Raw genomic sequence first — 56861 nt, 5'->3', positions numbered from 1 at the left:
CGTTGCAGGAAGAGTCGTCCTTGCACTGGGCCTCGGCGCACTTGCCGGCCTCGCAGATGCGGCCGGAGCCACAGGCCGCGTCCGTGGTGCACTCAGGGGGCTTGGGGGCGCACTTGTTGGCCTGGCAGGTGAAACCCTCACGGCAGTTGGCGTCCGTGGCGCACTCCTGGCACTGGCCCTGGACGCAGACTTCGCCCTTCTCCTTGCAGTTATCGTCGTTGTTGCACTTGGGGTAGGTGGGCGGGCACCCGGTCATCACGGCCACGGCGAGGGCCAACCCGGCCCAAAGCGAAATCCGACGCATCATTCCTCCGACAGCAACCACGGGAAAAAGGGGACCCACGCGCGCGCGGGCCAAGGCTGTCGCGTGTAGTCGGACCCGCCGGGGAGAGTCAAAAGATTTGTCTTTTCCCTGCCCTTGGGGATGGCACGAGACCCTTGATGCCCCGATTATTTCCGTGAGAGTGTGAGCGGTTTGCCCATGCCCGCCGCCGTCCTCATCGTCGATGACGAAAAGAACATCCTCCTGACCCTCAGCCAGTCGTTGCAGCTGGCGGGCTACCGCACGGAGCTGGCCAGCAGCGGCCAGGTGGCCCTGGACGTGGTGAGCGCACGCCCGGTGGATGCGGTCTTGATGGACGTGAAGATGCCGGACATGGACGGACTGACGGTGCTGGCCCGGCTCACGGAGCTCAAGCCGGACCTGCCGGTCATCATGATGTCGGGCCACGGCACCATCGACACGGCGGTGAAGGCGACGCAGCTGGGCGCGCGCGACTTCCTGGAGAAGCCCCTGGCGCGCGACCGGCTGCTGGTGGCGCTGCGCAACGCGCTCAAGCACCAGGCGGCGATGGAGGAGTTGCAGGAGTTGCGCGCGCAGCTGGGCCGCTTCGACATGGTGGGCGGAGGGCCCGCCATGCAGCGCATCTTCTCCCTCATCCAGCGCGCGGCGCCCAGCGAGGGCCGCGTGCTCATCACCGGGGAGAACGGCACCGGCAAGGAGCTCATCGCCCGCGCGCTGCACCAGCACTCCCGGCGCAAGGGCGGGCCGTTCGTGAAGCTCAACTGCGCCGCGGTGCCGCACGACCTCATCGAGAGCGAGCTGTTCGGCCATGAGAAGGGCGCGTTCACCGGCGCGGTGAGCGTGCGGCGCGGCAAGTTCGAGCTGGCGCACGAGGGCACGCTCTTCCTGGATGAGATCGGCGACATGCCGGCCGCGATGCAGTCGAAGCTCCTGCGCGTGCTCCAGGAGGGAGAGCTGGAGCGCGTGGGCGGCGCGGAGACGCTCAAGGTGGACGTGCGCGTCATCGCGGCGACGAACAAGAACCTGGAGAAGGAGATCGCCGCCGGGCGCTTCCGCGAGGACCTCTACTACCGCATCAACGTGGTGCAGATTCACTCCCCGCCGCTGCGCGAGCGCCGGGAGGACCTGCCGGACCTCATCGACACGTTCCTGCGCGAGGCGTGCGCGAAGAACGGGCGGCGGCCGCTGGCGCTGTCCCCGGACGCGCTCGCGGTGATGAGCGCGTATGACTACCCGGGCAACGTGCGCGAGCTGCGCAACCTGGTGGAGCGGCTGGCCATCCTCTGCGAAGGCCCGGTCGTGTCGCGCACGGACGCGCTGGAGCTGCTGCCCAGGGGCCGGCCGCTGCCCCCCATGCCCGAGCCCACCGTCGGCGGGGACGCGGCGTCGCTCCAAGCGCCGGCGGCGGCCCTGCCCGCGGCGTCCGAGCCCGCCGCCCCATCAGGCCCGGGCGGCTGGCGGCCCCGCGTGGACCAGACCTTCCGCGAGCAGGTGGAGGACGCGGAGCGGGAGATCATCCAGCGGGTGCTCGCCCACACGCATGACAACGTGACGGAGGCGGCGCGGATCCTCGATCTGGAGCGGGGGCACTTCTACAAGAAGATGAAGGCCCTGGGCCTGCGCCGGGGACAATCCGAGGCGTGAGGCGCCCGCCCGGCCGCGTGCTTCCAGGCGCGTTGACGGCCCCGGAAGGGGTCTGGTCTATTGCCGCCACGGGTGCCGAGGGGCGCCCGCCACCCGGAAAGACGACGTCACCCTCGCTTCACCCGCTGTCGACAGACTCCCGATGAAGTCCTTCCACGGTCCCCCAACGGGTGAGGGCCAGCACCGGAGGATTCGTCATGGGAACCGGCAGCACCCGCCCCACCTCGCTGCATGATTACAAGGTCCGAGCGTCGCTCCTGCTCAAGGACCTGGGCTCGCCCGAAACCGCCCGCGCCACGCGCGCCGCGGAGCGGATGCGCGCCCTGCCCTTCTTCGCCAGCCTGTCCCTGGGCGAGGTGCTCGCGCGCCGGGACACCGTGAAGCACAAGCATGGGCTCACCGTCATCGCCCGGGAGGCGGGCCACCCCACCTGGACGGAGCTGAAACACGCGCTGGAGGACAGCGACGCACCCCTGCCCGGCCTGGACACCCGCGCCTTCTTCCAGCAGAGCCGGGGCGTCTTCCTCAACCGGTGGTTCTCCACCTACGCGGAGGCCGCGCTGTCCTTGAAGACGCAAGGGGGCTTCCTCTTCCCCTTCCGCCACCAGTGCTTCATCTGCGAGGCCGACTTCCTCCAGGCGCTGGGCATCGACGCGCAGGACGCGGACTGGGACCGGCTGGGGCGCGACTGGGTGCGCCCCCTCGACCGCGCCGCGAAGGAGCGGCTGGAGGCGAAGCTCGTCTCGCTCGGCTACGGAGGCGCCCATGTCCAGCGGTGACGACTCGCGGGCGTCTCGCGCCGAACGCAAGCGCGCCTACAAGGAGGCGGAGGTGCCCATGGGCATCTACGCCATCCGCAACCGCGCCAACGGCAAGGTGTTCGTGGGACACAGCCTCAACCTGCCCGCTGTGTTCAACCGCGCTCGCTTCGAGTTCGCCCAGCGCATGCACCGCATCCCGGAACTCCAGGCGGACTGGGAGCACTTCGGCGAGGCGGCCTTCTCCTTCGAGGTGCTGGACACGCTCCCGCCCCGCGAGGAGTCCGGGGGGCCCCCACCCCTGGAGGAGCTGAAGGTGCTGGAGGAGATGTGGCTGGAGCGCCTGAAGCCCTACGGTGACGCCGGCTACAACCCACCTCCCAGGTCGTGAGCCCCAGGCCCGTGACGGGAGGACTCCCGTCACACCGCCGGGCCGGGTGCCCTGACTCGCCGGGACGTGCGAGGATGGGCGCCTCTCATGAGCACGAGCGCGGCCCCCATCCTCGGCATCGACTTCGGGACCACCAACACCGCGGCGGCGTACTTCGACAAGGCGGGCAAGCTGCGCGTGGTGCCCATCGCGGAGAAGAGCCTCACCCTGCCCTCCATCGCGTGGTTCCACGCGGGGGACAAGGCCATCGTCGGCCCCGCGGCGCGGCGGCAGATCATCGACGACCCGCGACACACCGTCTTCGGCGCCAAGCGCTTCCTGGGCCGCCGCTTCCAGTCCGAGTACGTGGCCCGCCACCGGGGCCGCTTCGCCTTCGAGCTGGTGGAGGGCCCGGACGGCTACACCGCCGTGGAGGTGTACGGCAAGGTGACGCCGCTCATCGACGTGGCCCACTTCATCCTCAAGCACCTGAACACGCTGGCCACGCACGCGGCGGGGATGAAGTTCGAGGAGTGCGTCCTCACCGTGCCCGCGCACGCCAACATCCGCCAGCGCGAGGCCATCCGCCGCGCGGCGGAGAAGGCCGGCCTGCGCGTGCGCGCCATCGTCAACGAGCCCACCGCCGCGGCGCTCTACTACGCCAACCTGCGCAACCCCGAGCAGACGGTGATGGTGTTCGACCTGGGCGGCGGCACCTTCGACGTCACCCTCATGTCGGTGCGCAACCGCGTGGTGAAGGTGCTGGCCACCGGCGGCGACGCGTTCCTCGGCGGCGCGAACTTCGACGAGGCCATCGTCGAAGCGCTGGTGGACGACTTCCAGAAGCAACACGGCGTCGACCTGCGGGACAACAAGGTCGTGATGCAGCGGCTCGTCTTCGCCGCCGAGTCCGCGAAGATGGCGCTGAGCAGCCACCCGTCCGTCCCCCTGCGCATCCCGTGCATCACGCAGAAGAACGGCGCCTTCGTGGACTTCAACGTCACGCTCACCCGCGAGCGGATGGAGGCCATGGTGTTCCAGCTCATCGAGCGCACCGCCGCCGCGTGCGACGACGTGCTGGAGAAGGCGGGCCTGAAGCCGGACGCCATCGACGAGCTGGTGCTGGTGGGCGGCCAGACGCGCATGCCCGCCATCCGCAAGCGCCTGTCCCACTTCAAGAAGCTGTCGTCCGACAAGGAGGTGCACCCGGAGCTGGGCGTGGCCGTGGGCGCGGCCATCCTGGGGCGCAACCTGGCGCGCGGCATCAGCGGCCTGTCGGACGTGGTGCCCATGCCCATTGGCGCCATGGTGCCCGGCGGAGGCCAGCACGAGGTGCTCCCCGCCAATACCCCCGTGCCCGGGGTGCGCAGCGTGGACCTGGAGCTGCCGCCCTGGCCCGGCCCCGTGCCCATCGCCCTCTTCGAGGCCCTGGACCGCACCACCGTGGAGCGCGAGCTGCTGGGCACGGTGCGCATCGAGCCGGACTGGCGCGTGGCCCACCCGGGCCCCACCACGCTGGAGCTGCGCATGGGGCCGGACTTCGCCCTCACCGCCAGCCTCGTCGCCCCGGGCGGACAGCGCCAGCCCCTCACCATCAGCGACCCGAACGCGCCCCAACCCGCCTGAGGCCTCAGCCCCGAGCGTGGGCCGTCACGGTGCCCTTCAGCTCCTCCAGCAGCCGCCGGCTCTCCTCCAGCGCCTGCTGGCAGTGGGCGACCAGCGGCTCCAGCCCTTCCAACACCCGGGCATCCGCGCGCTGCTCGATGTCCCAGCAGAGCGACTCCAGGGTGGCCGCCCCGAAGTAGGCCGCGTTGGACTTGAGGGTGTGGGCCGCGCGGGCCAGGTTCTCCAGCTCCCCGCGCGCGAGCGCCCCCCGCGCGTCGTCCATCAGCCGGGGCATGCTGTCCAGCGCGGTGTCGATGAGCTCCGGGAGCATCCGCTCCACCTGCCCGTCCAGCGACTGCCACAGCCGCTCCAGCGCGCCGGAGTCCAGCCCCCGGATGCGCGGGGCGCCCACGCGGGGAGCCTCCAGGGCGCGTGCGACGGGGGCGGCACCGGGCTCGCGCGGCAGACGCTCCCAGGCGCGGCGCAACGCGGAGATGAGCTCCTCCACGCGGATGGGCTTGCTGAGGAAGTCGTCCATGCCCGCGTCCAGGCACTCGCGCCGGTCCGCCGTCATCGCGTTGGCCGTCATCGCGATGACCCACGGCTGCTCGCGGACGGGCACGTCCTTGCGCAGCTGGCGCGTCGTCTCCAGGCCGTCCATCTCCGGCATCTGGACGTCCATCAGCACGACGTCGTAGCGCGTGCGCGCCATGAGGTGCAGGCCCTCGCGGCCGTTGCTCGCGGTCTCCGCCGGGTAGCCCAGCCGGTCCAGCACCAGCAGCGCCAGCTTCTGGTTGGTGGGGTTGTCCTCCACCAGCAGGATGCGCAGCGGCATCTGTTCGCCGGGGCGCGAGTTGAACACGGAGCGCTCGCGCGTGGCGGGCGCGGGCACCGTTGGCAGGGGCCGGGCGGAGATGAGGTCCTGCGCCAGGCACGTCATCAACGCGTCGTGGAGCTGCGACGCCTTCACCGGCCGAGGCAGCACCGACGTGAACAGGCCGGGCGGCTGCGCGTCGCGCTGATCATACGAAGTGAGCAGCAAGAGGGGCAGCTCGCGCGCGTCGCGCTGCTGACGGATGTGCGCCGCCAGCGACGGGCCGTCCATCAGCGGCATGCGGTGGTCCAGGATGGCCAGGTCGAACCGGGCCCCCGACTCCAGGCGGGACAGCGCCTCCGCGCCGGACCCCACCTCCACGATGGCCATGCCCCACGCGGCCAGCTGCCGGCCCAGCAGCTTGCGGTTGATGGCGTTGTCGTCCACCACCAGCACGCGCCGGCCCTGGAGCTTCAGCGCGTCCGGGCGGAGGGCGTCCGCGCTGCGCGGGGCCTCGCGCGCCTGGAAGGTGAAGTGGAACGTGGCGCCCCGGCCCGGCACGCCCTCGCTCTCCATCCACAACCGCCCGCCCATCGCCTCCACCAGCCGCTTGCTGATGGCGAGCCCCAGGCCGGTGCCCCCGTAGCGGCGCGACACGGACTCATCCAACTGGTTGAAGGGCTGGAACAGGCCGCCGCGCGCGGCCTCGGTGATGCCCAGGCCGGTGTCCTGGACCGCGAAGTGCAGCTCGAACAAGCCGCCCGGCGCGAGCGGCTGACGGGGCGTGTCCACGGAGATGGACACCCCGCCGCGCTCCGTGAACTTCACCGCGTTGCCCACCAGGTTGAGCAGCACCTGCCGCAGGCGCGCGCCGTCGCCCACCACGCTGACGGGCGTCTCGTCGGTGACGTGGTAGCCCAGGTCCAGGGACTTCTCGCTCGCGCGCATCGCGAGCAGGTCCAACACGGACTCCACGCACTGGCGCAGGTTGAAGGGCTGCTGCTCCAGCTCGACCCGGCCGGCTTCGATCTTGGAGAAGTCCAGCATGTCGTTGAGCAGCCCCAGCAGCGCGTCCCCGCTCTGGCGGATGGTGGACGCGAAGTCGCGCTGCTCGGGCGTCAGCGCCGTGTCCATCAACAGCCCCGCCATGCCGATGATGGCGTTCATCGGCGTGCGGATCTCATGGCTCACGGTGGCCAGGAACAGGCTCTTGGCCTGGTTGGCGTCCTCGGCGGACTGGCGCGCGCGCTGGAGGTCGGTGACGTCGTGGTAGATGGCGATGAAGCCCAGCGACTGGCCCGCCACCGTCACCGGCAGGGCGCGCAGCTCCACGTCCACCACCGTGCCGTCCTTGCGCACGCGCTTGGTGACGACGTGCACGCGGTCCTTGCGCAGCACCTCGCGCGACGTCTCCTCGGCCTCTGGACGGATGTCGTCCACGTTGGCCACCAGCTTGAGGATGTTCTTCCCCAGGGACTCCTGCGGCGTGTAGCCGAAGAGCCGCTCCGCCGCGGGATTCCAGGTGAGGACCTCGAAGTCGCGGCTGATGGTGACGATGGCCACCGGGCTGTGGCGCACCACCGCCTCGAAGAACTCCTTCTGCTGCCGGAGGCTGGACTCGGCCTCCAGCGCGGCGTCCAGGCCCCGGAGCAGCAACATCCAGCCGCCGTCCTGCGGCAGCGCCAGCACCCGCACCGGGTACCCCAGGCCGGCGCGCCACTCCGTCTCCGGCGGAGCGCCTCCCTCGGAGGAGACCTGGGGGGGCGTCCAGCCTGGCAGCACACCCGCCGCGGACTGCCCGACCAGCGCGTCACGGGGACCCAGCAGCGCCTCCGCGGCGCGGTTCACGGCCACGACCCGCAGGGTCGCGTCGAGCACGAGCACACCGTCTCGCGTGTGCTCGAACAAGGCCGGATACGCGCTGGGTGGCAGTTCGGGCAACCTTCCCCCTCCGTTCAAGAACTGTAGGTCAGTCGAGGCGCCAGTTCCATGTCATCCATGGAAAACCATGGAGGTGGGTAGGCGCCAGTCCCTTCCCGTCCTTCCAGTGGCCCGCGGGAGTCTAGGGCGCTTCCGAAGACGCTCCCAGGAAGTGTTTGGGGGCGCCAGTCGCAGTTTCGTGGCGGGCGTCCGGGAGGGCCGCTCCAGACCCGGCCGGCGCCAGTGCCGCCGAGCGGGCCCCCTGCGCCCTCCGCGTGACGCGGTGGGGCTCCTCGGGAGCCCCCTGCTGGAGGCTGTAGCACCGTATTTCAAGTCTTCAGATGAAAACAAGGACTCGCCTCGGAGCTGACTTGGAGGGGTGCCGGGCATGTTTCATGGCCCGGGAGGAGGATGAAACACCGGAGGCCCCTGGTGCGATGGGGCAGGGATTGGCGGAACACGCATCCCGCGACGGTGAATCCACCGTGTCCGGGCCCCGCGTGATGTTTCAGCGCGACCAGGACGGCGGCGCGCCGCTCCCGAGCCCCCCACCCCGTCGGCCGAGCGACACGGCGGGCCGCGGGTGTCCCGTTCCACGCGGGCGCGCCATGACAGGATGCGCCGCGACGCGGGTCTTCACGAAGGACATGGATCATGGCGGAACGAAGCGCGGTGGGCTGGACGCTGGTGCGGGTGGTCTTCGGGATGACGCTGGCCCTGGGCCATGGCCTGGGCAAGGTGACGGGAGACCTGTCCGGCTTCGCGGAAGGCGTGGCGAAGCTGGGCTTTCCCGCGCCCCTCTTCTTCGCGTGGTGCGCGGCGCTCGCGGAGTTCCTGGGCGGGCTGCTGGTGGCGCTGGGCCTCTTCACCCGCCCCGCGGCGATGTTCGCCGGGTTCACCATGCTGGTGGCGCTCTTCCGCCACCGCGTGGATCCGTTCGCCAAGGCGGAGATGGCCCTGCTCTACCTGACGGTGATGATCGCGGCGCTCATCATCGGCGGGGGCCCCTTCAGCCTGGACGCGCGCCTGTTCCGCAAGAAGGCCTGAGTCAGGCCGCCACGCGGGCCACGCACTCGGGCCCGTCGTTGGCGGGCGAGTTCACGACGCGCGCGACCTCATAGGCCTCCAACGGAGCCTCCGGCGCGGGGACGAGCAGCGGCAGGAGCACGGAGGCCTCCTGCGGCTCCGGGCGCAGCCACACGGCCTGGGCTTCCGGCGACAGGATGACGGGCATCCGGTCGTGGATGGGCGCCATCAACGCGTTCGGCCCGGTGGTGATGAGGGTGCAGGTGCGCAGCACCTCGCCGGTGTCCGGCGCCGTCCACTCCTCCCAGAGGCCCGCCAGCGCCAGCGGCTTCCCGTCGCGGCGGTGGAAGAGGTACGGCGTCTTGGGCTTCGTGGACTGCTTCCATTCATACCAGCCGTCCACCACCACCAGGCACCGCCTGCGCTTCAGCGCCGAGCGGAAGCTGGGCTTCTCCGCCACCGTCTCCGCGCGCGCGTTGATCAGCTTGTTGCCAATGGACGCGTCCTTCGCCCACGAGGGGATGAGCCCCCAGCGGAACACGTCCAGCAGTCGCGCGCCGTCGTTGGGCACCACGGGCAGCAGCTGCGTGGGACAGAGGTTGAAGCGCTCGCGCTCCAGCGTCGCGCGCGCGCCCGCGAGCTCCAGCTCGGCGACGAGCTGCGCGGGGGAGGTCCGGACGGTGACTCGGCCACACATGGGAAGGGAGCGTAGCGCCCGGCGCCCGGTCTCGCACGCGCCCCGTGCTCGTCCGGTGGGGAACCGGACGACGCGTTACGTGGGCAGCTGGATGCCCGACAGGCGCTGGAACAGCTCCACCGCGCGGCTGTCGGACAGCCCGGAGATGTAGTCCGTCACGCACAGGAGGCGTTGATAGGGCGTGAGCCGGAGGATGGCCTCGTCCCGCCGAGGGGGCTTGCGCGCCGCCGCGTCCGCCGCCGCGAACTCCGGACGCTGGAAACACTCCAGGGGCAGCAGCTGCCGCAGCTTCTTCTCCTCGCGGTTGGGCGCCTCCGCCACGACCGCGAAGGCGAACATGTCCAGCAGGCCCCCCAGCGTCTTGAAGCCCGCGCTCTCAATCTGGAGCACGCGCTCGCTCTCGTAGCCGTGCTCGCGGGTGAAGTCGGTGATCTCCTCCAAGGGCGTGCGCACGTCGGCCCGCAGGGCGGTGAGCGGCGTCTCCGTCCGCCCCGCCTCCAGGTCGCGCGCGTGCTCCAGGAAGGCCTCCACGCACTTCGGGATGAGCTTCCCGATGGCCCGCGCCCGCGCCTGCGCCATGCGCGTCTCCAGGTGCCGGGGCGGCGCACGGCCTCCGGACTCCGGCAGCACGGACTCCAGCAGCTCACAGGCCCGCGCCATGGGCACGAGCCCCAGCTTCGCGGAGTCCTCCAGGTCGATGACCGCGTAGCAGATGTCATCCGCCGCCTCGACGAGGAAGGCCAGCGGGTGGCGGCTGAACACCCCGGGCTCGCGCTCCCGCAGGCCCGTGGCGCGGTAGGCCTCCAGCGCCAGGTCCAGGTCGTCCTGGAAGTAACCGAACTTCTTCTCCGACACGACGCCCTTCGCCTTCGGGCGCGAGCCGGGGAGCACCGACGGGCGCGGGTACTTGCTCATCGCGCCCAGCGTCGCGGCGGTGTAGCGCAGGCCGCCCCGGCGCTCGCGCGACTGGAGGCGGTTCAGGATGCGGAAGCCCTGCGCGTTGCCCTCGAAGTCGCGCAGGTCGCACCACTCGGCCTCCGTCGCGAAGGGGCTCTTGCGCCCCTCCCCCGGCGGCGACAGCCGCTGCGCCACCCAGTGCTGGATGGCCGCCTCCCCCGAGTGACCGAAGGGCGGATTGCCGATGTCGTGCGCCAGGCACGCCGCCGCCACGACGGTCCCCAGGTCCGCGGGGTCCAGCGCCACGCCCTGCGCCTTCAAGCCCAGGCCGGCCTGATGTCCCAGGGAGCGGCCCACGCAGGACGCCTCGATGCTGTGCGTGAGCCGTGTGCGCGTGTAGTCGCTCGTCGACAGCGGAAACACCTGCGTCTTGTCGTGCAGGCAGCGGAACTCGCTGGAGAAGACGATGCGATCATAGTCCCGGTAGTAGTCGCTGCGCTCATCCAGCTGCCGGTGCGCGGCCTCCTGCTCCTCGTGCGGCGCGGCGCGCGGCTCGGAGCCGATGCGGGCGTCCGACAGGAGCCGACGCCAGCGGTCCGTCCGTTCCAGGCTTTCACTGCGGCTCACGCGGGGGACCTCACGGTGCGAGGGGAGCCCCGGCATCGTGCCCCCCCGCACCGCCTGCGCAAGTTCCCTCGCCATCCGGAACCCGACGCGCTCCAGCCCCCCGGTCCGTTCAGGGTTGGCGGGGCCCGGGGCGCTTCCCAACATCCCCCCTCAAGCCACGGTGCCGTCCGCAGGAGCTCACGGGCACGGCCCACACGAAGGGGACAGCGACATGGGGTGGAGGGGACGGATGGGGCTGGGGGGACTGGTCGCGCTGATGGCGGCAATCTCCCCCCAGGTGGCGAACGCGGACTCGGACTCGGACGCGCAGGTGGATCCGGAGGAGCGGCCCGGAGTCCATCTGCTCGACAGCTCCCAGGGCCGGCACCACGGCCGCCATCACGCGGAGGCGGGCACGGGCGGCTCCGGCGCGGAGGAAGCCTGGCCCAAGCTGGGCGGCCACTGGGGAATCGTGGTGCCCATCGTGAGCTTCACCGACGAGGACACCACGGTCATCTTCGCGGACTTCATCCAGGTGGGCATCGCGCCCGGCGTGACGGTGAAGCTCAACAAGAAGTGGTCCATCGACTTCGAGTTCATCGGGTTCACGCGCTGGCGGTTCTCGGATGACGGGACGCCCGCGAGCGCCAGCACCAGCATCGTGGTGGATCCGGGCGTCGTGTATGACTTTGGCGAGTTCTCCGGCGGCCTGCGCACCGCCGTGCAGGTGGGCTCCGGCGTGCCGTTCAACCTGGGCCTGGTGCCCATCATCAACAAGGGCTTCCCCATCCAGGACGGCCTGAAGTGGTTCGTGGAGTTGGACCTGCCCTTCTTCATCACCGGCAGGCCGGGCCACGGCGGCGTCAGCTTCTCGCCGCAGGTGCAGACGGGCATCGCGTTCTGACGCGGCGGCGCCGGGGACCGGGACCACGCCCCCGGCCCCCGCCAGAAGCCCTACTGGAACATCCGCCAGCCCGTCTCCTTCACGATGCCCGTCGGCACCACGACGGGCGAGTCCCACGAGATGAGGTATTCGGTGTCCAGCAGGCCGAGCTTCCGGCCGTGGACCGTCGGGTTGCGCGCGCCCACCATCGTGAGCACCTCGCGCAGCACGCCTTCATGGTAGGGCGCCGGCATGAAGTCGCGCCGCATGACGAACAGCGCGTCCACCTCCCCCTTCCACTCCACGGACCGGTCCCCGTAGCTCACCGCCATCTGGTAGCCGGACGGCAGGTTGGTCACGAGCTTGCGCGGGTCGCCCGCCGCCAGCAGCAGGAAGGTGCGCCCCACCGCGGACTCCAGGAAGCTGCGCGTGGCCTGCATCCCCATCTGCCGCAGCGCTTCGTCGTCTCCCCCCCACCGTGGCGCGAGCACGCGCGACGCCGCCTGGGCCAGCTTGAGGAAGCTGGCCACCGGGTAGTTGAAGAAGCCCACGAAGCGGCGCTCCTCCGTGGCGGCGCGGCACGCCGCCACCGCGTCCTCGCCCACCCCGGTGCGCACCGACTCCAGCACCCCGAGGAAGAACATGCCTCGGGCGGTGTCCAGCTCCGTCGCAGCCATGCGCCGCACCGCCCAGTCCGCTTCCACCGAGCCCGCCTCCTTCGACGGCTTCCCCTGTGCCTGCATGCCTACCTCCGTGACCGCACGGGCCCACACGCCCGGTTTGCATGAAGCCAACCCACCGCGACCTCTTCAGGGATGCACCGGCACCGCCCCCGCTGGCCCGCGCACGTCGGGGAAGAGGACGGTGAAGCGCGAGCCATGGCCGAAGTCGCTCTCCGCCTGGATGCGGGCACCATGCCCCTGCACCAGGCGCTTCACGATGGCGAGCCCCAGGCCGGTCCCGCGCAGCTTGGTGGTGAACATGGGCTCGAAGATGCGCTCCAGCAGCGGCGCGGGGATGCCCGGCCCGTCGTCCGTCACCCGCAGGCTCCAGCCGCCGTCCCGCCCGGCGTCCGCGTGCACGCGGACCTCGCCGGTGCGCTCCGGGGGAATGGCCTCCACCGCGTTCTGGATGAGGTTGACGAGCACCTGCCGGAACTGTTCGCGATCCAGGTGCGGCACCGGCAACCCCTCCGGCACCTCGATGCTCACGTGCACCCCCTCGCGCACGGGCACCACGCTGAGGGCCTCCTCCACCAGCGGCTTGAGCGGACACGGCATGCGGCGCGGCGGCCGGCCCTTCGCGTAGTCCAGCAGGTCGGAGATGATGACCGAGCACGCCTGCAGCTCCCGGTCGATGATGTCCAGGAAGCGAGGGATGCGCGGGTCGGTAGAGGCATCCTGGAGCTTGCGCATGCGGCGCAGGACGAACGCGTGCGCGGTGCGCGCGGCCGCCAGCGGGTTGCGCAGCTCGTGGCTCACGCTGGCCGTCAGCTGCCCCAGCGACGCCAGGCGCTCCAGCCGCTCCACGTGGTCGCGGAAGGCGTGCACCTCGCGCACGGCGGCGTCCAGCTGCCCCGCCCGCAGCGCCAGCTCCTGTTCGCTCGCCTCCTCCGCCAGGGCCTGCCGGCAGGCCCGCTCCCCCACCTCGCGCAGCGCGTCCCGGCACGCGACCAGGAGCACCGCGTCGATGACCGCCACCCAGAAGGCGTGCTCCAGGAAGCGCCACCACTCCGGGTGGAGCTGGCCGTAGATGGACTCCGGCCACAGCGCGCCCCGCAGGCAGTGGTCCACGACGATGGCCAGCGTCGCGGTGAGCAGCACCTTCGGGTCCCGGTAGAACGACAGCACCGCCAGCGAACCGAAGATGTGGAAGTGCGTCTCGATGCGCCCCCCCGTCAGGTGGATGAGCAGCGCGGACCAGAGCATCTGACTCACCGCCACCACGTGGCGCGTGCTCTCCTCCCCGGGGCGCATGCGAGTGAGCATCACCGGGAACACGCTCAGCGCCGCCCCCAGCAACACCGCGCTCTGCACGTGCAGGTGCAGCGCGCGCACCTTGCCCTCCCACCCATAGGGAGAGATGAACACCGCCACCAGCACCGCGGCCCCCCACTGCCCCAACATCAGCCAGGTGAACAGCGCGTCCACGCGCCGGCGGGAGTCTCGCATCTGCAATGACAGCAACGCCGCGGCCCGCCCCTCCAGACGCTGACAGACACTCACCGGAGCACGAATGGAAAAGGCTGACATGGACGAAGCCATCTCTTCACCCGACCGGAAAGGTGGCGGAAGCGATTAACCCTGTAAATTAAGAACTACATTGAATTCACGGAGCCAACCATGCTGCCTGGGGGCACGGGGAGTGCCTGAGCATGAACACTGCCGGCCCCCACCCCGCCGGCGGTGTGAGACCGATCCGACACGGACCGGGCCCTTTCATTCATAGCCAACATTGACATCCTCGCCATCCCCGCGTCCATGCGACAAGCCGCATCCGGGACCGGAGTACGAGGCCGTCGATCACGGCTGGCCACTGAGGCTCGTCCCAGGGTCGCAAGGGGGCACAAGCGAGGGCGGCGCACACGCCCCGTGGGGCAAGTGCGTGCGCGGGGGCGGCCCCACTCAGGAGGCGGCGGCGTGGGACGGGGACGCGAGGGAATCGAGCGCGGCGTCGGTGTCGCCGCGGGGCCGTTCGCGGGCGGCCGGGATGAACGTCATCGCGCGCTCGGCGAGGGCGGTGATGGTGAGCGAGGGATTGACGCCCGGGTTGGCGGAGATGGCCGCGCCATCCACCACGTACAGCCCTTCATAGCCATACAAGCGATGGCGGGCATCGATGGCGCCGGTCCTGGGGGAGTCCCCCATGCACGCGCCGCCCAGGATGTGCGCGGTGGTGGGGATGCCCATGAGCGTCTCGCTGACCATGGTCATGGGGTAGCCGTCCAGCTTGCCGGCCACGCGCTCCGCCAGGTCGAAGGCCTCCGGCATGTTGGCGGTGGGCGCGGGGCCCTCCTGCAGGCCGGTGGTGAGGCCCGAGCGGAAGCCCGTGGTGAGCGCGCGGCCCCGGCGCATGCGCAGGTGGCCCTCCATGGTGCGCATGTAGAGGAGGATCATCGTGCGGCGCGCGAAGTCCGGGACGAACCACGCCTGGAGGAAGCGCAGGGGGCGCCGGGCGAGCAGGCCCACCAGCCGGGCCACGCGCGTCCACGCGGTGGCGCCGGGGACGTGGGGGGCCATCAGCAGGCGGAAGAAGCCGGAGCCCGCCGGGTAGCGCACCGGCTCCAGGTGCGAGTGCGAGTCGGTGTGGAGGATGGACCCGATGGCGATGCCCCGGGACAGGTCCCGGTCCTTCTGCTGCTTGCCGCTGACGATGCCGATCAGGGCCTCGGAGTTGGTGCGCACGCCGTCGCCCACGCGCTCGGAGAGGTTCGGCAGGCCGTCCGGCGCGTCCTTGAGCTTGAGCAGGAGGTCCATCGTGCCCAGCACGCCGCCCGCGAAGATGACGTGCTTCGCGGTGAAGCGGCGCGTCCTCTTGAAGAAGCCCGTGCCCTCCTTCGCGGTGACTTCGTAGCCGTCGCCACCGGGCAGGGGGCGCACCCACGTCACCTCCGTGTCCGCGTGGAGGGTGAGGCCGCGCTTCTCCGCGAAGTGGAGGTAGTTCTTGTCGAGCGTGTTCTTGGCGTTGTTGCGGCAGCCCAGCATGCAGCCGCCGCACGCGATGCAGCCGGTGCGGTCCGGGCCCTCGCCGTTGAAGTAGGGGTCCTTCACCGTGACGCCGGGCTCGCCGAAGTAGACGGCCACCGTGGCGGGCTGGAAGTCGGGGCGGCCCAGCTCCTGGCCCACCTCCTGGAGCACCTGATCCGGGAAGGTCTGGAGCGGATTGACGGTGGCGCCCAGCATGTGTCGCGCCGTCGCGTAGTGCGGCGCGAGCTCCTCCTTCCACGCGGCCAGGTGGCCCCACGAGGCCGCGTCGAAGAAGTCGTCCTTCGGGATGGGCAGCGTGTTGGCGTAGACGAGCGAGCCGCCCCCCACGCCCACGCCGGACAGCACGGTGACGTGGCGGAAGAAGGTCATCTTGAACAGGCCGCGCCACCCGAGCTGGGGCATCCACAGCCAGCGCTTCAGGTTCCAGTTCGTCTTGGGAAAGTCCTTCCCCTGGAGGCGCCGGCCCTTCTCCAGCATCACCACGCGATAGCCCTTCTCGACGAGCCGCAACGCGCTGACGCTGCCGCCAAACCCCGAGCCGATGATGAGCCAGTCGCAATCCATGACGTCCTCCCATCCAGGGCGCGCGCCACCCAGGAGGCCCGCACTGTATGCCACCCGCGCGGGCCGTCCCGGGTGGCGTGACACCGGTGCGTGGAGGGCAACACGGGCCGGCGCCTCGGGGCCCGCTTCCTCGCCCGCCGCGCGGCGACGGCGCCACCCCTGCTTCAGGCAAGGATAGGGATGCCCCGAGCGGGATGGGCCAGGGCCCGGGCTTCCGCCGTGCCGTCCGCCGCCCGGGCGGCGCTCAGGTCGCTTCGGTGCCGGGGGGCTGGGGACGGAAGAGCGAGCACGCGCGCACCGGCTGGGGCGCGTACTTCTGGGGCAGGAGCGGACAGAGGATGAACGTGGAGGTCCGCGACTGGACGTAGCGAGGAGGCGCGGCGCAGCGGTGGCAGAGGCTGTCCGGAAACGGCAGTGGGTCGGGGGGCGGCGTCATGGCAGTGGCCAGCATCGCACGGAGGGGCGGGGAAGGACGGGTGCGGGCGCGGTGTGACTCCTGGGCTGCACGGAATGCACGCCACGGACGGCCTCGTCGAACCCTCGCGGCTGCGGCTGGAGCGGAACGAGACGGGGACGCTCACACGGGCCCGACGACAGGGACTTCCTTGAACACAACGCCTTCCAACCCAAGGCGAGCAACAGCATCCACGAACCGTTCGGATGCGATGATGACGGTCGTGTAGTCCCGCAGCCGGAACAGGTCCGAGTCGGTCGTCAGGGTGCGCCCATCCAGCATGGGCGCATCCGGGAGGCGGCCTCCCTGGCGGCCACACCGTTCACAGGGCGGCTCGCGCCCACCTGGGAAGCAGCTGTCGTGCAGGCGCCCCTGGCAGTGGAGCTCGAGCTCCAGCAAGTCCACCTCCTCCCGGCCCAGGAAGCGCAGGTCTATGTTGCTCGCATGGAGCGAAATGCCCTGGTCATCACGCATCCGCTTCAGGGCATCACGTCGCATCACCAGCATCCATGGGTCTGGCAGATGGAGGTCCCCCCATTTGCCGGAAGCCTTTCCGCTCAGAGTCCCGAACTCAGCTCCGGGGAGCAACGGCGCTTCGAACGGCACCTGGGACCGAAGCAGGTCACGCAACCGCTCGTATTCTTCAAGCGGCACCTGCCTTGCCTCGGCGAGTTCCTGCCGGTGAGCCCACCCCGACAAGTCCACGGAAGGATATGCCTCCCCCAGGCCACCAGGGCTTGCATGACAAACCGGGCAGAGGCCTCCCGGCAGCCCCCACTTGTGCACCCCGTTGATGTAGCCAGTGAAACGAGGGCCGTCCGCGGGATGCAGCTCAAAGAACTTCACGAATCCTCCCGGGCCTAGCGCAGGTGGTAGTAGGGGACGATGGGGCCCATGATGTCGAATTGAACAATCATCCGGGCCAACTCATCTTGGATTTCCTTCGGAGTCGCACTCGGGTGGTTGCGAGCGAAGTCGCGCCACGCCTGATTCCAAGGACCGCCCCTTCCGCCCGCGCCATGCAGCCTCACATGTTCAGCGCGAGGGATGACCATCGTGAAATCATGCACGTTGATATTCCCCTGCCGCAGAAAGAACTTCGCGAGGTTTGGATCCTGTGGATAGAGATGGTGACGAACCCAGCCGGAACCTGAAGGCTTCCGACCATCCGTCGGCGTGGGGGCCGGGTGGTCGTACCAACGGATGACGAAGATGGCTTCCCGATCTCCAGGGAGAGGCTGAGCGCTGCCCCAGTTGCGCCGAGGCCCCGAGCCGGGCGCGGCCGCCGATACGGGGGGCCGGATACCTCCCCGTGCCAGCAGCGCGCCGGTGTCCTCGCAAAAGTAGAGCCCGCACAGGTCGTCGGCGCAAACGAGCGCCACACACCTATCGGCGCCTTCGCAGGAGGCCCCGTCCTCATGCTCCGCACGACTCCAGTCCTCGATGGCGGGCACCGGCGCCACCGCGCACCCCGCGATGGCTCCGGCCAACAGCACCGTGAAGGCCGCCCTCACCACAGCGGCGCCATGTTCTCCACGTACTTGAAGCCCGTGCCCGTGTTGAACACGACCACGGTCTCCTCGGGCGTCACGTCCCCGGCGGCGTGCAGCTTCTTGAGCGCCGCCACGCACGCGCCGCCCTCGGGCGCCACGAACAGCCCCTCCGCGGCGGCGATGTCCTTCGTGCCCTGGACGATCTCCTCCTCCGTCACCGACACCGCCGTGCCGTGGCTGTCCTTCACCGCGCGCAGGATGAGGAAGTCCCCCAACGCCCTGGGCACCCGCAGGCCATGCGCGTGCGTCGTCGCGCCCTGCCACATCGGCGCGTCCGGCTTGCCTTCCGCGTGTGCCTTCACGATGGGCGCGCAGCCCTCCGCCTGCACCGCCACCATCCGCGGCCGCTTCGCGCCGATGAGCCCCATCGCCTCCAGCTCCTCGAAGGCCTTCCACATCCCGATGAGCCCCGTGCCGCCGCCCGTCGGGTACAGGATGACGTCCGGCACCGTCCACCCGAGCTGCTCCGCCAGCTCGTAGCCCATCGTCTTCTTGCCCTCCACGCGGTAGGGCTCCTTCAGCGTCGCGCACTCGTACCAGCCGTGCTCCTTCGCGAGCCCCGCGCACACACGCCCCGCGTCGGAGATCAACCCCTCCACCGTCTCCACGTGCGCGCCGTACGCCCGCGTCTCCATCAGGAACAAGGACGCGATGTCCTTCGGCACGAAGACGTGCGCCTCCAACCCGCCCCGCGCCGCGTACGCCGCCAACGCGCTGCCCGCGTTGCCCGCCGACGGCAGGCACACCGCCTTCGCGCCCAGCGCCTTCGCCATGGAGACCGCCGCGGAGAGGCCTCGGGCCTTGAACGAGCCCGTCGGGTTGCCGCTCTCATCCTTCACGAGCACCCGCTTCAATCCCAGCCAGTCCCCCAGCCGGGGCGCGGGGAGCAGCGGCGTGAAGCCCTCGCCCAGCGACAGCCGGTGCGCCGGGTCGTCCACCGGCAGCACCTCGTGGTAGCGCCACATCGAACGCTCGCGCCCGGGCAGCGCTTCCTTGCGCAGGGTGCGCGCCGCGCGCTCCAGGTCGTAGCGCACGAAGAGCGGCGCCTGACAGGCCGTGCACAGGTTCCACACCGCGCCCGGCGCGTACGTCCGGTCGCACTTCGTGCATTCGAGTCGGAGGACGGGCATGCCTCCGACTCTACTCAGTCCTTCAACTCCAGCCACACCGGGGCATGGTCCGACGGCTGCTGGCCCTTGCGCTCCTCGCGGTCCACGTCACACGCCGTCAGCCTGGGCACCAGCGGCGCCGTGAGGAACAGGTGGTCGATGCGCACCCCCTTGTTCTTCGGAAACATCAGCATCCGGTAGTCCCACCAGGAGAACTTCTGCACGTCCGGGTGCAGCTTCCGGAACGCATCCGTCAGCCCGAAGGTGCACACCTGCTGGAGCACGTCCCGCTCGCGCGGCGTGAACAGCGTCTGGCCCTCCCACTGCGCCGGGTCGTACACGTCGATGGGCTCCGGCGCGATGTTCCAGTCTCCGCCCATCACCACCAGGTCGTCCGGCTTGTGCCGCGCGTCCAGGTAGCGACGCAGGCGCCGGAACCACTCCAGCTTGTAGACATACGCGGGCGAGTCCACCTGCTGCCCGTTGGGCGCGTAGGCACTCACCACACGGATGCCGTTCACCGTCGCGGAGATGAAGCGCGCGTGCGTGTCATCCACGCCGTCCGACAGGCCCCGCACCACCTCCAGCGGCTCCGTCTTCGCCAGGATGGCCACGCCGTTGTACGTCTTCTGCCCGTGCACCGCGGCGAAGTAGCCCGCCTCCTTCACCGCCTCGAAGGGGAAGTCCGCATCGGTGCACTTGAGTTCCTGCAGGCACAGCACGTCTGGCTGGGCGCTCTTCAGCCAGTTGACCAACCGCTGCTGCCGGGCCCTCACCGAGTTCACGTTCCAGGTCGCGATTCGCATGCGCCGCCGACCGTCGCACGCGGCCCACGCCCCTGCCATGCTTTTCCCCCTGCGTGTGGCCCCAGGGACACACCCCGTCCCCCATCCCCGGGGGGAGGCCGGTTGGCACACCGGTCGCATTAGGAGGGCCTGGGCCGCCACCACCGCGGCCCCGGGACGCCACTCCAGGCGACCCGACGCGACAGCACGAGCAGCCCCGAGGGGATTGCCATGAACCCGAAGACGCGCACCCGGTCCCGCCACCCCGCCTCCTCCCGGCGCTTCACCGTGCCGCCCGCGCTTCGCAAGGCCCTCGTCCCCGCCGCGCTCGCCGCCCTGGGCCTCGCCGCCTGGGAGGACGTCCCCCTGCCCCGCCTGCTCAAGCCCTGGCTCGCCCACGCCGTCGAAGCCCGCTCGGCCCCCGCCGCCGCCCCCCTCCCGCGGGACCTCCCCGCCGGGGAGCCGTCGCTGATGGCCGCGCCGCGCCTCCTGGACGAGGCCGCCCCGGTGGAGGCCCCGGCCCCGGGCGACGCCCTGGCGCTGCCGCATGTGCACGCCCGCCGCGTGGACCACGTGGCCCGCGCGCAGGGGCTGCGCGACCTGGGCGACCTGTCCGGCGCGGTGACCGAGCTGCGCCGCGCGCTCCACGACGCCCCGGGCGACACGGACACCCTGGCCCAGCTGGCGCGCACCGCGCGGCTCGCCGGAGACACGGCGCTCGCCCTCGACGCGTACGCCCGGCTGGGGCAGGCGGAGCCCACCGAAACGGGGGCGCTCGTGCAGCAGGCGCGGCTCCTGGTGTCGCAGGGCCGCCATGCGGAGGCCATCCGCGTGGGCGAGGAGGCGCTCCTGCGCGACCCGGAGGACGCGGAGGTGTACCAGGTGCTCGGCCGCGCGCACCTGGGCGCCAACGAGCTGGGCTCCGCCATCCTGCGCTTCCAGCAGGCCGTGCACCTGGCGCCCGAGCACGGCCACGCGCTCAACAACCTGGGGTTCGCCTACCTGCGCGCCAATGACAATGCCCGCGCCGTGGAGGTCCTCACCCAGGCCGCCGCCCTGCTTCCCCACGTGGCCTACGTGCAGAACAACCTGGGCGTCGCCAACGAGCGCCTGGGGCGGCTGGAGGAGGCCCGCGCCGCGTACGCCGCCGCCACCCGGCTGTCGCCCCGCTACGTGCAGGCCCGCGTCAACGCGGAGCGGGTGGGCCGCGTGGCCCGCGCCGACCCGACCTCCCAGGGCGCCCCGTCCGAGCCGTCCGAGCCCGTCGTGCCGTAGGGCGGGCGACCAGGAGATACCTCGCCAGACCGGGGGGAGGTCCCACGCGGGTTCACCCCGCCCCTCCCCCGGTCTAACCTTGCAGCCTTCTTCTGCCTTCAAGAGCCTCATGACTCCGGCCCGACCGATGCCCCTCTCTCCCGAGCCCCTTCCCCCGGCCCCGACCGGGGCCCCGCCGCCATCCCGGAAGGGCGGCTTCGGCGCCGCGCTCTGGCGCTGGACGAAGCGGCTCATGGTGCTGGGCGTCGTCGGGCTCGGGCTCGTCATCGCCGTGTGCGTGGGCGCCTACGCCTACTTCAGCCGCGACCTGCCGTCCGTGGAGTCGCTGCGCAACTACCGGCCGCCGCAGGTGACGAAGGTGACGTGCGCGGACGGCACGCTCTGCGCCGAGTTCGCGCTGGAGCGCCGCACGCTCATCCGCATCGAGGACCTGCCACCTCACGTGCGCAACGCGTTCCTCGCCGCCGAGGACGCGGACTTCTACAAGCACGAAGGCCTGGACCCCTTCGGCATCCTGCGCGCGGGCGTGAAGAACCTCATCCCGGGCAGCCGCAAGTCCGGCGCGTCCACGCTCACGCAGCAGGTGGTGAAGAACATGCTGCTCACGCCGGAGCGCAGCCTGGGCCGGAAGATCCGCGAGTGGATCCTCACCCCTCGGCTGGAGCAGGCCCTCACGAAGGATCAGATCCTCAGCCTCTACATCAACGGCGTGTACTTCGGGCAGCGCCGCTACGGGCTGGAGGAGGCGGCGCTCTTCTACTTCGGCAAGCACGCGAAGGACCTGTCCGTGGGCGAGGCCGCCGTGCTCGCGGGCACCGTGCAGCAGCCCCATCGCATCAACCCGGTGACGAACATCACCCGCGCCAAGTCGCGCCAGCGCTACGTGCTGGAGCAGATGGCCAAGCAGGGCTTCGTGCCGCGCGCGGTGGTGGACGTGGAGAAGGAGAAGCCCATCGTGCTCGCGCCGCGCAAGGCGGTGAGCGCGGGCGCCTACTACGCGGAGGAGATCCGCCGCGCGCTCATCGAACGCTACGGTGAGAAGATGGTCATGGAGGGCGGCCTGCGCGTGGACATCGCGCTGCTGCCCAAGCTCCAGGCCACCGCCGAGCAGGCCGTGCGCGACGGCCTGGAGGCGCTGGACCGGCGGCAGGGCTACCGGGGCGCGCTGGGCAAGCTGGACGAGTCCCAGTGGAAGCGCTACCGCGCGCTCATCGTCCAGCGCATCGAGGAGGCGGGCCGCCGGCAGAAGGACCAGGGCTATGTCGCGGACCTGGCGCCGCTCGCACTGGCCCCCGCGCCCGCCGCCCCGTCCAAGGCGCTCGCGCCGGAGACGGAGGGCGCCGAGGAGCAGCGCCCCGCGGCCCTGGCGGCCGACGAGGAAGAGGAGGAGGCCCCCCAGTCTCCGGAGCGCGAGCGCGCGGGGCAGGTCATCCTCCGTCCGATGGAGGAGGGCCTGCGCCTCGCCGGCTACGTCACGGAGGTGGACGTGAAGCGCGACGTGGCCCGCGTGGACCTGGTGGGCCGCACCGCGGAGGTGCCCTTCGCGTCCGTCAACTGGGCGCGGCAGAAGGGCAAGAAGGCACCGAAGGACATCTCGGAGGTGTTCACGCCCGGGGAGCTGGTGTTCGTGCGCGTGCTCAAGGCCCCTCCGGCGCCGGCCTTCGTGGAGGCCACGTTGGATCAGGTGCCCGTGGTGCAGGGCGGCCTCGTCGTCATCAACCCGGCCAACCGCAACGTGGTGGCGATGGTGGGCGGCTACGACGCGGAGCGCTCGTCGTTCAACCGCGCCACGCAGGCCAAGCGCCAGCCGGGCTCGTCCTTCAAGCCCTTCATCTACGCGGCGGCGCTGGCCAGCGGCCGCTTCACGCCCCTGTCCATGGTGAACGACGCGCCGGAGTCCATCCGCGACCCGTACACGGGCAAGATGTGGAAGCCGAAGAACTTCGACGCCCGGTTCGAGGGCCCCATGACGCTGCGCACGGCGCTCAGCAAGTCGAAGAACACGGTGTCCGTGCGGCTCATCGAGGCCATCACCCCGGCGACCGCCATCGACTTCGCGCGCCGGGCGGGCATCCGCTCCGCGATGCCGGAGAACCTCACGCTGGCGCTGGGCACCGGCGAGGTGACGATGCTGGAGGCCGTCAACGCGTACGCCACGCTCCAGTCCAACGGCCGCTACGCGGAGCCCCTGACGCTGCTGCGCGTGACCGACGCGAAGGGCACCGTGCTGGAGGAGCACCAGCCCGCCTTCGAGGAGACGCTGCCCCCGGCGGTGGCGTACCTGGCGACCTCGCTGATGCGCAGCGTGGTGGAGGACGGCTCGGCGCGCGCGGTGCGGGAGCTGAACCGCCCCGCCGCGGGCAAGACGGGCACCACCAACGAGTCCAAGGACACGTGGTTCACGGGCTACACAATGGACTGGGTGGCCAGCGCCTGGGTGGGCTTCGACGACAACTCGCCCCTGGGCAGCAGCGAGACGGGGGGCCGGGCCGCGCTGCCCATCTGGCTCAACTTCATGCGCGTGGCGGAGGACGGCCTGCCCGCGCGCGACTTCGAGGTGCCCCCGGGCATCACGCAGGTGCGAATCGACCCGGCGACCGGGCTGCTGGCGGGCAACGCCGTCCCGGGCCGCCTGGAGCCCTTCCTCGAAGGAACGCAGCCCACCGCCGAGGCGCCTCCCCCCGGACAGGTGACGCCGGACAACTACTTCCTCGAGGAAGGTGGCAAAAGGGGGCTGTGAGTCGCTCGCTCCTTTCGCTGCTCCTGGCGCTTGCCTTCGCCGTGCCCGCCCGGGCGGACATGGACGAAGCCGCGCCGCCTGCCTCCGCCCGGCTGGCCCTGGCCGTGGCGGACGCCATTCGCAACGCGCCCGCGGAGGCGCCCGTGGCCCTCTGCCTGACGGGAAGCTCCGCCGAGCTGCGCCAGGCGTTCGGGACGCTGCTGGCCGCGCGGCTGTCCGCCCTGCAACTGGGGCCGGTGGTGCTGGAGGTCCCGCCCGAGCGCGCCGAGGCCGCCGCCCGTGAACAGGGGGCCCGCTCGCTGGCACGGCTCCGGCTGGACGTGGAGGGCGGTGAGCTGGTGGCGCGCGGCGACGTGCTGGGCACGTGGGTCAACTTCTGGTCCGGCCGTACGCCCACGCGCCCGCCGAAGCCCGCGGCGGCCGTGGCCGAGGGCGTGGAGGCGGACGCCGCGGTGCTGGCGCTGGCCTCGGTGGCTCCGCAGGGCACGGGCGTGACGGGGACGGGACCGCAGCCTCGGCGGCCGGTGCGCCTGTTGGGCGCGGTGTTCGCGAGGCTGGAGGCGCCGCTCGGCGCGCTGGCCTCGGGGGACCTGGATGGGGACGGCCGCGACGAGGTGGCCGTGCTCACCGAGCACGAGGTGGTGGTGTTCGCGGCGGATGGACGGGTGCTCGCGCGCCGGGAGCTGGAGGGGGCGCCTTCGGCGGCGGTGACGCGCGAGCCCTTCGGGGCGCTGGCGGTGCTCGCGGGGCCTCCGAGGCTGGCGGCCTGGAGCACGCGACTGGCCCGGGGCGAGGTGCTCGTGCTGGACAGGGCGAAGGGCGTGCTGAGGCCGTCGGGGACGCTGGACGCCGCGCCGCTGGGGTCGGCGGAGCGTGGGGCGTTCGTGCCGGGTCAGACGGTGTTCGCCCCGGAGCTCCGGCTGGCGGATGGACGGGGGCTCACCGTGCCCGCGCCCTTCGGCACGGCGAGCTTCGCGCCGCCGCGCATGCTGTTCGTCCATGCGGATGGCACGGCGGCCCTCTATGCGCGTCCCACGTCCGCGCCGGCGAGGCTGTCCGGGTTGGGGGCGGGCAGCGCGCTGGCGGACCTGGATGGGGACGGCGTGCCGGAGCTGCTCACGACGTCGCCGCAGCTCCAGCCGGCCCCGGACACGCTGCGGGTGCTGTCGCTGACGCCCGACGCGCCGATGGCGCATGAGCCCCTGTGGCAGGGCGCGCTTCCTTCGGGCCGCGCGCTGTTCGTGGTGACGGCGGACCTGGATGGCGACAAGCGCAGGGAAGTCATCGTCGGTTCGTGGAAGCCGGATGGCACGAGCGAGCTGTTCCTCCTGCGCCAGGGTGCACCGTGATGATCCGCTCCGCCCTCGTGGGCCTCGTCCTCGTCGCTTCCTCGCCAGCGCTGGCGGCCAGCCGTCCCCGCTACGGCGGCGAGCTGCGCGCGGCCCACGCCGGCCCGCCCGAGATTGGGGAGCCCGCGCTCGCCGACACCCCGATGGAGGCCGCGCTGTTGGGGCTGTTGACGCGGCCCGTGTGTCGCCTGGACGCCGACGGCCGGCTGCACCCGACGCTCGCGCGTGAGCTGGCGCGGCCGGTGCCCCAGGCCCTGCGCGTGACGCTGGCCTCCGCCGCCAGCGCCACCGCCCTGGCGCGGGCGTTGACGCGGCTGTCCTCCCCGGAGGCGCAGTCGCCGTACCGCGCCTTGCTGTATCCGTTGCGAGGCGAAGGCAGGCAGGTGACGTCCACGGGCGCCACGCTGGAGCTGCCCCTGGCGTTCCCGTGGCCCGACCTGGAGCGCTCGCTCTGTCACCCGGCGCTCGCGACGCCGCCGGCGCCAGGCTCCGGGCCCTTCAAGGCCGCGGGGCGGGGTGTGCTGGAGGCACAGACGGCGTGGCCCGAAGGGCGGCCGTACCTGGACCGCCTGGCGCTCACGGCCACGGATGAACGAGGCCTCACGCGGCTGTGGACCGCGAGGCAGGTGCAGGTGGAGTTGGGCACGCCCCCGGACACGGACACGCTCACGGGGGCGGCGCTCTACGCGACCTATCTGGCGTATTCGCCACGGAAGGTGCCCACGGACTTCCGGCAGGCCGTCGAGAGCGCCATCGACCGCGAGGACCTGACGCGGCTGTTCGTGAAGGGGCCCGCCGTGCCCATGGCGAACCTGTTGCCGCCCGCGCTGATGCCGCCAGGGGCAAGGCCCCGGCCCGGAGCCCCACCGGTGGGGGCGGCGCGCAAGGTGACGCTCGTCTACGACGGTGCGCTGGCGGATCAACGCGCGGTGGCGGAGCGCATCCAGGTGAAGCTGCACGACCAGGGCTACACGGTCGCGCTGGAGCCGCAGTCGCGTGCCGCCCTGCGAAGCCGTCAGGCGAAAGGCGACTTCGAGCTGATGCTGAGCGCCGTGCTGCTGCCGCCTGTTCCCGGGCCGGCGCTGGCGGTGGTGTTGGAGGCAGGAGGGCGGCGCGACCTGCTGGGCGTGGAGCTGCCGCCCATCGGGGCGCTGACGGACGCCGGAGCCCGGGATGCGCGCAGCCGCGAGCGGGCCCTGGCGCTCGCCCCCTCCGTGCCCCTCATCCCGCTGTACGCCCAAGGGCTGGGCCTGCGTGCGGCGCCGGAGGTGACGGACCTGGAGCTGGATGCCCAGGGCCTGCCCGTGCTGGAGGGCGCGTGGCTCGCCCCCGCCGAAGCCTCGGGTGGTGGAGGCCGGCCATGAATCAAGCCGACGTGGAGCCCCACACAGGAGCGGCAAGCGACGGCCCACAAGCGATGGAGCCCAGTGAACTCCGAGCCGCCACGTCCAGATGTAGCGTGGCGACAATTGACGGCGGACGAGCGCTGGAGCTGTACGAGCCCCGCGCCGAGTTCAATCGCCGCAAGACAGCTGCACACGACATGGGCCGAGTGTCGGAGCTTCACGAGCGCCGCGCCGGCAGCAGCCTCCGCACGACGGCGGCACACGGTATTGGCCGAGCGCCGGAGCGGCATGAGCGCCGAGCCGAGTTCAACCGCCACACGACGGCGGCACCCGGTAATCGCCGAGCGCCGGAGCGGCATGAGCGCCGAGCCGAGTTCAACCGCCACACGACGGCAGCACCCGGTAATCGCCGAGCGCCGGAGCGGCATGAGCGCCGAGCCGAGTTCAACCGCCACACGACGGCGGCACCCGGTAATCGCCGAGCGCTGGAACGACACGAGCACCGTGCTTACGTCAACCGCCGCACGACGGCTGCACACGGTAATCGCCAGGCGCCGGACCGACACAATCACCGTGCCGGCATCAACCGCCGCACGGCGGCGGCACGCGACAGCGGACACGCGCCAACGCGACCCGTGCGCCCTGCCATCCTGAAGGAACACCCCGCATGCGCCTGAGAACCCGGCTCGCGCTCGCCTTCGCCCTGCTCGCGCTGGTGCCGCTGGCGGTCGTCGTCCCGCTCACCGTGACGCGCCTGCGCGACACGCTGTCGCGCGAACTGGACGCGCGCATGACGGCCGCCACCGCCTCCGCGCAGGAGTCCCTGGAACGCTCCGCCGCCACCGCTCGCCGCGCCGTGGAAGAGCTGGTGGAGAGCCCCGCCATGGAGGACCTCGTGCGCGAGGCGCGCACCGCCCCCTTGCGCGTCATCCAGGCCAACACCGCCGAAGGCCTGATGAAGAGCCGGGGCCTCACCGTCCTCACGATCTTCGACCGCAACGGCACCGTGCTCTCCTCTGGCCACCTGCCCGCCCGCCGCGGAGACCCCGACCCCGTGCTCTTCGCCGTGACGAAGGAGCCGTCTCCCAAACCCGTCCCCGTGCGAGTGGACGTCCGGGGCGACGCGGGCCTCCGTCAGGTCCCCGCGCTCGTCACCGCGCGGCCCGTCGACTACGGAGACGTGCGCCTGTGGGCCGTGGGCGGCGTGGTGCTGGATGACGGCCTCGCCCAACACCTGGCCCGCCTCACCCAGTCGGACGTGACGCTCCTGTCCGGCGATACCCAGGTCGCGCACGCGGGCAGCGCGGCCCCGCCCACCGTCGCGCGCGTGCTGCCCCTGGGCGACGTGGCCTCCGTGCGCCTCACCTTCAGCCGCGCCGCCGCGCGCGAAGCGGAAGAAGGCGTCATGCGCGCGTTCCTCCTCCTCGCCGGCCTGGGCCTGGGCTTCGCCGCGCTCCTGGGCCTGCTGGTGTCGCGGTGGATGACGCGGCCGGTGGAGGCCCTCACCTCCGGCGCGCGCCGCGTGGCGGAAGGCGCGCTGGACGTGCAGGTGACGTCGAGGGCCTCCGGCGAAGTGGGCGAGCTGGTCCGGACGTTCAACCACATGACGTCCGAACTGAAGAACACCACCGAACGGCTGATGGCCACCGAGCGCATCGCCGCGTGGCAGGAGGTCGCCCGGCGGCTGGCGCACGAAATCAAGAACCCCCTCACCCCCATCCGCATGTCGCTGGAGACGCTGATGGCCGCGCACGAGGCGCGCCACCCCAGCTTCCCCGTCCTCTTCAAGGAGAGCGCGCGCGTGGTGCTGGAGGAGGTGGAGCGGCTGCGGCGCATCGTGGACGAGTTCAGCCGGTTCGCCCGCCTGCCCAAGCCCCAGCTCACCCCCGTGGACCTGGGGGAGCTGGCCCAGGGCGTCCTCTCGCTGTACGCCGCGCCCCCCGAGGGCATCCAGTTGGTGCCCGCGCTCCAGACCGGCGTGGTGGCCCAGGCGGACCGCGACCAGCTCACCCAGGTGCTCGTCAACCTGGTGAAGAACGCCGAGGAGGCGATGACGGGCAGGGGCGGCGCGCTCCGCGTGCGAGTGAAGGGCACCGACGCGGACGCCATCGTCGAGGTGGAGGACGACGGGCCCGGCATCCCTCCAGAGAACCGCGCCCGCATCTTCGAGCCCTACTTCACCACCAAGGACGGCGGCACCGGCCTGGGGCTCGCCATCGCCTCGCGCATCCTCCAGGAGCACGGCGGCCGGCTGGAGGTCGGCGGAGAACCGGGCCAGGGCGCCCGCTTCAGCGTCGTGCTCCCCCGCGCGAGCTGAACACCGCCCACGCCCCATGAACAGGAAGGCCCGGCACCTCGCGAGGAGGTCCCGGGCCTTCGGGCACGACGCGGCGGAGGAACCCGCCGGACCTCAGTCCTTGACGGGCGTCGCCTTGAGAGCGGCCTTGCCTTCCTTCACGTAGACCTGGAAGCGCACCGTCTTGCACGCGTACTTCGTGACGAGCTGCTCCTTGTTCTTGCGCAGCTTCTGCACGAACTTGTCGTACGTCAGGCCGTCCGCCAGCTCGCCGCAGCGCTCGCGCGTGGTGACGAACTCGCGGAAGACGTCCTGGAAGTGCTGCTCCTCCGACAGCGCCACCGCCGCCGCGCTGTTCGCGCCGGGCAGCGGCACCGCCTGGCCGCCGCTGGAGCGCGGAGGCGGCATCGGGATGGCCTCCGACGTGGGCCGGGTGCTCGCCTGGAGCAGCTCCCGGGGAATCGCCGCCACGCGCGTCGTCTCCGGCGAGTCCGGATCCGACGCCTGCGCCGCCGCCAGCGCGAACGGGTTGGCCGCCTGCTGGAGCGAGTACGCCGCCGTGGGCTGATCCTCGAAGGCGAACGCGCCATGGCGCGGCGCGGCCGGGGCGAGGGGCTCACTCATCGGGGGCGAGTGGTCGAAGGGCATCGCCCCGCCCTGCCCGTACGCGGGGGGCGGCGCGAACGGCTCCGCCGCGGGAGGCGGGTAGGATGCGGGCGGTGACGGGAACGGGAACGACTCCACGCCCGCGAACGGATCCGCCATCGGCGCGGCCACCGGAGGCGGCCCCCCGAACGGCATCGGCGCGGCGGCGGACGGAGCCGGCATCGCGAACGGATCCGCCAGCGGCGCACCCGCCTGGGGAGCCGGCATCGCGAACGGATCCGCCGCCGGGCTGCCCGGGAACGGGAACGCATCCGCGCCCGCGAACGGATCCACCGCTGGGTTGACGGGCGGCGGCGCGACCGCGGCGAACGGGTTGGACACCGGCTCCGAGGAAACGCTCGACGCGAACGGGTTGGAGGCAGGCTCCGAGGGGAGGCTCGACGCGAACGGATCCGCCAGCGGCGCGGCCACGGCGGCAGGCGCCACGGCGGCCGGAGCCGGCGGCGAGGAGGCCACGGGCTGCGCGGCGGGAGGAGTGGACTGCGCGGCGAGCGCCGCCGACCACCCCAGCGTGTCCGAGTTGCCCGACGCCGTCTCCTCGCCAGAGGACTTCTGGCCACCGCCCATCAGCGCCGTCCAGACGAGGCTCAGCACGAACAGGCCCGCGAGCCCCAGGAGCGCGGTGTGCTGGTACGCGGCCAGCGGAGCCAGCGTCGCCGCTGTGCCGGCGAGGACCACGACCTCGTAGGGCGTGCCCTCCAGCGCCCGGCGCGCGCCGATGAACAGCGGGGCCTGGCCCCCCATCGCGTCGCCGTTGGTGAACGCGGGCAACTGCACGGGGCCCAGCGCTTCGAGCGAACCCGACTCCAGCACCGTGTCCTTCGCGCCCACGCTCAGCCGGGGCAGCGCGCCATCCAGCCGCGCCTTCTCCGGACCGACGCCTCCCACCACCTTGTCGCCCTGCACCAGCCCGACCGCGGCCGCGGCCGACAGGTCCAGCGCGCCCTGCAGCGCGGTGTCCGCGCCCAGCGGCGCCCCCACCACCAGCGTCACGGCGGGAGCGGGGGTCGCGTCGCCCTTCCACGCCAGCGGCACGGACGCGAACACGTGAGGCGCCCCGAAGGCGTCCACCAGCGCCGTGCCCGCCTTGGCGAGCGCCGCCACATCCAGCGCGGCCGCGTCGGAGGACGGCTCGGCACCGGCGCGCGCATGGAAGCTCGCGTCACCGGCCACCACCGCCACCACCGCGCCCTGGAGCTCCTTGGGCAGGCCGGCCTCCGCGGCGGTGCGCAGGGCCCCGAAGCGCTCGGCGGTCAGCGGCAGGAGCGCGCCCGCGTCCTCCGCGTCCTTCGCGGCGTTGCGGTCGCGCGAATACGAATACGAAGACTTCGCCACCACGGGAGCGGGGCGCAGCGCGTGCACGGCGGCCGCCACTTCGGGGCTGCCGGCCAGCTTCAGCGCCAGGGACTGCACTTCCGCGCGGCGAGCATCCACGCGACGTGCCACCTCGCCGATGCCCGAAGCGGCCTGGAGCGCGGCACCGTCCACCGCGCGCGCGCGCTGAGGCGCCGACAGCGTCGGAAGGTGAGCCAGACCCAGTCCGAGGACCAGGAGTGCGAACAGCAGGAACTTGAGGCGGACCATCGCCGTCCTTTAGCCCAGGGGTGAGGGGTCCGCTTATAGCGTCCACCGTTCGACCCCAGCAAGGAACTGGCCCGAAGGAGCCCGGGGGCCGGACGCCCGGCTGGCATCCGGAATTCCCGGGCCCTTCGTCCCGCCGCGCCGCGAAGGGGGGCGCCTAGTAGTTCGAGGCGTCCGCGTTGAGGTCGTACGGCAGCCCGTTCGTCGCGATGCCGCGACGGCGCTCCACCGCGCGCTTGATGGCCTTCTCCAGGCGGTCACGCGTTGCGTCGATGGCCTGGAACAACGTCTCCGACGTCTCCGTCACGTGCACCGACTCCATGCCAGGCAGGCGCACCGTCACCCGGCACTCCTTGTCCACGCCTCCCTTGGGCCCGTTGATGTCCACGAGCGCGATGTCGATCTCCGACGCCTCGTCCTCGGCGAACCGCTCGATGTGGGCCACCAGGTGCGTGTCCACATACGCCTTGAGGTTGTCCGTCAGCCCCAGATGCACTCCACGCAACAACACCTTCATGGATTCACCTCCGGGCACAAACATGGGCAGTCCCCCGCCCGCCCGTGAGGGGCTGACGCAAGCCCTCCCGCCTGCCCTCCCCCAAGGCAGCCGTCCGGACGGCATGGCGCCCGGGACACCGTGGACGAATCCCGCCCAGCACCGGGTTGCTCTAGTCGCATGGATGGCGAGCGAATCAGGGTCCTTCTGGTGGAAGACGACGGGGACAGCCGCGAGCTGCTGGCGGAGCTGTTGGAGGACGCCTTCGACGTGACCACCGCCGTGGACGGCGTGGCGGGGCTGAAGGCGTTCGAGGACACGCGCCCGGACGTCGTGGTGACGGACGAGTCCCTGCCCGGAATGAACGGCACGGAGCTGGCCCAACAGGTGAAGGAGCGCGAGCCCAGGGCCCGCGTCGTCCTGGTCTCCGGCTACGCGCAGGTGGAGGGCGCGGACTACTGCGACGCCGTGCTGCGCAAGCCCATCGACGTGGAGCGCCTGAGCCGGATGGTGGGCGAGCTGGGAGACGCCGCGCGGCACTGAGGGACATTCGCGCGGGGCACCGCCTGCCATCCGCGCGATCCGTTCCTAACATTCCAGCCATCGCCCAGGAGGGCCCCATGAGGTACTGCGCACGGTGTGGCTCGGAGTATCAGGACAGTGTCGTGGACTGCACGGATTGCCCCAACCACCCGCCGCTCGTGTCGGCGGAGGAGATGCGCGACCGGGGGCTTCCCCTCCCGCATGAACTGGACAAGCACCGCTTCGTGAGGGCGGGCACCGCGGACGACCCGGTGACGGCCCAGGTCTACGCGGAGGTGCTGGACGAGCACCGCATCCCGCGCATCGTGAGGCCCGGCCGCTCGGGCGTCGTGGACGAGATCACCACGGGCAACCTGATGCCCTGGTGGGAGCTGCTGGTGCCGGACACGCTCCAGGCGCGCGCCGCCACGCTGCTGGAGGAGACGAAGCTGCAGGGGCTCGCCACCGCGGCCGAGGCCGGCCGCGCCGCAGAGGAAGAGGAGCGCGAGGGAGAGCAGGCGCGTCAGCCGGTGGACACCGCGCCCCCAGCCCTCTGACAGCGACAGGGCCTCAGGGCGCGCCGACGTCCGCGCGGCCCCGGGCGGGCGCGGGCTGTGACGCGAGCGTGGCGGGCGGACGCCGGGCCTCGAAGAGGCTCACGCCCGTCACCCGCCACTTGTCGTACCGCGCGTTGCGGGCGAGGAACGTCTCCAGGTCCTCGTCCACCACGCGGTTGTAGCCGCCCTTGGACGCGTGGCGCAGGTACGTGCGCTTCTTCTTCTGCACCACGAAGCCCAGGTGCGTGATGCGCGTCGCCTTCTGGGGCAGGTCCTCACGCATCACCACGAGGATGGTGCCGGAGGGCACCTCACGCGCGTGGGTGAGCACCTTCTCCAGCGGAATCATGTTGAGGGTGAAGGTGCCCACGGGCTGGCGCTCGCGCGGCAGCTGCAAGGCCATGGACGACTTCGACTGCCAGGTGCGCGCGGTGAGCGTCTTGGTGACGGCGACGCTGTCGTCCTTCGCGTACTGGCGCGTCACGTCCACCAGCAGGCCCTTCTTGATGTTGTTGGGCAGCCACTGCGCTTCCATCAAGTGGTTGCGGTCCTCGTAGGAGGGCGTGCTCGCGTAGCGGATCCGCTCCAGCAGCGCCGGCACCTCGGGCTCGGCGTGGGCCATGCTCAGGGCCAGCGTCTCCTCCACGAAGGTGAGGCAGTCCACCGCGTCCAGGCGGAAGGGGGGGTCGGGGTCCACGCCCTGGCCCTCACCAAGAGGCGAGAGGACGTAGGGCGTGTTGAGGAAGCGCTCGCTCATCCCCAGCAGGCGCTCGGCGAGCGGCGCCTCGGCCGGGTCCGCGATGAGGGCCGCGCGCTGTTCGGGCGTCAGCGGGGTCCAACCGTTCTCCCGCACGGGGGACATCGGCGCGGGCGCGGTGGGCACCGCCTTCGTGGGCGTCCTCGGGCTCATGGCCGGCGCCTGCGCCAGGAGCGCGAGCGCGCACACCCCGGCGAGGTTCACGGCGCCACCCCCGCCTTGCGCAGGATGGCCTTGCGCCGGTCGTCCGCCAGTTGCAGCGTCTCCAGCTCCTTCTCGTAGACGAGCTTCTCCTCGCCCTTGGCGTTCCAGGACGCGAGCACCAGCCAGTCGAGCGACGCGGCATCCCCGCCCTGGGACAGCACGCGCGCGGCGGTCGCGGCCACGGTGCGGTCCGCGTCCTGGAGCAGCGGGGACAGCACGGGGCCCGCCTTCTTCGCCGGCACGCCCTCGAAGAGCACGAGTCCCTGGCGGCGCACGAACTTGTCGGAGTTGCCCAGCAGCTTCTGCGCGAAGGCGAAGCCCTCGGGCGCGCCCAGCCGGCACAGCCCCCGCGCCGCGGCGAAGCGCGTGCTCTCTGAATCGCTGTCCAGGTAGGCCTTGAGCGGGGCCTTCTGCTTCGGGTCGCCGGAGGCGCCCACGGCCTCCAGCAGCGCCGCGCGGACCTCCAGGTCCTGCTCGGCCTTCACGGCGGCCATCAGCGGCTTGCCCATCTTGGGGTTGCGCGACGCGCCCAGGGCCCGGGCCGCCTCGCGGCGCACGCCGCTGCTCTTGTCCTCCAGGAGCGGCAGCACCGCACCGGTGTTGCGGCTGCCCAGGCGGGCGAGCCCTTGCGCCGCGTACATGCGCACGGTGCTGTCCCCGTCCGACGCCAGCTTCACCAGGGTGGCCTCCCCCGTGCGCGCGCCCAGCGACGCCAGGAGGGCCGCCAGGTTGCGGCGCGTGCGCTCATCGAAGGCGGTCCGCAGCAGCGGGCCAATCTCCTCGGCGGCGTAGGCCTCCTCGCGCAGGAAGTGCAGGCGCGACGCGGCGGCCGGCACGGGGCTGCCATTGGCCACCTGGGCGAGCACGACGTCCGCCTCCGCGCGGCTCTGGGCCCGCTTCGACGCGGAACCGGGGCCGCCCAGGGCGGTCAGGGGCAGGAGCAGCAAGGCAAGCAGGGCACGGACGGACGGAGCACGCACAGGGGCGGAACGATGGCAAGCACCGCCCCCGCCGTCAAAGTCCACCCCGCGCGCCCGGCGCCCTGCCCCACCCCAACCGCCCGATTCTTGACCCCCCCGAGGGCGATTGATACGACCGACGCCAGTCCCTCCGCTTCTGGACCGAGGCCCCCGTGATGACGAAGCAGTCGCTCCTGTTGGCGGTCGCGGGCGTGCTGACCGCATGTGGCCCCGTGAAGTCCACGTCGAACATCCTCGATGCCGAGGTGCAGATCCAGGCCGCGCGCACGGCCGGGGCGGAGAAGGAAGCCCCCTACGAGTGGACGGCCGCGAACCTCTACCTCCAGAAGGCGCGCGAGGAGGTCGGCTATTCGGACTACCAGTCCGGTGTGGACTTCGCGGTGAAGGCCTCGCGCTTCGCCAATGAGGCGCGCGAGAAGGCCATGTCCGCCGCCAACTCCGGCGACTCCCAGGGCCGCCCCCAGAACCCGTGACGCCCGAGCGCTCTCCGATGAAGCGTCTGACCCAGTCCGCGCTTTTCACCCTGCTGTTGGCCTCCCTCTCCTGTGTCAGCGGCAACAAGATCCGCGCCGACACGGAGGTCCTCACCGCTGACGTGGAGCGTGCCCGCCGGGGCGGCGCCCTGCGTTGCGCGCCCGCGGAGCTGGCCACCGCGGAGGCCAACCTCGACTTCGCCCGGGGAGAGCTGAGCCAGGGCAACAGCACGCGCGCCGCCCAGCACGTGCGCACCGCCGACACCGCGGTGAAGCGCGCCCTGGAGCTGTCCAAGAGCTGCGCCCCGCGCCAGGTGCTGGTGCGGGACCGCCCGGAAGCACCTCAGCAGCCTGACCAGCCGCAGCAGACCGCCCAGCCGCAGCAGCCGCAGGTGGTGGTGAGCATCGAGGAGACGGACCGCGACGGCGACGGCATCCTCGACAAGGACGACCCCTGCCCCGACCAGCCCGAGGACGTGGACGGCTTCCAGGACCAGGACGGCTGCCCGGATCCGGACAACGACAACGACGGCGTGCTCGACGCGCAGGACAAGTGCCCGCTCATCCCTGGCGTGCCGGAGAACAACGGCTGCCCGCCGGAGGCCCCCAAGGACCGCGACGGCGACGGCATCCTCGACAACGTGGACAAGTGCCCGGACCAGCCCGAGGACAAGGACGGCTTCGAGGACGAGGACGGCTGCCCGGATCCGGACAACGACCAGGACGGCATCCTGGACGGCACGGACAAGTGCCCCAACGAGGCGGGTCCGCTGCAGAACCTGGGCTGCCCCATCGTCGACAGGGACGGGGACGGCATCAACGACAACGTCGACAAGTGCCCGGACGAGCCGGAGGACAAGGACGGCTTCCAGGACGAGGACGGCTGCCCGGACCTGGACAACGACAGCGACGGCGTCCCGGACGCGCAGGACAAGTGCCCCAACGAGTCGGGCCCGCCGGAGAACGGCGGCTGCCCGGATCCGGACCGCGACGGCGACGGCGTGGTGGACCGGCTGGATGCGTGCCCTGACGACCCGGGCGTGAAGGAAGAGCGCGGGTGCGCCAAGCAGTACAAGATGGTCATCGTCAAGAAGGACCGCATCGAGATCAAGAAGCAGATCCTCTTCGGTTCCGGCTCGGCGAAGATCATCGGCAAGCAGAGCACCACCATCCTCGACGACGTAGCGCAGGCGCTGCGGGACGCGCCGTGGATCCGCAAGATGCGCATCGAGGGCCACACCGACTCGATGGGCAACGACACCGCGAACCTGAAGCTGTCGCAGAAGCGCGCGGACGCGGTGATGGCGCAGCTGCTCAAGCGCGGCATCGACCCGGGCCGGATGGAGGCCGTGGGCTTCGGTGAGACGCAGCCCGTGGCGCCCAACAACACCAAGACGGGCCGCGCGCTCAACCGCCGCACGGAGTTCAACGTCGTCCGGCAGTGACGTCCGCCCCACCCCGCTCCACCTCGGAGCGGGACCCGCGGTCCCCAGCGCCTCCCCAAGCCTCACGCCCAGGGAGGCGCGGTCATTTCCAGCGGAAACACGAAGCCGTCATGGGAGTCAGGACGCAAGCGCCGGCGAGGAATGGGCGGCGTCCCGTCCGCGAGCAGGTCGGATCCACCGCCAGCGGGCCACCCCGGCCCTGTCCCGCGCAGGGGGCCTCCACCGTGACCGCGCGGCGGGGGAACGCCAGCGCGGCCCGTGGATGCCTCAGCCGTCCTTGAGCAGCTCGTGCAGGACTTCGGTGGCGTAGGCGCCGCGCGGCAGCTCGAAGGTGAGCAGCGCGTCCTCGCCCTCCACGGCGAGGTCTGGCGCGCCCAGGCGCACGCGGTAGGGCCGGCGCGTGCCCTCCGTCTCGTCGCCGCCGCGCTGGAAGTCCCCCAACGTGACGCCCGCGTCGGAGAGCAGCCGCGCCTCGGCCTCGGCGACCTCCCCGCGCGATGCGGTCATCTTCGGGCCGAACATCGGGCCCGCCGGGCTCACCTCGAACGCGGCGACGCGCGGCATGTCCACCTCTGGCGCCTCGCAGACGAAGAGCCCGCCCGTCTCCTCCTTGCGCAGCACGTCTCCCGCGAGCGCCGTGGCGAAGGTGCCCGCCGTGAGCCGCTGGACCAGGGCCTGGTTGAAGAGGCGCGACTGGAAGGCGGACAGGTACAGCTTGCGCTGGAAGCGGTCCGGCCGCTTCGGCAGCCGCTGCCCCAGGATGAGCATCCGGCCCAGGTCCGCGTTGTCCCCGGCCCGGCCGAAGCGCTGCTCACCGAAGTAGTTGGGCACGCCCTGCGCGGACAGCAGGGCGAAGGACTCGCGCGCCGCGCCCAGGTCCTGGACGCCGCGCAGCCTCAGGCGGAAGCGGTTCCCCTTGAGGTGCCCGGTGCGCAGCTTGTTTCCGTGCCGCTTCGCCTCCAGGACGCGCACGCCCTCCAGCGCGAATCCAGGCAGGCGCGGCTCGGCGATCGCGGGCACGGACAACCACTGCCGCGTCACCGCCTGCCGGTCCTTCATGCCCGCCACGCCGATGTCGTCCTCGCGCACCGCCAACGTGGCCGCCAGCGCACGCACCACCTCGCGCGTGTCCCGGCCGCGCTTCTCCACCCAGAGGTACAGGTGCGTGCCCTCGCCGGACGGCAGGTAGGCGGGCAGCTCCTCCACCTCGAAGTCCTCGGGGGTGAGCTTGAACGCGCCGCCACACCCGGGCACGCCCGAGGTCAGCCTTGGGAATCCAGTGTCCGTCACGGTGCCTCGAGTGTGGCCAGGAGTTCCTTCACCCGCCGGGCCAGGTCCTCATCCGCGCGCGACTCCAGCAGCTCCCCCACCTGGAACAGCAGGAAGAACATCACGTCGCTCAGCGCCTGACGGAACGAGGCCAGCGGCTCGCTGCCCAGGTGGGCGCGGTGCTTGTCGAAGGCCTCCATCAACCGCCCCTCCGGAAGGCTGCCATCCGCCGCGAACGCCAGCCCCTCCAGCACCGGCGACGACGACAGCGCCTGACCGGACAGCGCCGCGTTGGCCGCGGCGATGAACTGCCGATCCATGCCCGAGCGGGCCACCTCGTCGCGGATCTCCCGGAAGATGAAGTTGAAGACGCGCGCCACCGGGCGGGCATCCACCGGGGCCACTGTGCGCGCCGCCGGACGCGCGCGCTGCGCGGCCACCTTCTCCGGCACCGCCGCGGCGACGGGCGCGCCCACCGGCTTGTCCGTCAGCCCCGCGAAGCCGCCCTCCAGGAGCCGGAAGACGACCTTGGTGATGTCGAACTCGGACAGCCGTGCCGCGTGCCCCAGCTCCAGCACCGTGCGCCGCCCGTCCAGCATCGCGAGCACCCGGTCCTCGTCCTCCTCCAGCTTGCCGTCGGAGGGGCGCTTGCGCGCCACGTACATCCGGCCGTGGGGGATGCGCTTTCGGAAATGCGCCAGCTCGTCGATCTTCCGGATGCTGTCCATCAGCAGGCTCTGCGTGGACAGCTGGATGGAGTGCCCCGTCTTCTCGTCCAGGGGCTGGTCGACGAGGAAGAACGAGCCCTCGCGGCACAGCACGATGGCGTGGAAGATCTCGCTCACCTGGTGGGTGACGCACTTGAACAGGTCATGCGCCTGGAGCACGCCCTTCTCCACCAGCACCCGGCCCATCTTCGATGGCGACTGCTCGCGCAGCACCGCCTCCACCTGGGCCCGGTCGGCGTAGCCCAGCCGCACCAGCACCTCGCCCAGCCGGTCGGCGGGCTCGTCGGAGGTGGCGCCGCGCACCTCGCCGTCGCGCAGGGTCAGCGAGCGCTCGCCGCCCGGCGTGTGCACGCGGACGACGCCGCTCCAGCGCGACTGGCTGAGGAACGCGATGAGGTCCGACAGCGGAAAGCCGCCCGCGTCCCCGGCCAGCACCACGCGCGGCGTGGGGATGGAGCCCCCTTCGGGCGGCGTGCGGGAGAAGACGAGCAGGTCGGGCGCCGTGGGCATCAGCGCGTACGTGCCCGAGCGCCCCGCGAGCGCGGGGATGCCGGACCGGTCCTCGGGGACCAGCTGCGCGGCGCCATCGATGCGGAAGCGTTGGTTCATCGAAGGGTCAGTCGGCGGCCCACGCGTTGTTGTTCGCGCGCCACTCCACCTCGTCCTCCATGCTGTGCTCGAGCTGCCCTTCCTGATAGCCCAGGTCGTACGCGCGTCCGTTGAAGAACACCGTGGGCGTGCCGGTGATGGCCGCCGCGCGTCCCTGTGAACGGAAGCCCTCGATCTCGTCCTTGTACTGTTCCGTCTTCAGCACCGCGGCCAGCTTGTCGCCGTCCAGCCCCACCGACTTCGCCAGCGCGGGCAGCGCCTCCGGCTTGAGGTTCTCCTGCTGGCCGAAGAGCGCGTCGTGCATCTGCCAGAACTTCCCCTGGTCGCGCGCCCACAGCACCGCCTGCGCCGCCGGAATGGCGTTGGCGTGGATGGAGAGCGGGAACGGCAGGTAGCAGAAGCGCACCTCGGTGGGGTGCTTCTTCGCGAAGCCCTCCAGGATGGGCCGCGCCTTGCCGCAGAAGGGGCACTCGAAGTCGGAGAACTCCGTCACCGTCACGGGCGCGTTGGCGTCGCCCTGGCACATGCGCGGATCCACCTTGAGCTGCGTGCGCGGCTCGCGGAAGGACGCGTAGTACTTCGACAGCGTGACGATGACCTCGCTCGCGGGACCGCCTTCGGCCACCAGCCGGGCGGACAGCCGGGCCATCCGCTTGGCGTGCCGGCAGGTCGTGTGCTGCTTGAGGCACGCGCCCAGCGAATGTGGGCAGCCGCAGTAGCAGAACTCGTCGCTGAACACCGTGGCCAGCTCGCGCTTCGCCGCCGGGGGCAGCGCGGAGAAGTCCATGCCGGGGATGCCCGAGAGCGCCTGGGACGGATCCGCGGAGGGCGCCTCGGCGGCGGGGGCCGGAGCCGGGGTGGGGGCCGGGGCGGCGGCCACGGGGGCCGCCTTGGGGGCGGCCGGGACTTCCGCGCTCTTGGTGCAGCCGGCGCCCATCAGGGTCACCGCGGCCAGCACGGGAGCAACACGCTTCCATCGAGGGAGGAGCACGGCCCCGGGGTTTAGCCACGCGCGCAGGGCTTGTAAAGCAAGGCGGGCTTTGGCAGGAGGCCCCTCGCCCATGCCCAGAGTCCTGATGCTGCACACCGGAGGCACGCTCGGAATGGCCGGCGGCCGGCCCTCCGCCCTGCGTCCCTCGGCCTTCTTCCAGACCCTCCGCAAGCGCGCCCCGGAGTTGTTCCAGCTGGCCGACATCGAGCTGGAGCTGTTCTCCAACCTCGACAGCTCGGAGATGCAGCCCGAGCTCTGGAGCCGGATGGCCGCCCACCTCCACCGGCGCCTGCCTGAGTTCGACGGGGCTGTCGTGACCCACGGCACGGACACGCTGGCGTATACGGCGAGCGCGCTGTCCTTCATGTTGCGCAACCCGCCCTGCCCCGTGGTGCTGACGGGTTCGCAGCGGCCGCTGGGGGAGATCCGCTCCGACGCGCGGCTCAACCTCATCGACGCGGTGCTCTCCGCGCTCCAGGGCCCGCGCGAAGTGACCATCTGCTTCGACTCGCACCTGTATCGGGGCAATCGCACGCGCAAGGTGAAGGTGGCCGAGTACGACGCCTTCGAGAGCCCCAACTTCCCCGTGCTGGGCACGCTGGGCGTGGACGCCACCTTCGAGAAGGGCCTCGCGTCGCGCGGCCCCTTCCGGCTCCACGACAGGTTGGATCCGCGCGTCTTCCTCCTGAAGGTGTACCCGGGGCTGGATCCCGCGCTGCCCCTCCAGCTGCTGCCCCACGTGAAGGGGCTGGTGGTGGAGGCGTACGGGGCGGGCAACGTGCCCATCGCGCCGGAGCTGGGGCGCTCGCTGCTGCCGCTCTTCGTCCAGGCACGCGAGCGGGGCATCCCGGTGCTGGTGGTGAGCCAGGCCTACCGCAACGGGGTGGACCTCACGCTCTACGAGTCCGGGGCCCAGCTGTTGGAGCAGGGGGCCGTGGGCGGTGCGGACATGACCCCTTCGGCCGCGCTGGTGAAGCTGATGCAGGGGCTGGCGGAGCATCCCCGGGGGGGCGAGGCGCTGGCGCGCTTCCTCCGGACCCCCGTGGCTGGCGAGCTGTCCGTCGGGCGTTTGACAGTTCCTCCACCGGAGAAAAAGCGCCGCCGGCCCACGCGGGTGGGGCGGGTCGGCTGACACCGGGTGCGTGAAAGGAGTGTGGGTGTGCTTGCCGCCGTGAAAAGGCGGCCCGTAAGATGGGAGGCGCGATGTCCGAGGAGAAAACTTCCGTCCATTCCATTTCGGACCTGCTGGGCAGTGCCCAGCAGCAGAGCGCCTATCTGATCGTCATCAGCGCGAAGTCCGCCGCCGGTATCGGGCGGATGTTCAAGCTGGACCGTTCGGAGGTGGTGCTGGGCCGCAGCTCGGAGGCCCAGTTCCAGGTGGAGGACGACGGCATCTCCCGCAAGCACGCGAAGGTGGTCGCCATTGGCGACGGCCGCTTCCAGCTGGTGGACCTGGGCAGCACCAACGGCACCTACCTGAACGGCCTGAAGGTGAGCGCGGCGCCGCTGTACGACGGCGACAAGATCCAGATCGGCTCCAACACGGTGCTGAAGTTCAGCATCCAGGATGCGCTGGAGGAGCAGTACCAGCGAAGCATCTACGAGTCGGCCACCCGCGACGGCCTCACCCGCGTCTACAACAAGAAGTACTTCATGGAGACGGTGCGCAAGGAGTTCGCGTACTGCCTGCGCCACCGCGTGCCGCTGTCGCTGGTGCTCTTCGACGTGGACCACTTCAAGCGCATCAACGACGTGTACGGCCACCCGGCCGGCGACTTCGTGCTGACGCGCATCGCGCAGCGGGTGAGCGACACCGTGCGAACCGAGGACCTGCTCGCGCGGTACGGCGGCGAGGAGTTCGCGCTGATGCTGCGCGAGTCCGCGGAGGACGCGGCCCTGGCGTGCGCGGAGCGCTGCCGCGTGGCGGTGGATCGCGCCGACTTCATCTTCAGCGGCACGCCCATCAAGGTGACCATCAGCCTGGGAGTGGCGACGCTGCTGGACTCGGACTTCTCCCAGCCGGAGGACCTCATCTCCGCCGCGGACAAGTACCTGTACCGGGCCAAGCACGCGGGCCGGAACCGAGTGGACGCCAAGGCCGTCAGCGGCCCCTGAGCAATGGAGGCCGGGGACCACCGGCCCTTCGGAGCCCACGCCTCGAGCGCTAACGCCGACGGCCCGCCTCGGGGCTTCGACGTCAGCGACCGAAGCCCAGCCGGCGCAGCCCCTCCGCCGACACATGCTGCACATGGGAGTCCGCGTCGTGGGCCGCCGCCTCGCTCAGCGCCGCGACGGCATGGGGGCCCCCCAGGGTACTCAGTGTCCTCGCCGCGGCGATGCGCACCTCCGCCACCGGATCCACGCGCAGGCGCTCCGCGAGGACGCGCACGTGCGGCGAGCGTCCCACGAACTCCAGCGCCCTCGCCGCCGCCGCACGCACCAGCGGGTGTTCTGAATCCAGCAGCCCCGCCGCGTCGTCCCCTCGCGAGGGCTGTCGATAGGAGGCCAGCACCTCCAGCGCGGCCACCACCACCTCCGGCGCCCCGTCCTCCAGCCCCTTCGTCGCCAGCGCCAGCGCCTCCCCATTCCGGGGAAGTGACCCGAGCGCGCGCACCGCGCCCGCACGCACGGAGGGAACAGTCGACACCAGGAACGGCGCCAGCCGTCGTGTGGGCGGAGGCCCCTCCACGCAGTCGCCCAACAGGGCCACCGCTTCGCCCTGGATCTCCGGCGTCCGCGCGTGGTGCCCCTCCGCCACGTCCCTCAGGAAGGCGAGGCACCCCTTCTCGCGAGCCATGGCCCCCAGCCACGGACGGGCGGCCTCCACCGTCTCCGCGTCCTTCACGCCCTGGAGCGCGGCGTCCCGCAGGGCCTTGCCGCCCGACTCCGCCAGCCCCCGCGCCGCCATCTCGCGGATCCGCCCGTCCTCGTCCGCCAGCGCCCCCGCCAGCTCACGCGACGCCAGCGGGCCGTAGCGGCGCAGCGCCGCCACCGCGATGCGCCGCCGCTGCACGTCCGCCGACGCCAGCTCCGGCCGCAGCGCGTCCAGTTCGCGCGAGTACACCGCGAAGAGCCGGTTGATGGCCGGCTCGTCTGGAGGCTTCGCATCCACCAGCAACAGCCGCCCCACCGAGGCGCGCTGGCGTTCGGCGACGGCGGACAGCAGCTGCGCCATCACCTCGTCGCCCGCGACGGGCCGCGACGCCACCGCGTCCAGCACCACGCGCGTCGCCGAGCGGCCCTGGAAGGTGGCCAGGTGAAGGAGCGCGGGCAGCCGCGCCGACGGCTCCTGCGAGAACATCTCCAGCGCCAGCGCCTGCCGGATGTCCTCCCGCCGCTCCCACACCCGCGCGGCGGCGGAGGGGCCCCGCGCACCGGCATCCCGCAGGAAGTCCGCCGTGGACCGCCCCGCGTCCGCCGCGGCCCGGACCGCGGTGAGACAGGCCCCCAGGTCCGCGTCCGGAGGGCTGTCCATGATCCAGTCCGCCAGGGCCCGCCGCTCCGTGAGCCCCCGGCTTCGGGCCTCCGTCCGCACCGCCGCCCACCGCACCCGCCAGTGGGCGTCCTTCAGGGCCGACTCCAGGGCGAGCCGCGCGTCCGCGCCCCCCGTCCCCAAGGCGGGCACCCAGCTGTCCACCCGCCCCCCGGTGACACAGACCGGACAGGTTCGCGCGCGCAGCGAGGGCTCGGTGACGTGGCGGCGGCAGGCGGCCCAGCACTCGGAAGCAGCCGTGCCGGCCCGGGAAGGGCTGGCCGCCAGCAGGAGCACCAGGAGAAGGAGGCGGAACACGCGAAGACGGACTTTAGCGCACCCCGGGCCCATCCTTTCCGTGCGGGTCTCCTTGCCTTTTGCGGCCCGCTGCGCCATACCCCCCGGCCCTCTAAAGATTTTTCAGATTGCATCCAGCTTAGGCGGAAGGAGGTGACTGCATGCCCGGTATTCGAGTGAAGGAAGGTGAGTCCATCGAAAGCGCCCTCAAGCGCTTCAAGAAGGCCACCGAGAAGGCCGGAATCCTTTCCGAGATCCGCAAGCGCGAGCACTACGAGAAGCCTTCCGTGAAGCGGAAGAAGAAGGCCCTCGCCGCCAAGAAGCGCGCTGTGAAGAAGGCCCGCAAGTCGTACTAGCAGGCCCGCAGTGAGGAGCCGGGGCGCCACCTGAAGTCAGGTGCCCTGGCTCCCGCCGTCCCATGCCCTGGCGCGGCGACCCCTATTTCCCGCCCGTGAGGAATCCCGACATGGCCACCCTGAAAGAGCGCATCGACGCGGACCTGAAGGACGCGATGCGGTCCAAGAACGAGCTGACCCTGAGCGTGCTGCGCATGCTCAAGAGCGCCGTGAAGTACAAGGAAGTCGAGCCGGGCGCCTCCGCGCTGGACGACGCGGGCGTGCAGCAGGTCATCACCGGCCTCATCAAGCAGCGCCGCGACTCCATCGAACAGTTCAAGTCCGGTGGCCGCCCGGAGCTGGCGGAGAAGGAAGAGCAGGAGATTGGCGTCCTGCAGCACTACCTGCCCCAGCAGCTCACCGCCGCGGAGCTCACCGCCGCCATCCAGGCCGCCATCGCCGAGGTCGGCGCCAAGGGCCCCAAGGACATGGGCGCGGTCATGAAGAACGTGAACCCCAAGCTCCAGGGGCGCGCCGAAGGCAAGGCCATCTCCGAGGAAGTGAAGTCCCAGCTGGCCAAGCTGTCCTGACGCACCGTGGTTTCCAGGGGAACGGGCGCCGGGAATGTCTCCCAGGGGCCCTCCCCGACCGGGCTCGCAGCGGATTTTTTGATCCCTCGCCCGCCGCCCATTAAGCGCTGATCCACAGGCCCTCCGCCCGTCCCCCACCCCGGGAGGCGTGCGGGCAGCCTCCAGGAGTGCGCGCCGTGTTCCAGTCCCCGTCCGATTCCGCGCCCCGTCCGCGTCCGCTGTCCCGCTTCGCGTGGGAGAGCCGCCGGCGGAGCGCCCGGTCCGGACGCGTCAGACAGAGCCGTCAGGATGGCGGGCGGATGGCCGAGCGCATGAGGATGGCTGGAGGGGCATCGTGATTCCGGAGCACAAGATCCAGGAGGTCCTCGACCGCGTGGACATCGTGTCGCTGGTGTCCCGCCACGTGGAGCTCAAGAAGGCCGGGCGCGAGTTCAAGGGCCGCTGCCCCTTCCACCAGGAGAAGACGCCTTCGTTCTACGTGGTGCCGGAGAAGCGCTTCTATTTCTGCCATGGCTGCCGGGCGAGCGGCGACGCGGTGTCCTTCATCCAACGCTACCTGGGGAAGACGTTCCAGGACGCGGTGCGCGACCTGGCCCAGGAAGTAGGCATCGACCTGGAGGCCGCGCAGGACCCGGGCCTCAAGGAGCGCCAGCAGGTCAAGGAGGCCACGGACTTCGCCGCTGAACACTTCCGCGCCCTGCTCTGGCAGGAGGATGAAGGCCGCGCCGCGCGCGCCTACCTCGCCAGCCGCGGCGTCTCCGAGGAAGTCGCCCAGGGCTTCGGCCTGGGGTGGGCCCCCGCGCAGTGGAGCCTGCTCGCGGACCGCTTCCAGAAGAACGGCATGCTGGAGTGGGGGCTGAAGGCGGGCCTCATCACGAAGCGCAACAGCGGGGATGGCTGCATCGACTTCTTCCGCAGCCGGCTGATGGTGCCCATCCGCGCGCCGGAGGGCCGGCCCATCGCCTTCGGCGGGCGGCTGGTCGCGGCGGAGGACGGGCCCAAGTACCTCAACTCGCGGGAGTCCCGGCTCTACAACAAGAGCGAGACGCTCTTCGGCATGGACCAGGCGCGCGACGACATCCACAAGCGCAAGACGGCGGTGCTCGTGGAGGGCTACTTCGACTGCATCGGCCTGCATCAGGTGGGCGTGCGTCACGCGGTGGCCCTGTGCTCCACCAACCTCACCGCCGGCCACCTCCAGGTCCTCAAGCGCGCGGAGGCGCGCGACCTGGTGCTGCTCCTGGACGGAGACTCCGCGGGGCTCGCCGCCGTGGAGCGCCTGGCCGGCCCCCTGCTCGCCGCGGGCGCGCCCACCCGGGTGGCGCTCCTGCCCCAGGGAGACGACCCGGACGTGTTCGCCCGCCGGGAAGGCACGGACGGCGTGGAGCGCCTCCTGGAAGGGGCCCAGCCCCTCACCTCCTACCTCTTCGCCACCCTGCTCCCCCAGGGCAAGCAGGCGAGCTTCGAGGACAAGATGTCCGCCCTCGAACGGCTCAAGCCCGTCACCTCGCAGGTGCCGCCGGGCCTGACGCGCTCGGCGCTCATCAGCGCGCTGGCCGGCCACTTCGGCTGGATGCCGGCGCAGATCGAGTCCTCGCTCCAGTACAAGCCGCCCCCCACGCCCCGGCCCCCGGCCCCGGCGCCCAACACCGTCGCCGCCCAGGCGGTCCCTCGCCCGGTGCCCAAGCCCCAGGCGGAGCGCCCTCCTCCGGAGTCAGAGGCGCTCTATGTGGCCGCCATTCTTCGGGAATCCCGCCTGCTCGCCCGGGACACCTTCCGCGTGTGTGATGAGTTGTCCCACATGGGTTTGAGGATGGTGCTGGCGCAGACGACGTCCGGGCAGGGGCTGGAGGAGGCGCTCTTCGAGGCGACGGAGGTCGTCAAGCGAGCGCTCCTGGAGGCCGGCCGGCGGCTTTCCCCCGGGGGAATGGAGCTGGAGACGGAGTTCATCCTCGCGTGCCGCGACATCATGGTGCGGCGTATCGACGAGCGGCTCGTTTATATAAAGCGGGCGACGGAACAGACGCCGGGGGCTTTTGATTTGACAGAGGAGACGCGGCAGCTCCTGTCCGAACGAAAGGAACTCCTGGCCCTCCGCAAGCGCGTCCTGGATGAGCTGAGGCCCGCTACCTCGGGAACGGGAACAAAGGCACCAATGCAACCGGTTTGAGTTCGCGTTTGTAAGAAAGCTCGACTTTGCGGTAGATCGGCCGGCTCGCCCAGGCCAAAGCACCTGATTTTCTTAAGGAGAAGTACCCGAATGCCGACGCAGAAGCCCCCCAAGGCATCCGTGAAGCCCACCAAGAAGAAGGTGGATCCGGTGATCCGCAAGAAGAAGGCCCCGGACAGCCCTGCGGCGAAGGTCACGAAGGCAGCGGAGCCCGAGGAGAAGGAGCTGGTGGCGAAGGAGGCCCCCTCCGAGGCGACCGAGAAGATCAAGAAGAAGAAGGGCGTGGCCGCGATCGCGGACGACGTGGACCCCGAGGAGGCCGCGGAGGAAGCCGCCGCCGCCGTCCAGGTGGATCCCGACGCGGTGGAAGACGACGTGGAGGAGGATCCCGTCGCCGAGCGCAAGGAAGTGAAGGACCTGCTGGCCGCGGGCCGCGAGAAGGGCTTCCTCACCTACGACGAGGTGAATGACGCCCTGCCCGCCGACATCGTGTCGTCCGATCAGATCGACGACGTGATGAGCATGTTCGGCGACAACGACATCGAGATCGTCGACGCGCAGAAGGCCGCGCAGTCCAACGAGATCAAGCCCACCGTCGCGGTCGAAGAAGAGAAGGAAGACCAGGACGAGGACGAGAAGGACGAGGACGACGAGCCGGGTGGCAAGTCCAACGACCCCGTCCGCCTCTACCTGCGCAAGATGGGCAGCGTCAGCCTCCTCACCCGCGAGGGCGAGGTGGAGATCGCCAAGCGCATCGAAGAGGGTGAGAAGGAAGTCCTGCGCGCGCTGCTGGCCTGCCGCGTCGCGGTGGCGGACATCCTGGACATCAGCAACCGGCTGAAGACCGGCAAGCTGCGCGTGCGCGACGTCATCAAGGACGCGCCGGAGGAGGCGCAGTCGGAGAACGCCGAGGAGCCGGTCGAGGAGGCCGCCGAGGGCGAGGCCCCCGCGCAGCTGGCCCAGAGCGAGCTCAACAAGATCGAGCAGATCTCCAAGCAGATCGAGCGCTTCCGCAAGTTCGCCAAGGACTGCGAGGTCCTGGAGGAGGAGCTCTCCGGCAAGAAGAAGCTGACGGAGGTGCGCAAGAAGGAGCTGAAGCAGGAGGTGAAGGACCTTCGGACCAAGATGATGGAGGTCCTGGAGGAGATGCGGCTGAACAAGAAGCAGGTGGACCGCATCGTCCTGAACCTCAAGGGCCTCATCGAGCGCGTGGAGAAGGCGGAGGAGGAGCTGGGCGACCTGGAGCGCCGGTACGCGGTGTCCATGAAGGACCTGCGCCCGCAGCTCAAGGAGTCGCGCGAGAACCCGAACATCGCCAAGAAGCTCCAGAAGCAGCTCAACTTCACGCCGGAGCAGCTGGAGGTCCTGGACCGCGACGTGCGCACCGCGGTGCGGAAGATCAAGCGCGTGGAGGAGGAAGCCAACCTCCCGGTGGACGCGCTGCGCCGCAACTACGACGCCATCCGCCTGGGTGAGAAGCGCGCCGAGCGCGCCAAGAGCGAGCTGGTGGAGGCGAACCTGCGCCTCGTGGTCTCCATCGCGAAGAAGTACACGAACCGCGGCCTGCAGTTCCTGGACCTCATCCAGGAGGGCAACATCGGCCTGATGAAGGCGGTGGACAAGTTCGAGTACAAGCGCGGCTACAAGTTCTCGACGTACGCCACCTGGTGGATCCGTCAGGCCATCACCCGCGCCATCGCGGATCAGGCCCGCACCATCCGCATCCCGGTGCACATGATCGAGACCATCAACAAGCTCATCCGCACGAGCCGCTACCTCGTGCAGGAGATTGGCCGCGAGCCGACGCCGGAAGAGATCGCGGAGAAGATGGAGCTGCCGCTCGACAAGGTGCGCAAGGTCCTGAAGATCGCCAAGGAGCCCATCTCCCTGGAGACGCCCATTGGCGAGGAAGAGGACAGCCACCTGGGCGACTTCATCGAGGACAAGAGCCTGGTGTCGCCGGCGGACGCGGTCATCAACATGAACCTGGCCGAGCAGACCCGGAAGGTGCTGGCCACGCTCACGCCGCGCGAGGAGAAGGTCCTGCGCATGCGCTTCGGCATTGGCGAGAAGAGCGACCACACGCTGGAAGAGGTGGGCCAGGACTTCGAGGTGACGCGCGAGCGCATCCGCCAGATTGAAGCCAAGGCGCTGCGCAAGCTGCGCCACCCCAGCCGCTCCAAGCGCCTGCGCTCCTTCGTGGAGAGCTGACGCGGCTCGCTTTTTCCGCTGAGCGGATTGGATCTCCGAAGGCCCCCGTTCCCGCGCGTCGTGGACCGGGGGCCTTCCTCGTTTCCCACCCGAGTCCCCATGCCTCCGAAGAAGCCCGAAGCCCCCCTGCCCTTCTCCGAGAGCGTGATGCGCCAGGTGCGCTCCATTCCCCGGGGGGAGGTGCGCTCCTACGCGCAGGTGGCCGTCTACGCGGGCCGACCCGGCGCGGCCCGCGGCGTGGGGCGGGAGCTGAAGCACCTGCCAGGACAGGCCACGCAGGTGCCCTGGTGGCGCGTCATCCGCTCCGACGGGACGCTGGCGCCCCCGGTGGCCCATGAGCAGGCGCGCAGGCTGCGCGCGGAGGGCGTCACCGTGAAGGAAAGCGGGCAGGTGTTCCGGGTGGTGAAGAAAGACAGCAAGGACTGACGCGCGGCGGCGCTTGCAAGGCCAGCGCGCGCGGGGAGATAGTCCCGGGCCTGAGGGCCCTTAGCTCAGCGGTTAGAGCTGTCGGCTCATAACCGATTGGTCCCTGGTTCGAATCCAGGAGGGCCCACTCCCCTCACCTCCTCGGGAATCTCCCTGGCCGCCCTATGCCGCCGCGTAGGCGCGGGCCAGCTCGTCGGCGAAGTCCTCGAAGCGGGTGGGTGTCGTGTTCGCAGGCGTGCGGCCTTCCAGGGAGCGGACACGGCCGGCGTTGATGGCCTGGCCCAGCTCCACGTAGAGCCGCGCCAGGTCCTCGGAGAAGCCGCCGACGACGAGCGCTCCCGCCATGTCCTCTGGAGGGAGCTGCACGTACGGCAGCGCCGGCTGCCCGATGCGCGCTCCGAGGATGCGGGTGGCCTCCGCGTAGCTGAGGTCGCGAGGGCCCAGCAGCTCACGCACCACGAACCCCGTCCAGTCCAGGGCTCGCAGCGCCGCCACGGCCGCGTCGGCGATGTCGCGCGTTCCAATCATTGGAATGGCGCGCTCGGGCTCGACGACGTCCGCGTTGAGCCCCTGGTGCCGGATGACCGGCAGCACTTCGAAGAAGTTCTCGAAGAACGAGCCCGCTCGCAGCACCAGCACGTTCACCCCCGCGAGCGCGCGCAGGCGCTTCTCCTGCGCATGCAGGCTGTCAATGGGGCCCGTGCCCACGCCCTGATCCGCGCCCACGCTGCTCAGCGCGACCACGTGACGGAGGCCCGCCTCCCGGATGGCGGCGACGACGGCCTCGCCCATCCGGTCCTGCTGCGCGCGGTAGTCCGGCACCCGCACGTCATAGGGCAGCAGCGTGTAGGCCGCGTCCGCGCCCCGGAAGGCTTCCGTCAGGAAGCCCGCGTCACCGGGGTCCCCGACCCGGACCTCCGCTCCGGCGCGGGCCAGCGCCGCCAACGACTGCTCCGAACGTCCGATGGCGCGCACCGCCTGCCCCGCGCGCAACAAGGACTCCACCACCCGCTTCCCAGTACGACCCGTCGCTCCCATCACGGCAATCATCCGCGGCCTCCTCGTGTCTTGCATGCCGTCCAATATCGGCGCGACGCGGCGGCCTCTCAATGACAGCAGGTCCAGGATTCATGCCCGAACGTCCAGCTCGCTGGACGCCGCGCGCCCCGGCCCCGCAGAGTTCCAGGCATGGATGAACGGGACGTCTGGCGCTCGGTGGATCCGCTCGGAGAGGCGCTGCACCTGCTGCGCATGAGCGGGGCGTTCTATTGCAGCTCTGAGTTCTCCGCCCCCTGGGGCCTCGCGCTGCCGGCGATGCCACAGTGCCTGATGTTCCACGTCGTCACGGCGGGTCAGGCCTGGCTGGAGGTCGAGGGGCGTGACAGCGTCCTGCTCCAACCCGGAGACCTCGCGCTCGTGCCGCAGGGCACCGGACACCGCCTGGTGAGCGATCCCGGCACCACCGCCGCCCCGCTGTTCGAGCTACCGCGCGAGGCCGTCAGCGAGCGCTATGAAATCCTGCGGCATGGCGGCACGGGCGCGGTGACGAAGATGGTCTGCGGCGCGGTCCGCTTCGACCATCCGACCGCGCGCCACTTCGTCAGCCTGCTGCCGCGCATCATCCGCGTCGCTGCGTCCCAAGCGCCGAACCCGGAGTGGCTGCACAGCACGCTGCGCTTCATGGCGGCGGAGGCCGAGGCCCTCCGGCCCGGCGGTGAGACGGTCGTCACCCGGCTGGCCGACATCCTGGTCATCCAGACGATCCGCGCCTGGCTGGAGCACGACCCGGAGGCGCGCACCGGCTGGCTCGGCGCGCTCCAGGACCGGCAGGTGGGCCGCGCCATCGTGCTCATCCACCGCGACCCCGCGCGCGCCTGGACGCTCGGCACGCTGGCGAAGGAGGCCGCCATGTCACGCTCCGCCTTCGCCGCGCGCTTCACCCAGCGCGTCGGCATGCCCGCAATGCAGTACCTGGTGCACTGGCGCATGCAGGTCGCCGCGTCGCTGCTCCGCGAAGAGGATGCGGGACTGGCGGACGTGGCGAGCCGCCTCGGCTACCAGTCCGAGGCCGCGTTCAGCCGCGCGTTCAAGCGCTGCATCGGCGTCGCCCCCGGGACCTTCCGCCGCGACGTGGCCCCCCTGCCCGCCCCGGACTCCCGCCATTGAGCGCTCCCCGTGACCTGGAGGTGCTCCATCGCTGAACGTCCGCAGCATGTTGGTGAGTTGGGCGAAGGTATGGATCAAGCGCCATGCCGGGTTGACCCTGTCGGCGGGGGTGTGGACCTCGATACGCGTTGGAGCCGCCATCCCGATGGAAGCGGAGACCTGGATCGTGACGACCTCCTCGGGGCCCTATCCGCACCAACCGGCGGAGCGGCGGCGCATAGGATGTGACGACATGGACTTCCAGGCGCGACTCGAGGCGCTCACGCACGAACTCCGGCCCTGGTCCCCGCTCTGGTCCCGCTCCATCCTCCAGGGCTGGCCCGGGTCCGGCGCCGCCTATCCCAAGGACTGGCTGGCCTATGCCCGGTCGCTCGATGAAGCGGGCGAGCGACAACTGGACCAGGGAGTGCTCGTGGGCGTCCCGCCGCCGTCCCTGTCCGCGCTCCTGGGGGCGCTCCAAGAACTGACGGCGCTGCCCTGGCACGAGGGCATTCACGCGCTGACGGTCGCGGAGACGCAGGGGCTCAGCGTCAAGAAGACCCACGAACTGGAGCGGGTGCTCGCCCTGCTCGCGCCGAGAGCCCGCTTCATCCACCAGGCGGTCGATATCGGCGGCGGCATGGGACATCTCGCCCGCCTCTGTACGCGGACGTTCGGGTGGACCTTCCACAGCATCGACCGGGACGCCGCGCTGCAGGACAAGGGCCGGCGGTGGCTGACGAGAAACCCTCCCTCAGGCAGGGACACCCTGTGTTTCATCCAGGCCTCCGTCGAGGACGGACTCCAACCGCGGATCGATCCGCTCTTCTCCGGCAAGGACCGGGCCTCGATTGGCCTGCACACCTGCGGGCCGCTCGCCCTCACGCAGCTCCGCAAGAGCCAGGGCGCGGGCTTCATCCTGAACATCGGCTGCTGCTACGACAAGCTGGAGGCCCCTCGGGACTACCCCGTCTCCCGCTTCGGGGGAACGCATCCGCTGCCCTTCACCTCGCATGCCCTGGCGCTGACGACGCGGGGACGGCATCACAAGACCGAGGAGGAGTTCGCGCGGATGAAGCGGGTGTACGCGTGGCGGTTCGCGTTCGAGCTCTTATCAAGGCGGTGCTTTCCCGAGCACGGCTTCGTGAGGGCGGGAGACGCACCCCGGGCACTCTATGCCGGCCCTTTCTCCGTCTACGCACTCGACCGCATGGAGCGCCTCGGCCTTGATTCCGGCATGACGGCCGCCGAGCTGGATGCCTTCGAGGTGTCCGTTCGCGCCGAGACGCGGGATCTCTTGCTCTGCCATCTGCTGAGGGACCGCTTCGCGAGGGCGTTGGAGGTCGTGCTCATCCTCGATCGCGCGCTCCTCCTGGAGGAGCTGGGCTTCCAGGTCGAGCTCCTCCAGCTCTTCGATCCGCGCCTGTCTCCGCGAAACCTCGCGCTCATCGCGTCGCGGAGCGCTTGAGCACGTGCCGGGCCCGCAGGGCCAGTCGCGCCCACCTTGCACTCGCTGGGGGCCGTCCCAGGGGCCCCTGCCTCGCCGCGGCTTGAGGCGCCCTGTTCGCCGCCTCCGCTCCCGCTAGGGGGAACGTCGTCTCGGCGCCGTCTTCTTCGGGCACGTCAGAGGGACAGCGTCAGCGTGTCATCGTAGGGCCAGCGGTCGTCGTCTGCCTTCCGTGTCCGGACGAAGCATCGGTGGGTAAGCAGCTCCACCTGTTCCTCGGGGGTCAGGCCTCCCTGCCCCGAAGCATCTTCAGGGGTCGGGGGGGAATGCGGCGCGCGACGTCCGTCCACATTGAAGCAGACCGTATCCCCGCGCCGGTAGTCTCGTCGAAACCCAGTGCGCCATGCCGAATTGCTGCCCCAGCCGACGGCCAGGTCGGTGGTGGGGCGGTTGGATCTCCGATGCGCCCAGTAGAGGGTTGAGTTCTCGGCGATGGCAGGTACGAGCTCCCTCGCGCCTGCCCGGACCGTCACTCCGGCACGCGAGAACATCAGCTCGCCGAGCATGAAACAGGGCCACCACGATTCCACGAGAGCGACTCCGTTCACTGGCGGCTCGGAGGCCAACACCGAAACGATCTCATGGAAGAACGGGTGGAAGCTCCCGTGCTCGACGCGGACGAAGCCGAGCGTCTCCAGGAATGAGATGTACTCCGCGAGCTGGAGGTCGTGCCCGTGCCAGTCGCCACGCCGGAGAGGCTGAAAATGCAGGAGCAGAACGTCGTTGACTCGCGACACCGCATAGAGGCGGCAGAGGTCCTCGCTGCTCATGGCGGGCCAGGGCTTGCCCGGGCGGGTCGCGAGCTCTCGGAGCCATACGCGCTCCGCTCCGTTCCGCGCGAGCCATGGGCCGAGCACCTCGTCTGAGACGCGCGTTCCCTCATACTCAAGGAGGGATTGGTGGAGTTCCCTAAAGGGCTGCTGGCTGTCGTACATGCGCGAGTTCCATGACGGACTCAAGAGTGGCGCGGCAGCATGACTTCCTCACCCAGGTCCGTGGAGTTGATCGAGGTGGCGCGAATGCTCCCAGTTGGCGCGAGCCAGATCCTCCTGGATATCCTATCAGGACGCCAGCCTCGGCTTCACATCGCAAGGGCTGACGAACCTCAGGTCTCCAAGCGCATGGGGAGTGTTGGGGTCGGCCAACCGCGCCTGCTTGGAGCGCTTCAAGAACTGACAGCGCTGCCCTGGCACGAGGGCATTCACGCGCTGACGGTCGCGGAGACGCAGGGACTCAGCGTCAAGAAGACCCACGAGCTGGAGCGGGTGCTCGCCCTGCTCGCGCCGAGAGCCCGCTTCATCCACCAGGCGGTCGATATCGGCGGCGGCATGGGACATCTCGCCCGCCTCTGTACGCGGACGTTCGGGTGGACCTTCCACAGCATCGACCGGGACGCCGCGCTGCAGGACAAGGGCCGGCGGTGGCTGACGAGAAACCCTCCCCCAGGCAGGGACACCCTGTGTTTCATCCAGGCCTCCGTCGAGGACGGACTCCAACCGCGGATCGATCCGCTCTTCTCCGGCCAGGACCGGGCCTCCATCGGCCTGCATACCTGCGGGCCGCTCGCCCTCACGCAGCTCCGCAAGAGCCAGGACGCGGGCTTCGTCCTGAACATCGGCTGCTGCTACGACAAGCTGGAGGCCCCGCGGGACTACCCCGTCTCCCGCCTCGGGGGCGTGAATCCGCTGCCCTTCACCTCGCATGCCCTGGCGCTGACGACTCGGGGACGGCAGCACAAGACCGAGGAGGAGTTCGCGCGGATGAAGCGGGTGTACGCGTGGCGGTTCGCGTTCGATCTCTTATCAAGGCGGTGCTTTCCCGAGCACGGCTTCGTGAGGGCGGGAGACGCACCCCGGGCGCTCTATGCCGGCCCTTTCTCCGTCTACGCGCTCGACCGCATGGAGCGCCTCGGCCTTGATTCCGGCATGACGGCCGCCGAGCTGGATGCCTTCGAGGTGTCCGTTCGCGCCGAGACGCGGGATCTCTTGCTCTGCCATCTGCTGAGGGACCGCTTCGCGAGGGCGTTGGAGGTCGTGCTCATCCTCGATCGCGCGCTCCTCCTGGAGGAGCTGGGCTTCCAGGTCGAGCTCCTCCAGCTCTTCGATCCGCGCCTGTCTCCGCGAAACCTCGCGCTCATCGCGTCGCGGAGCGCTTGAGCAGTCTGGCCCCCGCTCCCGCTGTCGTTGCAACGGCGCACGGAGCACGGGCCACGCTCGTGTCCGCTGAACATGAGTGGACAGCGGGCATGTCGCCCCTGCGCGCATCCGCGGCACGGCAGACGATGTCCTGGTGCCCTTGCGCGACGTCCTCTCCACCGAGGCGATGTCTGTGTTCCTGCACCGGCAGCTCTCACCGTTCGTCTCCGCGCGGTTCGGCCGACAGGTGAAGCCCTCCTATTGCCACGTCGCGGAGCACATGCCGGGCGAGGTACTGCGCTGGCACGTGGACCGGCCGCAGTGCGAGTTCACCCTCTCGCTCCTGGTGGACTTTCGACCATTCCCGGCGGGAAAGTGCGTCTGGCGACTCTGGCTCTCTCGCGCGGGGAAGGATCGCCTGGGGGTGCGTCTTTGGGATTGGGGATGCGTTTCTCTACAAGGGGCGGGAGATCGCGCACTGGCGCAACACCCTGGCGCCAGACAAGTCGTGCATCTCTCTCTTCTTCCACTTCGTTTCCGAGTCGTTCGATGGGGCCCTGACATGAACGGACTCTGTAAGCGTCTGCCGATCTTGGCGTTGCTGTTCGCCGCCTGTGCGACCCACCCCGCCCAGCGTGAGTCCGACGCACTCCGGCCGTCCTCGCTCGAGCAGGAGCTCCGCTCGCGCGTGTACCTGGCGAAGGGGGATGCCGCCATCGAATCGCGGCAGTGGGGGCTGGCCGCGGGCTACTTCGCAGTGGCGCGCGCGTCGCAGGACTCCGCCGTTGCACGCTGGGGACAGGGCTGGGCGACGGACCGCGCCTCCCGCCAGCGATGGACGAAGAAGTTCGAGGGTTCCGTGCTCGCGGTGGCCTTCTCGCCAGACGGAAAGCTCCTGGCCTCCGCCGGCTTCGACTCCGTCGTCCGCATCTGGAACGTGGGCAACGGCGAACCGGTGGCGGCGTTCAAGGAGCATCCGGCGGAGGTGCACGCCGTCGCGTTCTCCCCGGACGGGGCGCTGCTGGCCTCCGCCGGCCGGCCGGGAGAGATCCGCGTCTGGGATGTGCGCCAGGGCCGCCGTGTGGCCGTGCTCCAGGGCCACACGGACGTCGTGCGGGGCCTGGCGTTCTCTCCCAGTGGGAAGCAGCTCGCCTCGTGCGGCGTGGACAACACCGTGCGCGTCTGGGACGTGCAGTCCGGCACGGAGCGGCTGCGCTTCGAGCACGACGCGTATGCGATCGCCGTGGCCTTCTCGGCGGATGGCCGGTGGCTGTTGTCGACGAGCATGGACAAGACCGCCCGCGTCTGGGACCTGGAGGCCCGCAGGGAACTCCACCGCCTCACCGGGCATGAAGAGAAGGTGGAGTCGACCGCCTTCTCCTCGGATGGGAACCTCGCGATGACGGCGGCCGCGGACCACTCCATCCGCTTCTGGAATCCCCGCTCCGGGCAGCTCGTCGACGTCTTGAAGATTCCGGCGGACATCTCGGCCACGTCCATCGATCCCCGGTTCCAGCTCGTGGCCCAGGCGGGTTGGGATGGGCGCGTGCAGCTCTTCGATGCACACAGCGGCGAGCTCCTGGAGCGCCTGGA

48 protein-coding genes and 1 tRNA gene (2 of these 49 running past the window's edge) are annotated in these 56861 nt (G+C 71.0%); 27 read left to right on the top strand and 22 right to left on the bottom strand.

The genetic code is table 11. The annotated features are described in order from the left end of the window. Positions 1-304 carry the start of an OmpA family protein gene (locus FOF48_RS29615; RefSeq protein ID WP_143907101.1) on the bottom strand. 446 nt of this gene lie to the left of the window's left edge, so only the first 304 of its 750 coding nucleotides appear in the window; the start codon lies at positions 302-304; its stop codon lies off the left edge, out of view. Positions 305-481: 177 nt separating this feature from the next. Here FOF48_RS29615 and FOF48_RS29610 point away from each other — a divergent pair, with 177 nt between their 5' ends. The 4 genes from FOF48_RS29610 to FOF48_RS29600 all read left to right on the top strand — a co-directional run bounded on the left by FOF48_RS29610 (position 482) and on the right by FOF48_RS29600 (position 4702). Further along, positions 482-1948 (top strand): sigma-54 dependent transcriptional regulator, encoded by a 1467-nt coding sequence (locus tag FOF48_RS29610; protein ID WP_143907047.1) that lies wholly within the window; start codon positions 482-484, stop codon positions 1946-1948. A gap of 197 nt (positions 1949-2145) precedes the next feature. Beyond that, positions 2146-2727, top strand: a complete 582-nt coding sequence (locus FOF48_RS36610) for a hypothetical protein (protein ID WP_186002120.1) — start codon at positions 2146-2148, stop codon at positions 2725-2727. Further along, complete coding sequence (locus FOF48_RS36605) at positions 2714-3097, top strand: GIY-YIG nuclease family protein (RefSeq protein ID WP_186002119.1); 384 nt, start codon at positions 2714-2716, stop codon at positions 3095-3097. Before FOF48_RS36610 ends, FOF48_RS36605 begins: the two co-directional genes overlap by 14 nt. A gap of 87 nt (positions 3098-3184) precedes the next feature. Next, complete coding sequence (locus FOF48_RS29600) at positions 3185-4702, top strand: Hsp70 family protein (protein WP_143907045.1); 1518 nt, start codon at positions 3185-3187, stop codon at positions 4700-4702. A 4-nt stretch (positions 4703-4706) separates the two neighbouring features. Here FOF48_RS29600 and FOF48_RS29595 read toward each other — a convergent pair whose 3' ends face one another. Then, on the bottom strand, positions 4707-7436 hold the full coding sequence (locus FOF48_RS29595; protein ID WP_143907043.1) for a PAS domain-containing hybrid sensor histidine kinase/response regulator: 2730 nt from the start codon (positions 7434-7436) through the stop codon (positions 4707-4709). A 633-nt stretch (positions 7437-8069) separates the two neighbouring features. On the opposite strand from FOF48_RS29595, the gene FOF48_RS29590 reads away from it, so the two are divergent. Further along, the gene (locus FOF48_RS29590; protein ID WP_143907041.1) at positions 8070-8462 is read left to right on the top strand and encodes a DoxX family protein; all 393 of its coding nucleotides are present in this window, start codon (positions 8070-8072) and stop codon (positions 8460-8462) included. Between the two features lies 1 nt (position 8463). Here FOF48_RS29590 and FOF48_RS29585 read toward each other — a convergent pair whose 3' ends face one another. Continuing rightward, complete coding sequence (locus FOF48_RS29585) at positions 8464-9138, bottom strand: SOS response-associated peptidase (RefSeq protein ID WP_143907039.1); 675 nt, start codon at positions 9136-9138, stop codon at positions 8464-8466. Positions 9139-9213: 75 nt separating this feature from the next. Beyond that, positions 9214-10662, bottom strand: coding sequence for a dGTP triphosphohydrolase (gene dgt / locus FOF48_RS29580; protein WP_255442815.1), 1449 nt, complete (start codon positions 10660-10662; stop codon positions 9214-9216). A 229-nt stretch (positions 10663-10891) separates the two neighbouring features. On the opposite strand from dgt, the gene FOF48_RS29575 reads away from it, so the two are divergent. Beyond that, positions 10892-11545, top strand: a complete 654-nt coding sequence (locus FOF48_RS29575; RefSeq protein ID WP_143907037.1) for a hypothetical protein — start codon at positions 10892-10894, stop codon at positions 11543-11545. A 50-nt stretch (positions 11546-11595) separates the two neighbouring features. On the opposite strand, the gene FOF48_RS29570 is transcribed toward FOF48_RS29575, so the two are convergent. The 8 genes from FOF48_RS29570 to xth form a co-directional block, all read right to left on the bottom strand. After that, entirely contained in the window at positions 11596-12267 is a 672-nt protein-coding gene (locus tag FOF48_RS29570) for a DUF2378 family protein (RefSeq protein WP_143907035.1), read from the bottom strand. A 66-nt stretch (positions 12268-12333) separates the two neighbouring features. After that, positions 12334-13776: a sensor histidine kinase gene (locus FOF48_RS29565; RefSeq protein WP_143907033.1), complete on the bottom strand. Its 1443-nt coding sequence runs from the start codon at positions 13774-13776 to the stop codon at positions 12334-12336. 372 nt (positions 13777-14148) lie between these two features. Beyond that, a complete protein-coding gene (locus tag FOF48_RS29560; protein WP_143907031.1) occupies positions 14149-15795 on the bottom strand; it encodes a GMC family oxidoreductase in 1647 nt (548 codons plus the stop codon). A gap of 244 nt (positions 15796-16039) precedes the next feature. Beyond that, on the bottom strand, positions 16040-16231 hold the full coding sequence (locus tag FOF48_RS29555; protein WP_235685775.1) for a hypothetical protein: 192 nt from the start codon (positions 16229-16231) through the stop codon (positions 16040-16042). Between the two features lie 141 nt (positions 16232-16372). Further along, positions 16373-17095 carry a double-CXXCG motif protein gene (locus FOF48_RS29550; protein ID WP_186002118.1) on the bottom strand — a complete coding sequence of 241 codons (723 nt, stop codon included), beginning with the start codon at positions 17093-17095 and terminating at the stop codon, positions 16373-16375. A 14-nt stretch (positions 17096-17109) separates the two neighbouring features. Beyond that, positions 17110-17763 carry a TIGR02269 family lipoprotein gene (locus FOF48_RS29545; RefSeq protein WP_186002117.1) on the bottom strand — a complete coding sequence of 218 codons (654 nt, stop codon included), beginning with the start codon at positions 17761-17763 and terminating at the stop codon, positions 17110-17112. Then, on the bottom strand, positions 17760-18932 hold the full coding sequence (locus FOF48_RS29540; RefSeq protein WP_143907023.1) for a threonine synthase: 1173 nt from the start codon (positions 18930-18932) through the stop codon (positions 17760-17762). Before FOF48_RS29540 ends, FOF48_RS29545 begins: the two co-directional genes overlap by 4 nt. A 14-nt stretch (positions 18933-18946) precedes the next feature. Next, positions 18947-19717 (bottom strand): exodeoxyribonuclease III, encoded by a 771-nt coding sequence (gene xth, locus FOF48_RS29535; RefSeq protein WP_143907021.1) that lies wholly within the window; start codon positions 19715-19717, stop codon positions 18947-18949. A 210-nt stretch (positions 19718-19927) separates the two neighbouring features. On the opposite strand from xth, the gene FOF48_RS37615 reads away from it, so the two are divergent. The 5 genes from FOF48_RS37615 to FOF48_RS29510 all read left to right on the top strand — a co-directional run bounded on the left by FOF48_RS37615 (position 19928) and on the right by FOF48_RS29510 (position 28723). Then, positions 19928-20971 carry a bacterial transcriptional activator domain-containing protein gene (locus FOF48_RS37615; RefSeq protein ID WP_143907019.1) on the top strand — a complete coding sequence of 348 codons (1044 nt, stop codon included), beginning with the start codon at positions 19928-19930 and terminating at the stop codon, positions 20969-20971. A gap of 109 nt (positions 20972-21080) precedes the next feature. After that, positions 21081-23711 carry a penicillin-binding protein 1A gene (locus FOF48_RS29525; RefSeq protein ID WP_235685776.1) on the top strand — a complete coding sequence of 877 codons (2631 nt, stop codon included), beginning with the start codon at positions 21081-21083 and terminating at the stop codon, positions 23709-23711. After that, positions 23708-25060, top strand: a complete 1353-nt coding sequence (locus tag FOF48_RS29520; RefSeq protein WP_143907017.1) for a VCBS repeat-containing protein — start codon at positions 23708-23710, stop codon at positions 25058-25060. The genes FOF48_RS29525 and FOF48_RS29520 overlap by 4 nt, the downstream gene beginning before the upstream one ends. Then, positions 25060-26424, top strand: coding sequence for an ABC transporter substrate-binding protein (locus FOF48_RS29515; protein ID WP_255442814.1), 1365 nt, complete (start codon positions 25060-25062; stop codon positions 26422-26424). The genes FOF48_RS29520 and FOF48_RS29515 overlap by 1 nt, the downstream gene beginning before the upstream one ends. Before the next feature lie 649 nt (positions 26425-27073). After that, positions 27074-28723, top strand: coding sequence for an ATP-binding protein (locus FOF48_RS29510; protein ID WP_143907013.1), 1650 nt, complete (start codon positions 27074-27076; stop codon positions 28721-28723). A 93-nt stretch (positions 28724-28816) separates the two neighbouring features. Here FOF48_RS29510 and FOF48_RS29505 read toward each other — a convergent pair whose 3' ends face one another. Continuing rightward, a complete protein-coding gene (locus FOF48_RS29505) occupies positions 28817-30952 on the bottom strand; it encodes an MXAN_5187 family protein (RefSeq protein ID WP_143907011.1) in 2136 nt (711 codons plus the stop codon). A gap of 154 nt (positions 30953-31106) precedes the next feature. Further along, on the bottom strand, positions 31107-31466 hold the full coding sequence (gene hpf / locus FOF48_RS29500; protein WP_143907009.1) for a ribosome hibernation-promoting factor, HPF/YfiA family: 360 nt from the start codon (positions 31464-31466) through the stop codon (positions 31107-31109). Between the two features lie 159 nt (positions 31467-31625). Here hpf and FOF48_RS29495 point away from each other — a divergent pair, with 159 nt between their 5' ends. Both FOF48_RS29495 and FOF48_RS29490 read left to right on the top strand, forming a co-directional pair. Next, entirely contained in the window at positions 31626-31988 is a 363-nt protein-coding gene (locus FOF48_RS29495) for a response regulator (protein WP_143907007.1), read from the top strand. Positions 31989-32065: 77 nt separating this feature from the next. Beyond that, on the top strand, positions 32066-32524 hold the full coding sequence (locus FOF48_RS29490) for a DUF2007 domain-containing protein (RefSeq protein WP_143907005.1): 459 nt from the start codon (positions 32066-32068) through the stop codon (positions 32522-32524). 13 nt (positions 32525-32537) lie between these two features. Here the strand turns inward: FOF48_RS29490 and FOF48_RS29485 are convergent, their stop codons facing one another. Together FOF48_RS29485 and FOF48_RS29480 are read right to left on the bottom strand one after the other, a co-directional pair. Next, positions 32538-33485 carry an N-acetylmuramoyl-L-alanine amidase-like domain-containing protein gene (locus FOF48_RS29485; protein ID WP_255442813.1) on the bottom strand — a complete coding sequence of 316 codons (948 nt, stop codon included), beginning with the start codon at positions 33483-33485 and terminating at the stop codon, positions 32538-32540. Continuing rightward, positions 33482-34432, bottom strand: a complete 951-nt coding sequence (locus FOF48_RS29480) for a HEAT repeat domain-containing protein (RefSeq protein WP_186002116.1) — start codon at positions 34430-34432, stop codon at positions 33482-33484. Before FOF48_RS29480 ends, FOF48_RS29485 begins: the two co-directional genes overlap by 4 nt. A 188-nt stretch (positions 34433-34620) precedes the next feature. Here FOF48_RS29480 and FOF48_RS29475 point away from each other — a divergent pair, with 188 nt between their 5' ends. Next, the gene (locus tag FOF48_RS29475) at positions 34621-34938 is read left to right on the top strand and encodes a DUF4398 domain-containing protein (protein ID WP_143907001.1); all 318 of its coding nucleotides are present in this window, start codon (positions 34621-34623) and stop codon (positions 34936-34938) included. Between the two features lie 17 nt (positions 34939-34955). After that, a complete protein-coding gene (locus FOF48_RS29470; RefSeq protein WP_143906999.1) occupies positions 34956-36383 on the top strand; it encodes an OmpA family protein in 1428 nt (475 codons plus the stop codon). Positions 36384-36650: 267 nt separating this feature from the next. Here FOF48_RS29470 and truD read toward each other — a convergent pair whose 3' ends face one another. The 3 genes from truD to FOF48_RS29455 are packed head-to-tail and all read right to left on the bottom strand — an operon-like array spanning position 36651 to position 39947. Next, positions 36651-37673 carry a tRNA pseudouridine(13) synthase TruD gene (gene truD / locus FOF48_RS29465; protein ID WP_143906997.1) on the bottom strand — a complete coding sequence of 341 codons (1023 nt, stop codon included), beginning with the start codon at positions 37671-37673 and terminating at the stop codon, positions 36651-36653. Continuing rightward, positions 37670-38989 carry a DUF4388 domain-containing protein gene (locus FOF48_RS29460; protein ID WP_186002115.1) on the bottom strand — a complete coding sequence of 440 codons (1320 nt, stop codon included), beginning with the start codon at positions 38987-38989 and terminating at the stop codon, positions 37670-37672. Before FOF48_RS29460 ends, truD begins: the two co-directional genes overlap by 4 nt. 7 nt (positions 38990-38996) lie before the next feature. Beyond that, on the bottom strand, positions 38997-39947 hold the full coding sequence (locus FOF48_RS29455; protein WP_255442812.1) for a thioredoxin domain-containing protein: 951 nt from the start codon (positions 39945-39947) through the stop codon (positions 38997-38999). A 103-nt stretch (positions 39948-40050) separates the two neighbouring features. Between FOF48_RS29455 and FOF48_RS29450 the strand changes: the two genes are divergently transcribed. Then, positions 40051-41112 (top strand): asparaginase, encoded by a 1062-nt coding sequence (locus tag FOF48_RS29450; RefSeq protein ID WP_143906990.1) that lies wholly within the window; start codon positions 40051-40053, stop codon positions 41110-41112. 71 nt (positions 41113-41183) lie between these two features. Further along, positions 41184-42095 carry a GGDEF domain-containing protein gene (locus FOF48_RS29445; RefSeq protein ID WP_143906988.1) on the top strand — a complete coding sequence of 304 codons (912 nt, stop codon included), beginning with the start codon at positions 41184-41186 and terminating at the stop codon, positions 42093-42095. Positions 42096-42177: 82 nt separating this feature from the next. On the opposite strand, the gene FOF48_RS29440 is transcribed toward FOF48_RS29445, so the two are convergent. Further along, entirely contained in the window at positions 42178-43770 is a 1593-nt protein-coding gene (locus FOF48_RS29440) for a HEAT repeat domain-containing protein (protein WP_255442810.1), read from the bottom strand. 140 nt (positions 43771-43910) lie between these two features. Here FOF48_RS29440 and rpsU point away from each other — a divergent pair, with 140 nt between their 5' ends. The 6 genes from rpsU to FOF48_RS29410 all read left to right on the top strand — a co-directional run bounded on the left by rpsU (position 43911) and on the right by FOF48_RS29410 (position 49608). Beyond that, positions 43911-44105: a 30S ribosomal protein S21 gene (gene rpsU, locus FOF48_RS29435; protein WP_014395136.1), complete on the top strand. Its 195-nt coding sequence runs from the start codon at positions 43911-43913 to the stop codon at positions 44103-44105. A gap of 110 nt (positions 44106-44215) precedes the next feature. Beyond that, a complete protein-coding gene (locus FOF48_RS29430) occupies positions 44216-44674 on the top strand; it encodes a GatB/YqeY domain-containing protein (protein ID WP_143906984.1) in 459 nt (152 codons plus the stop codon). Between the two features lie 334 nt (positions 44675-45008). Then, positions 45009-46844, top strand: a complete 1836-nt coding sequence (gene dnaG / locus FOF48_RS29425; RefSeq protein ID WP_186002114.1) for a DNA primase — start codon at positions 45009-45011, stop codon at positions 46842-46844. 90 nt (positions 46845-46934) lie between these two features. After that, positions 46935-49055 carry an RNA polymerase sigma factor RpoD gene (gene rpoD, locus FOF48_RS29420; protein WP_143906982.1) on the top strand — a complete coding sequence of 707 codons (2121 nt, stop codon included), beginning with the start codon at positions 46935-46937 and terminating at the stop codon, positions 49053-49055. A 99-nt stretch (positions 49056-49154) separates the two neighbouring features. Then, positions 49155-49481, top strand: coding sequence for an MGMT family protein (locus FOF48_RS29415; RefSeq protein ID WP_143906980.1), 327 nt, complete (start codon positions 49155-49157; stop codon positions 49479-49481). A 54-nt stretch (positions 49482-49535) separates the two neighbouring features. After that, a tRNA-Ile gene (locus FOF48_RS29410) sits at positions 49536-49608 on the top strand. A gap of 35 nt (positions 49609-49643) precedes the next feature. Here the strand turns inward: FOF48_RS29410 and FOF48_RS29405 are convergent. Continuing rightward, positions 49644-50531, bottom strand: coding sequence for an NmrA family NAD(P)-binding protein (locus FOF48_RS29405; RefSeq protein WP_143906978.1), 888 nt, complete (start codon positions 50529-50531; stop codon positions 49644-49646). A 138-nt stretch (positions 50532-50669) separates the two neighbouring features. Between FOF48_RS29405 and FOF48_RS29400 the strand changes: the two genes are divergently transcribed. Together FOF48_RS29400 and FOF48_RS29395 are read left to right on the top strand one after the other, a co-directional pair. Beyond that, positions 50670-51647 carry an AraC family transcriptional regulator gene (locus tag FOF48_RS29400; protein WP_143906975.1) on the top strand — a complete coding sequence of 326 codons (978 nt, stop codon included), beginning with the start codon at positions 50670-50672 and terminating at the stop codon, positions 51645-51647. Between the two features lie 232 nt (positions 51648-51879). Further along, on the top strand, positions 51880-53094 hold the full coding sequence (locus tag FOF48_RS29395) for a methyltransferase (protein WP_143907091.1): 1215 nt from the start codon (positions 51880-51882) through the stop codon (positions 53092-53094). 155 nt (positions 53095-53249) lie between these two features. Here FOF48_RS29395 and FOF48_RS29390 read toward each other — a convergent pair whose 3' ends face one another. Then, on the bottom strand, positions 53250-54068 hold the full coding sequence (locus tag FOF48_RS29390; protein ID WP_143906973.1) for a hypothetical protein: 819 nt from the start codon (positions 54066-54068) through the stop codon (positions 53250-53252). 186 nt (positions 54069-54254) lie between these two features. Between FOF48_RS29390 and FOF48_RS29385 the strand changes: the two genes are divergently transcribed. Together FOF48_RS29385 and FOF48_RS29380 are read left to right on the top strand one after the other, a co-directional pair. Continuing rightward, on the top strand, positions 54255-55289 hold the full coding sequence (locus tag FOF48_RS29385; protein WP_255442809.1) for a methyltransferase: 1035 nt from the start codon (positions 54255-54257) through the stop codon (positions 55287-55289). Positions 55290-55860: 571 nt separating this feature from the next. After that, on the top strand, positions 55861-56861 hold the beginning of the coding sequence (locus FOF48_RS29380) for a WD40 repeat domain-containing protein (protein WP_255442808.1). 1072 nt of this gene lie beyond the right edge of the window; the window shows 1001 of its 2073 coding nt (coding positions 1-1001); its start codon is at positions 55861-55863; its stop codon lies beyond the right edge, outside the window.

The sequence above is a fragment of the Corallococcus sp. Z5C101001 genome (assembly GCF_007352635.1).
Classification (GTDB): domain Bacteria; phylum Myxococcota; class Myxococcia; order Myxococcales; family Myxococcaceae; genus Corallococcus; species Corallococcus silvisoli.
This window is presented reverse-complemented; position numbering and strand designations above follow the sequence as displayed.

Excerpts from the sequence above, each read along its gene's own strand:
- FOF48_RS29390 (WP_143906973.1), bottom strand. The coding sequence starts at position 54,068 with ATGTACGACAGCCAGCAGCCCTTTAGGGAACTCCACCAATCCCTCCTT.
- xth (WP_143907021.1), bottom strand. The coding sequence starts at position 19,717 with ATGCGAATCGCGACCTGGAACGTGAACTCGGTGAGGGCCCGGCAGCAG.
- rpoD (WP_143906982.1), top strand. The coding sequence starts at position 46,935 with ATGCCGACGCAGAAGCCCCCCAAGGCATCCGTGAAGCCCACCAAGAAG.
- FOF48_RS29555 (WP_235685775.1), bottom strand. The coding sequence starts at position 16,231 with ATGACGCCGCCCCCCGACCCACTGCCGTTTCCGGACAGCCTCTGCCAC.
- FOF48_RS29450 (WP_143906990.1), top strand. The coding sequence starts at position 40,051 with ATGCCCAGAGTCCTGATGCTGCACACCGGAGGCACGCTCGGAATGGCC.
- FOF48_RS29470 (WP_143906999.1), top strand. The coding sequence starts at position 34,956 with ATGAAGCGTCTGACCCAGTCCGCGCTTTTCACCCTGCTGTTGGCCTCC.
- rpsU (WP_014395136.1), top strand. The coding sequence starts at position 43,911 with ATGCCCGGTATTCGAGTGAAGGAAGGTGAGTCCATCGAAAGCGCCCTC.
- FOF48_RS36605 (WP_186002119.1), top strand. The coding sequence starts at position 2,714 with ATGTCCAGCGGTGACGACTCGCGGGCGTCTCGCGCCGAACGCAAGCGC.
- FOF48_RS29525 (WP_235685776.1), top strand. The coding sequence starts at position 21,081 with ATGACTCCGGCCCGACCGATGCCCCTCTCTCCCGAGCCCCTTCCCCCG.
- FOF48_RS29475 (WP_143907001.1), top strand. The coding sequence starts at position 34,621 with ATGACGAAGCAGTCGCTCCTGTTGGCGGTCGCGGGCGTGCTGACCGCA.
- FOF48_RS29610 (WP_143907047.1), top strand. The coding sequence starts at position 482 with ATGCCCGCCGCCGTCCTCATCGTCGATGACGAAAAGAACATCCTCCTG.
- FOF48_RS29415 (WP_143906980.1), top strand. The coding sequence starts at position 49,155 with ATGCCTCCGAAGAAGCCCGAAGCCCCCCTGCCCTTCTCCGAGAGCGTG.
- FOF48_RS29590 (WP_143907041.1), top strand. The coding sequence starts at position 8,070 with ATGGCGGAACGAAGCGCGGTGGGCTGGACGCTGGTGCGGGTGGTCTTC.
- FOF48_RS29565 (WP_143907033.1), bottom strand. The coding sequence starts at position 13,776 with ATGTCAGCCTTTTCCATTCGTGCTCCGGTGAGTGTCTGTCAGCGTCTG.
- FOF48_RS29505 (WP_143907011.1), bottom strand. The coding sequence starts at position 30,952 with ATGGTCCGCCTCAAGTTCCTGCTGTTCGCACTCCTGGTCCTCGGACTG.
- FOF48_RS29540 (WP_143907023.1), bottom strand. The coding sequence starts at position 18,932 with ATGCCCGTCCTCCGACTCGAATGCACGAAGTGCGACCGGACGTACGCG.
- FOF48_RS29400 (WP_143906975.1), top strand. The coding sequence starts at position 50,670 with ATGGATGAACGGGACGTCTGGCGCTCGGTGGATCCGCTCGGAGAGGCG.
- FOF48_RS29395 (WP_143907091.1), top strand. The coding sequence starts at position 51,880 with ATGGACTTCCAGGCGCGACTCGAGGCGCTCACGCACGAACTCCGGCCC.
- FOF48_RS29510 (WP_143907013.1), top strand. The coding sequence starts at position 27,074 with ATGCGCCTGAGAACCCGGCTCGCGCTCGCCTTCGCCCTGCTCGCGCTG.
- FOF48_RS29495 (WP_143907007.1), top strand. The coding sequence starts at position 31,626 with ATGGATGGCGAGCGAATCAGGGTCCTTCTGGTGGAAGACGACGGGGAC.
- FOF48_RS29490 (WP_143907005.1), top strand. The coding sequence starts at position 32,066 with ATGAGGTACTGCGCACGGTGTGGCTCGGAGTATCAGGACAGTGTCGTG.
- FOF48_RS29445 (WP_143906988.1), top strand. The coding sequence starts at position 41,184 with ATGTCCGAGGAGAAAACTTCCGTCCATTCCATTTCGGACCTGCTGGGC.
- FOF48_RS29405 (WP_143906978.1), bottom strand. The coding sequence starts at position 50,531 with ATGATTGCCGTGATGGGAGCGACGGGTCGTACTGGGAAGCGGGTGGTG.
- FOF48_RS29460 (WP_186002115.1), bottom strand. The coding sequence starts at position 38,989 with ATGAACCAACGCTTCCGCATCGATGGCGCCGCGCAGCTGGTCCCCGAG.
- FOF48_RS37615 (WP_143907019.1), top strand. The coding sequence starts at position 19,928 with ATGAACCCGAAGACGCGCACCCGGTCCCGCCACCCCGCCTCCTCCCGG.
- FOF48_RS29575 (WP_143907037.1), top strand. The coding sequence starts at position 10,892 with ATGGGGCTGGGGGGACTGGTCGCGCTGATGGCGGCAATCTCCCCCCAG.
- FOF48_RS29585 (WP_143907039.1), bottom strand. The coding sequence starts at position 9,138 with ATGTGTGGCCGAGTCACCGTCCGGACCTCCCCCGCGCAGCTCGTCGCC.
- FOF48_RS29600 (WP_143907045.1), top strand. The coding sequence starts at position 3,185 with ATGAGCACGAGCGCGGCCCCCATCCTCGGCATCGACTTCGGGACCACC.
- FOF48_RS36610 (WP_186002120.1), top strand. The coding sequence starts at position 2,146 with ATGGGAACCGGCAGCACCCGCCCCACCTCGCTGCATGATTACAAGGTC.
- FOF48_RS29560 (WP_143907031.1), bottom strand. The coding sequence starts at position 15,795 with ATGGATTGCGACTGGCTCATCATCGGCTCGGGGTTTGGCGGCAGCGTC.
- FOF48_RS29430 (WP_143906984.1), top strand. The coding sequence starts at position 44,216 with ATGGCCACCCTGAAAGAGCGCATCGACGCGGACCTGAAGGACGCGATG.
- FOF48_RS29570 (WP_143907035.1), bottom strand. The coding sequence starts at position 12,267 with ATGCAGGCACAGGGGAAGCCGTCGAAGGAGGCGGGCTCGGTGGAAGCG.
- FOF48_RS29515 (WP_255442814.1), top strand. The coding sequence starts at position 25,060 with ATGATCCGCTCCGCCCTCGTGGGCCTCGTCCTCGTCGCTTCCTCGCCA.
- FOF48_RS29385 (WP_255442809.1), top strand. The coding sequence starts at position 54,255 with ATGGGGAGTGTTGGGGTCGGCCAACCGCGCCTGCTTGGAGCGCTTCAA.
- hpf (WP_143907009.1), bottom strand. The coding sequence starts at position 31,466 with ATGAAGGTGTTGTTGCGTGGAGTGCATCTGGGGCTGACGGACAACCTC.